Origin of the sequence: Psychrobacter piscatorii (assembly GCF_904846415.1) — a bacterium.
Taxonomy (GTDB): Bacteria; Pseudomonadota; Gammaproteobacteria; order Pseudomonadales; family Moraxellaceae; genus Psychrobacter; species Psychrobacter piscatorii.
In genome coordinates this window covers 1-57,671 of record NZ_CAJHAR010000009.1, presented here as the reverse complement: position 1 = coordinate 57,671, position 57,671 = coordinate 1, and the positions used below count along the sequence as shown (strand labels likewise).

General features: G+C 43.4%; 50 protein-coding genes and 1 tRNA gene. 24 read left to right on the top strand and 27 right to left on the bottom strand.

Going from position 1 to position 57,671, the window contains the following annotated elements; all coding sequences use genetic code 11:
* Positions 1 to 83 precede the first annotated feature (83 nt).
* Positions 84 to 1,220, top strand: coding sequence for a glycerate kinase (locus JMX83_RS06010; RefSeq protein WP_201599662.1), 1,137 nt, complete (start codon positions 84 to 86; stop codon positions 1,218 to 1,220).
* 95 nt (positions 1,221 to 1,315) lie between these two features.
* Here JMX83_RS06010 and JMX83_RS06005 read toward each other — a convergent pair whose 3' ends face one another.
* Positions 1,316 to 2,185 carry a LysR family transcriptional regulator gene (locus JMX83_RS06005; RefSeq protein WP_201599661.1) on the bottom strand — a complete coding sequence of 290 codons (870 nt, stop codon included), beginning with the start codon at positions 2,183 to 2,185 and terminating at the stop codon, positions 1,316 to 1,318.
* A gap of 108 nt (positions 2,186 to 2,293) precedes the next feature.
* Here JMX83_RS06005 and JMX83_RS06000 point away from each other — a divergent pair, with 108 nt between their 5' ends.
* Together JMX83_RS06000 and JMX83_RS05995 are read left to right on the top strand one after the other, a co-directional pair.
* Positions 2,294 to 2,794 carry a lactoylglutathione lyase family protein gene (locus JMX83_RS06000; RefSeq protein ID WP_101205448.1) on the top strand — a complete coding sequence of 167 codons (501 nt, stop codon included), beginning with the start codon at positions 2,294 to 2,296 and terminating at the stop codon, positions 2,792 to 2,794.
* Positions 2,795 to 2,994: 200 nt separating this feature from the next.
* A complete protein-coding gene (locus JMX83_RS05995) occupies positions 2,995 to 3,807 on the top strand; it encodes an enoyl-CoA hydratase (protein WP_201599660.1) in 813 nt (270 codons plus the stop codon).
* A 190-nt stretch (positions 3,808 to 3,997) separates the two neighbouring features.
* On the opposite strand, the gene JMX83_RS05990 is transcribed toward JMX83_RS05995, so the two are convergent.
* The 3 genes from JMX83_RS05990 to JMX83_RS05980 form a co-directional block, all read right to left on the bottom strand.
* The gene (locus JMX83_RS05990; protein WP_055124581.1) at positions 3,998 to 4,336 is read right to left on the bottom strand and encodes a RidA family protein; all 339 of its coding nucleotides are present in this window, start codon (positions 4,334 to 4,336) and stop codon (positions 3,998 to 4,000) included.
* A 163-nt stretch (positions 4,337 to 4,499) separates the two neighbouring features.
* Positions 4,500 to 5,747 carry an NAD(P)/FAD-dependent oxidoreductase gene (locus JMX83_RS05985; RefSeq protein WP_201599659.1) on the bottom strand — a complete coding sequence of 416 codons (1,248 nt, stop codon included), beginning with the start codon at positions 5,745 to 5,747 and terminating at the stop codon, positions 4,500 to 4,502.
* A 263-nt stretch (positions 5,748 to 6,010) separates the two neighbouring features.
* The gene (locus tag JMX83_RS05980; protein WP_201599658.1) at positions 6,011 to 8,209 is read right to left on the bottom strand and encodes an ATP-dependent helicase; all 2,199 of its coding nucleotides are present in this window, start codon (positions 8,207 to 8,209) and stop codon (positions 6,011 to 6,013) included.
* A gap of 454 nt (positions 8,210 to 8,663) precedes the next feature.
* Between JMX83_RS05980 and ychF the strand changes: the two genes are divergently transcribed.
* From ychF to JMX83_RS05960, 4 genes are all read left to right on the top strand, one after another.
* Positions 8,664 to 9,755 carry a redox-regulated ATPase YchF gene (gene ychF, locus JMX83_RS05975; RefSeq protein ID WP_057759361.1) on the top strand — a complete coding sequence of 364 codons (1,092 nt, stop codon included), beginning with the start codon at positions 8,664 to 8,666 and terminating at the stop codon, positions 9,753 to 9,755.
* A 186-nt stretch (positions 9,756 to 9,941) separates the two neighbouring features.
* The gene (locus JMX83_RS15345) at positions 9,942 to 10,463 is read left to right on the top strand and encodes a hypothetical protein (protein WP_201599657.1); all 522 of its coding nucleotides are present in this window, start codon (positions 9,942 to 9,944) and stop codon (positions 10,461 to 10,463) included.
* A 62-nt stretch (positions 10,464 to 10,525) separates the two neighbouring features.
* The gene (locus JMX83_RS05965; protein WP_201599656.1) at positions 10,526 to 11,944 is read left to right on the top strand and encodes a deoxyguanosinetriphosphate triphosphohydrolase; all 1,419 of its coding nucleotides are present in this window, start codon (positions 10,526 to 10,528) and stop codon (positions 11,942 to 11,944) included.
* 108 nt (positions 11,945 to 12,052) lie between these two features.
* Positions 12,053 to 12,733, top strand: a complete 681-nt coding sequence (locus JMX83_RS05960) for a TetR family transcriptional regulator (RefSeq protein WP_058023818.1) — start codon at positions 12,053 to 12,055, stop codon at positions 12,731 to 12,733.
* Between the two features lie 21 nt (positions 12,734 to 12,754).
* Here the strand turns inward: JMX83_RS05960 and gspK are convergent, their stop codons facing one another.
* The 8 genes from gspK to tsaA form a co-directional block, all read right to left on the bottom strand.
* A complete protein-coding gene (gene gspK, locus JMX83_RS05955) occupies positions 12,755 to 13,801 on the bottom strand; it encodes a type II secretion system minor pseudopilin GspK (RefSeq protein ID WP_201599655.1) in 1,047 nt (348 codons plus the stop codon).
* A 48-nt stretch (positions 13,802 to 13,849) separates the two neighbouring features.
* On the bottom strand, positions 13,850 to 14,683 hold the full coding sequence (gene gspJ, locus JMX83_RS05950; protein ID WP_201599719.1) for a type II secretion system minor pseudopilin GspJ: 834 nt from the start codon (positions 14,681 to 14,683) through the stop codon (positions 13,850 to 13,852).
* 2 nt (positions 14,684 to 14,685) lie between these two features.
* Positions 14,686 to 15,132 carry a type II secretion system minor pseudopilin GspI gene (gene gspI / locus JMX83_RS05945; RefSeq protein ID WP_227675754.1) on the bottom strand — a complete coding sequence of 149 codons (447 nt, stop codon included), beginning with the start codon at positions 15,130 to 15,132 and terminating at the stop codon, positions 14,686 to 14,688.
* Between the two features lie 41 nt (positions 15,133 to 15,173).
* Positions 15,174 to 15,998: a prepilin-type N-terminal cleavage/methylation domain-containing protein gene (locus JMX83_RS05940; RefSeq protein ID WP_201599653.1), complete on the bottom strand. Its 825-nt coding sequence runs from the start codon at positions 15,996 to 15,998 to the stop codon at positions 15,174 to 15,176.
* 154 nt (positions 15,999 to 16,152) lie between these two features.
* Positions 16,153 to 16,836: a TetR/AcrR family transcriptional regulator gene (locus tag JMX83_RS05935; RefSeq protein ID WP_201599651.1), complete on the bottom strand. Its 684-nt coding sequence runs from the start codon at positions 16,834 to 16,836 to the stop codon at positions 16,153 to 16,155.
* 234 nt (positions 16,837 to 17,070) lie between these two features.
* Complete coding sequence (locus tag JMX83_RS05930; protein ID WP_201599650.1) at positions 17,071 to 17,859, bottom strand: TatD family hydrolase; 789 nt, start codon at positions 17,857 to 17,859, stop codon at positions 17,071 to 17,073.
* A 154-nt stretch (positions 17,860 to 18,013) separates the two neighbouring features.
* A complete protein-coding gene (locus tag JMX83_RS05925; protein WP_201599649.1) occupies positions 18,014 to 19,801 on the bottom strand; it encodes a GspE/PulE family protein in 1,788 nt (595 codons plus the stop codon).
* A 58-nt stretch (positions 19,802 to 19,859) separates the two neighbouring features.
* A complete protein-coding gene (gene tsaA / locus JMX83_RS05920; protein WP_201599648.1) occupies positions 19,860 to 20,717 on the bottom strand; it encodes a tRNA (N6-threonylcarbamoyladenosine(37)-N6)-methyltransferase TrmO in 858 nt (285 codons plus the stop codon).
* A gap of 428 nt (positions 20,718 to 21,145) precedes the next feature.
* On the opposite strand from tsaA, the gene JMX83_RS05915 reads away from it, so the two are divergent.
* Both JMX83_RS05915 and JMX83_RS05910 read left to right on the top strand, forming a co-directional pair.
* A complete protein-coding gene (locus JMX83_RS05915; protein WP_201599647.1) occupies positions 21,146 to 21,919 on the top strand; it encodes a ferredoxin--NADP reductase in 774 nt (257 codons plus the stop codon).
* 132 nt (positions 21,920 to 22,051) lie between these two features.
* Positions 22,052 to 22,138 (top strand) — tRNA-Leu (locus JMX83_RS05910).
* A 133-nt stretch (positions 22,139 to 22,271) separates the two neighbouring features.
* On the opposite strand, the gene JMX83_RS05905 is transcribed toward JMX83_RS05910, so the two are convergent.
* Entirely contained in the window at positions 22,272 to 22,460 is a 189-nt protein-coding gene (locus tag JMX83_RS05905) for a hypothetical protein (protein ID WP_201599646.1), read from the bottom strand.
* Between the two features lie 508 nt (positions 22,461 to 22,968).
* On the opposite strand from JMX83_RS05905, the gene dinB reads away from it, so the two are divergent.
* The 7 genes from dinB to infA all read left to right on the top strand — a co-directional run bounded on the left by dinB (position 22,969) and on the right by infA (position 31,543).
* Positions 22,969 to 24,054 carry a DNA polymerase IV gene (gene dinB, locus JMX83_RS05900; RefSeq protein ID WP_201599645.1) on the top strand — a complete coding sequence of 362 codons (1,086 nt, stop codon included), beginning with the start codon at positions 22,969 to 22,971 and terminating at the stop codon, positions 24,052 to 24,054.
* A 177-nt stretch (positions 24,055 to 24,231) separates the two neighbouring features.
* Positions 24,232 to 25,434 (top strand): tRNA preQ1(34) S-adenosylmethionine ribosyltransferase-isomerase QueA, encoded by a 1,203-nt coding sequence (queA, locus tag JMX83_RS05895; RefSeq protein WP_201599644.1) that lies wholly within the window; start codon positions 24,232 to 24,234, stop codon positions 25,432 to 25,434.
* 113 nt (positions 25,435 to 25,547) lie between these two features.
* Positions 25,548 to 27,338: a type IV pilus assembly protein FimV gene (locus JMX83_RS05890; protein WP_201599643.1), complete on the top strand. Its 1,791-nt coding sequence runs from the start codon at positions 25,548 to 25,550 to the stop codon at positions 27,336 to 27,338.
* 51 nt (positions 27,339 to 27,389) lie between these two features.
* Positions 27,390 to 29,057: a FimV/HubP family polar landmark protein gene (locus JMX83_RS05885; RefSeq protein WP_201599642.1), complete on the top strand. Its 1,668-nt coding sequence runs from the start codon at positions 27,390 to 27,392 to the stop codon at positions 29,055 to 29,057.
* A 174-nt stretch (positions 29,058 to 29,231) separates the two neighbouring features.
* A complete protein-coding gene (locus JMX83_RS05880; protein ID WP_201599641.1) occupies positions 29,232 to 30,317 on the top strand; it encodes an asparaginase in 1,086 nt (361 codons plus the stop codon).
* Positions 30,318 to 30,360: 43 nt separating this feature from the next.
* Positions 30,361 to 31,200 carry a tRNA pseudouridine(38-40) synthase TruA gene (truA, locus tag JMX83_RS05875; RefSeq protein ID WP_201599640.1) on the top strand — a complete coding sequence of 280 codons (840 nt, stop codon included), beginning with the start codon at positions 30,361 to 30,363 and terminating at the stop codon, positions 31,198 to 31,200.
* Positions 31,201 to 31,321: 121 nt separating this feature from the next.
* The gene (gene infA, locus JMX83_RS05870) at positions 31,322 to 31,543 is read left to right on the top strand and encodes a translation initiation factor IF-1 (protein WP_021814850.1); all 222 of its coding nucleotides are present in this window, start codon (positions 31,322 to 31,324) and stop codon (positions 31,541 to 31,543) included.
* Positions 31,544 to 31,799: 256 nt separating this feature from the next.
* Here infA and JMX83_RS05865 read toward each other — a convergent pair whose 3' ends face one another.
* The 5 genes from JMX83_RS05865 to leuC all read right to left on the bottom strand — a co-directional run bounded on the left by JMX83_RS05865 (position 31,800) and on the right by leuC (position 37,581).
* Positions 31,800 to 33,074, bottom strand: a complete 1,275-nt coding sequence (locus JMX83_RS05865) for a L,D-transpeptidase family protein (RefSeq protein WP_201599639.1) — start codon at positions 33,072 to 33,074, stop codon at positions 31,800 to 31,802.
* 294 nt (positions 33,075 to 33,368) lie between these two features.
* A complete protein-coding gene (gene leuB, locus JMX83_RS05860) occupies positions 33,369 to 34,472 on the bottom strand; it encodes a 3-isopropylmalate dehydrogenase (protein ID WP_201599637.1) in 1,104 nt (367 codons plus the stop codon).
* Between the two features lie 39 nt (positions 34,473 to 34,511).
* Complete coding sequence (locus JMX83_RS05855) at positions 34,512 to 35,231, bottom strand: hypothetical protein (RefSeq protein WP_201599635.1); 720 nt, start codon at positions 35,229 to 35,231, stop codon at positions 34,512 to 34,514.
* 139 nt (positions 35,232 to 35,370) lie between these two features.
* The gene (leuD, locus tag JMX83_RS05850) at positions 35,371 to 36,021 is read right to left on the bottom strand and encodes a 3-isopropylmalate dehydratase small subunit (RefSeq protein WP_201599633.1); all 651 of its coding nucleotides are present in this window, start codon (positions 36,019 to 36,021) and stop codon (positions 35,371 to 35,373) included.
* Positions 36,022 to 36,162: 141 nt separating this feature from the next.
* Positions 36,163 to 37,581: a 3-isopropylmalate dehydratase large subunit gene (gene leuC / locus JMX83_RS05845; RefSeq protein ID WP_201599632.1), complete on the bottom strand. Its 1,419-nt coding sequence runs from the start codon at positions 37,579 to 37,581 to the stop codon at positions 36,163 to 36,165.
* A 473-nt stretch (positions 37,582 to 38,054) separates the two neighbouring features.
* On the opposite strand from leuC, the gene JMX83_RS05840 reads away from it, so the two are divergent.
* Positions 38,055 to 38,927 (top strand): LysR family transcriptional regulator, encoded by an 873-nt coding sequence (locus JMX83_RS05840; RefSeq protein ID WP_058023799.1) that lies wholly within the window; start codon positions 38,055 to 38,057, stop codon positions 38,925 to 38,927.
* A gap of 475 nt (positions 38,928 to 39,402) precedes the next feature.
* A complete protein-coding gene (putP, locus tag JMX83_RS05835) occupies positions 39,403 to 40,902 on the top strand; it encodes a sodium/proline symporter PutP (protein ID WP_201599631.1) in 1,500 nt (499 codons plus the stop codon).
* Between the two features lie 464 nt (positions 40,903 to 41,366).
* Here the strand turns inward: putP and JMX83_RS05830 are convergent, their stop codons facing one another.
* The 3 genes from JMX83_RS05830 to JMX83_RS05820 form a co-directional block, all read right to left on the bottom strand.
* Complete coding sequence (locus JMX83_RS05830; RefSeq protein WP_201599630.1) at positions 41,367 to 42,803, bottom strand: outer membrane protein transport protein; 1,437 nt, start codon at positions 42,801 to 42,803, stop codon at positions 41,367 to 41,369.
* A gap of 375 nt (positions 42,804 to 43,178) precedes the next feature.
* The gene (locus tag JMX83_RS05825) at positions 43,179 to 44,408 is read right to left on the bottom strand and encodes an OmpP1/FadL family transporter (protein ID WP_201599625.1); all 1,230 of its coding nucleotides are present in this window, start codon (positions 44,406 to 44,408) and stop codon (positions 43,179 to 43,181) included.
* 223 nt (positions 44,409 to 44,631) lie between these two features.
* Complete coding sequence (locus JMX83_RS05820; RefSeq protein WP_201599618.1) at positions 44,632 to 44,889, bottom strand: SlyX family protein; 258 nt, start codon at positions 44,887 to 44,889, stop codon at positions 44,632 to 44,634.
* Positions 44,890 to 45,129: 240 nt separating this feature from the next.
* On the opposite strand from JMX83_RS05820, the gene JMX83_RS05815 reads away from it, so the two are divergent.
* The 6 genes from JMX83_RS05815 to JMX83_RS05790 all read left to right on the top strand — a co-directional run bounded on the left by JMX83_RS05815 (position 45,130) and on the right by JMX83_RS05790 (position 51,501).
* Positions 45,130 to 47,073 carry an ATP-binding cassette domain-containing protein gene (locus JMX83_RS05815; RefSeq protein WP_201599616.1) on the top strand — a complete coding sequence of 648 codons (1,944 nt, stop codon included), beginning with the start codon at positions 45,130 to 45,132 and terminating at the stop codon, positions 47,071 to 47,073.
* Between the two features lie 522 nt (positions 47,074 to 47,595).
* Positions 47,596 to 48,180: a ubiquinol-cytochrome c reductase iron-sulfur subunit gene (petA, locus tag JMX83_RS05810; protein ID WP_057759305.1), complete on the top strand. Its 585-nt coding sequence runs from the start codon at positions 47,596 to 47,598 to the stop codon at positions 48,178 to 48,180.
* 22 nt (positions 48,181 to 48,202) lie between these two features.
* The gene (locus JMX83_RS05805; protein WP_179798892.1) at positions 48,203 to 49,408 is read left to right on the top strand and encodes a cytochrome b; all 1,206 of its coding nucleotides are present in this window, start codon (positions 48,203 to 48,205) and stop codon (positions 49,406 to 49,408) included.
* A complete protein-coding gene (locus JMX83_RS05800; RefSeq protein WP_101205476.1) occupies positions 49,408 to 50,121 on the top strand; it encodes a cytochrome c1 in 714 nt (237 codons plus the stop codon). The genes JMX83_RS05805 and JMX83_RS05800 overlap by 1 nt, the downstream gene beginning before the upstream one ends.
* Before the next feature lie 195 nt (positions 50,122 to 50,316).
* Positions 50,317 to 50,931: a glutathione S-transferase N-terminal domain-containing protein gene (locus tag JMX83_RS05795; RefSeq protein WP_057759299.1), complete on the top strand. Its 615-nt coding sequence runs from the start codon at positions 50,317 to 50,319 to the stop codon at positions 50,929 to 50,931.
* Between the two features lie 132 nt (positions 50,932 to 51,063).
* Positions 51,064 to 51,501, top strand: coding sequence for a ClpXP protease specificity-enhancing factor (locus tag JMX83_RS05790; protein WP_201599612.1), 438 nt, complete (start codon positions 51,064 to 51,066; stop codon positions 51,499 to 51,501).
* Positions 51,502 to 51,605: 104 nt separating this feature from the next.
* Here the strand turns inward: JMX83_RS05790 and dcd are convergent, their stop codons facing one another.
* The 6 genes from dcd to JMX83_RS05760 all read right to left on the bottom strand — a co-directional run bounded on the left by dcd (position 51,606) and on the right by JMX83_RS05760 (position 57,554).
* A complete protein-coding gene (gene dcd, locus JMX83_RS05785) occupies positions 51,606 to 52,181 on the bottom strand; it encodes a dCTP deaminase (protein WP_058024138.1) in 576 nt (191 codons plus the stop codon).
* 142 nt (positions 52,182 to 52,323) lie between these two features.
* Entirely contained in the window at positions 52,324 to 53,556 is a 1,233-nt protein-coding gene (apbC, locus tag JMX83_RS05780) for an iron-sulfur cluster carrier protein ApbC (protein ID WP_201599610.1), read from the bottom strand.
* A 209-nt stretch (positions 53,557 to 53,765) separates the two neighbouring features.
* Positions 53,766 to 54,566, bottom strand: a complete 801-nt coding sequence (locus tag JMX83_RS05775; RefSeq protein WP_201599608.1) for a 3-hydroxybutyrate dehydrogenase — start codon at positions 54,564 to 54,566, stop codon at positions 53,766 to 53,768.
* A gap of 42 nt (positions 54,567 to 54,608) precedes the next feature.
* Positions 54,609 to 55,238: a 3-oxoacid CoA-transferase subunit B gene (locus tag JMX83_RS05770; RefSeq protein ID WP_201599606.1), complete on the bottom strand. Its 630-nt coding sequence runs from the start codon at positions 55,236 to 55,238 to the stop codon at positions 54,609 to 54,611.
* Positions 55,239 to 55,363: 125 nt separating this feature from the next.
* Positions 55,364 to 56,077 carry a CoA transferase subunit A gene (locus JMX83_RS05765; RefSeq protein ID WP_201599604.1) on the bottom strand — a complete coding sequence of 238 codons (714 nt, stop codon included), beginning with the start codon at positions 56,075 to 56,077 and terminating at the stop codon, positions 55,364 to 55,366.
* A gap of 136 nt (positions 56,078 to 56,213) precedes the next feature.
* Positions 56,214 to 57,554 carry a short-chain fatty acid transporter gene (locus tag JMX83_RS05760; RefSeq protein ID WP_201599602.1) on the bottom strand — a complete coding sequence of 447 codons (1,341 nt, stop codon included), beginning with the start codon at positions 57,552 to 57,554 and terminating at the stop codon, positions 56,214 to 56,216.
* Between the last annotated feature and the right edge of the window lie 117 nt (positions 57,555 to 57,671).

The window sequence follows — 57,671 nt, the reverse complement described above, 5'->3', positions numbered from 1 at the left end:
TTATTTGATGAGTGTTAAATAAACGTTTTAAAACATGACACTATCGCAATGATCGTGTCATTAAGATATGCAAAGAGAGCCGTATGAAAATTTTGATCGCCCCTGACTCGTTTAAAGAAAGTTTAGAAGCACTGGACGTGTGCCACGCCATTCAATCTGGCTTTAGCCAAGTGTTTCCAGATGCAGACTATAAGCTATTACCAATGGCTGATGGTGGTGAAGGCACCTCAGCGGTATTGTCTTATTTATTAGGCGGACGCTGGAAGGAAGTCAGAGTACATGACCCGTTAATGAGACCGATTACTGCAAAGTATCTGTTATTGCCTGATGCGACTGCTGTTATCGAAGTGGCTCAAGCATGCGGATTGCATCTACTAACAGCCGATGAGCGTAATCCCGTAATTGCGAGTAGTTATGGTATTGGGGAGCTGATCGAAGACGCGTTAGAAGAAGGTGCTAAGCGTATCGTTATCGGTCTAGGTGGTAGCGCAACCAATGATGCAGGCCTTGGCATGCTAATGGCGCTAGGCATAACATTTCATGACATCAATGATAGCCTACTCACTCATGGTGGTGGCGCACTTGCCAGCCTACATAAGCTCGATAATACTAGCCTGCATGCAAAGATATCAGACACGGTATTTGAAGTTGCTTGTGATGTGACCAATCCATTATGCGGTTTGCTGGGTGCAAGCGCAGTATTTGGGCCACAAAAAGGCGCCTGTCCAGAGCAAGTCAATACCTTGGACAAGGCACTCAGTCACTTTGCGACCATATGTGGACAGCATGGCTATGAAGACTGTCAACACGTTGCAGGTGCTGGCGCGGCAGGCGGTCTTGGCTATGCGATGATGACGTTCTTTGACGCTCAGCTAAAGTCAGGCTTCGATACGGTGGCCGAAGTGGCTCACCTGTCACAGCATATCGCAGAGACTGATCTTGTCATCACTGGTGAAGGCAAGCTCGATGCGCAAACAGCCATGGGTAAAGTGGCAGGCGGTATCAGCCAAATCGCTAAGGCTAGCCGTACTCCTGTCATCGCTATCTGCGGCAGTGTCGATGGACTAAAACCTGCTCAGACCAGTCAGTTCGATGTGGTCATGCCGAGTATCCAAAAAGTAGATACGATCGATAATGTGTTGGGTTCTGCTTATAACAACATTGAAACGACTGCTGCTAATATCGCTGCAAGTATCAGACTTGGGCAGACTTTGAGATAGTCGCAATCTATAAATAAGACTATTCTGTTAAATGCACAGCTATCGAGCCTTTTATTAACCCTTCGTTAGCTGTGCATTTATCACTTTCAAAATATCTATAGCCATTTTTTTACTTCACCAATGACCGTATGCATTCTATTAGAGAGTGCCTGCTGTCGTCTGACTGCCAGATATAGCGTTTCGCTAACGGCAACTGGTAAATGATGACTGTTAATCAGCTCAGGCTTTGGATAAGCAGCCACGGCATGTGCTGGCAAAACAGTAAAGCCGATTCCCCTGCTGACTGGCTCTAAAATCAGGCCAATCTGATTCGAAAAGCCCTTTTTCTCAAAATCATTGATATGCTGGAATTGCTCATAATTGGCAGTCAGTAGCATGCCTGCATGATGGGCACCATCTGGATGATCGATAAATCCAAGCTCGATAAGCTGCTCCCAATTAGGCTCTGCTGTAGCCGCAGGGGTTACTAGTATCAATGCTTCTTGTGCTATAGGCTTACAACTAACCGTTTCATCGTCTGAGATATCTGTCATAAAGCCAATATCAATCTCGTAATTAGTCAGCGCCCGCTCAATATCAGAATTTGGAGCAAAACGGTAATCAATCACTATTTTTGGGTGCTGCTGCTGCAATGTCAAAAGCTGCGGATATAGTTTAAGTCCCACACTACCCGGTGACATCAACCGTACCAACCCTTCATAAGGCGGATCTTCACCGATGCGCTGTTCTAAATTCGATAATCGCTGCAATATCTCGCCTGCTTCTTTATAAAGTTGCTCCCCTGCATTGGTCAATGAGAACTGCTTGCCTTGACGAATCAACAAGTCTGTATCTAGTTGCTCTTCTAACTTACTTATGTGTTGGCTCACACCGGACTGCGTCATATATAGACGTTCAGCGGTACGGGTAAAGTGCCCAACTTCAGCAAGCGTACAGAAAGTTCGTAGCCATATAATATTTATCATTACGTTTTATACTTATTTATATAATATTTGATAATTTTACATAATAACTGTGCATTTGTATACTAGTTCCACATTAAAGAAAACGCACAGCAAACAGGAGCACAAATTATGAACAACGTTTATCCAAGGAGCTTTTCGCACATCGGTCTGTCAGTCCCTGACCTAGATGCAGCCGTGAAATTCTATACTGAAGTAATGGGTTGGTATACAATCATGGAACCAACTGAGATCGTTGAAGATGACAGCCCGATTGGTGAGATGTGTACTGAAGTATTCGGTGCAGGTTGGGGCAGCTTCCGTATCGCTCACCTATCTACTGGTGACCGTATCGGTGTTGAGATTTTTGAATTCAAAAATCAAGAAAACCCTGAAAACAACTTTGAATATTGGAAAACAGGTATCTTTCACTTCTGCGTTCAAGATCCAAACGTTGAAGAACTGGCTGAGCGTATGGTTGCCGCAGGTGGTAAAAAGCGTATGGAAAAACCACGCTACTACTACCCTGGCGAAAAACCTTACCGCATGATCTATATGGAAGACCCATTCGGTAACATCGTTGAGATATACAGCCACAGCTACGAGCTTATCTATAGCGAAGGCGCATACTAATCTCAAGCTAAACATAGCTTAGTATAGGTTTAGCTTAAACTTATATCTAACTGAAAAACTAATAGCGTATTCATTACCTGAGTGCGCTATTTTTTTGTGAGCTTTCTATGTGCTCCATCTATTGTATAGAATATGAGCCATGCTACTATTTAGTCAGCTATATATAAAACTATAAACCAACCCATTATCAAGGATGATAAATGACTCAATCTGACGTTACTTTAGACATAGATGACCTTTTGGTTATTAGAGAAGACAATACAGAAAGTGGCGTAGTCACGCTTACCTTAAACCAACCCAAACAATTCAATGCGTTGTCCGTTGAAGTGCTATCTGCCATGCAAGCAGAGCTGGACAATATCGCTCAGGATGACACGATCAAAGTAGTCGTGATTCAAGTGACAGGCAAAGCGTTCTGTGCGGGTCATAATCTAAAACAAATGCGCGCACACATAGATGCAGCATTTCATCGTGCGCTATTCCAGCAATGTAGCAAAATGATGCTTACTATCAATCGTATGCCGCAAGTCGTCATCGCAAAAGTACAAGGTATTGCTACCGCTGCAGGATGTCAGCTAGTCGCAGCTTGTGACTTAGCCGTTGCCGCTGATAATGCAAAATTTGCTACTTCTGGGATAAATGTGGGACTTTTTTGCTCTACGCCTGCCGTTGCCGTCAGTCGTAATTTGCCCCGTAAGCAAGCATTTGAGATGTTAATCACAGGTGAATTTATCGATGCGCCTACCGCTTTGCAATATGGATTGATCAATCGAATTGCGTCAGCAGAGCAACTCGATCAAACACTACAATCACTGATAACAGCAATCACTACCAAGTCTCCAGTAGCAGTAAGAACTGGCAAAGATATGTTTTATAAGCAGCTAGATATGAGTGTCGAAGACGCTTATGACTATGCCAGTGACGTAATGACTTGCAATATGTTGGCAGACGATGTGGGTGAAGGGATTGATGCTTTTATTGAGAAACGCCAAGCAGTATGGAAAGGGTGTTAGTCCATATAGTATTAATCATTGTATTGCTTCGCTGAAGTTATACGGCGTGTGCTTGGATTAAAAAGCTAGCATATTCCTTTTCAATAATCGAGTTGGCTTATTGCCAAATATAAAAAAGGCCATGATATCGCTATCATGGCCTTCTTTATTTCTATTTAATACCGATACTACAAGTACTGCGAGCCGTTTATTACTCGGCAGCGATAGCAATCATCTCAACCAATAGCTCAGGGCGTGCAAGCGCTGATTCGCCACATGCACGCGCTGGTGGCTGAATACCTTCAAACCACTGGTCGTAGACTTCATTCATAGCAGCAAAGTCTGCCATGTCTTTGATCCAGACAGTTACTGATAGTAGCTTTGATTTATCACTACCCACTTCTTCTAATAGCGTTTGGATTTTTTCTAGACAAGTCAACGTTTGCGCTTTGATATCGTCTTCTGCATTACCGACCTGACCACACAAATAGATCGTCTGGTTATGGATTACGGTTTTGCTCATACGTTGATTGCTATGTAGCTTCTTAATCATATCTATACCTTTTATTTATTAATTTAATTCTGTGCTAACTATAGTCAATCCACTATAAAAGCGTTACAGCGTTAACCTCGCTTGAAGTATGACATATACATCTGCACTCGGTTGCCTTGTACCGCTCTTAAATTGGATCAACTATATATTAGATACGCGCTTAGTTAGAAAAACGCTGGGCACTAAATGGTGCAAGATCGACCAATGAAGGCTTGTCATGAATCATCTCTTCAACCAGACGGCCTGTCATTGGCCCTAAGGTAAAGCCTTGATGGCTGTGACCAAATGCAAACCAAAGCTTGTCATGCTTATCAGCAGGACCGATGACTGGCTTCATATCAGGCATACAAGGGCGTGACCCTGCCCATGCTTCGCTCTCAACCGCATCTTCTAATGGCAAGATTTTTTTAGCAAGCTTCAATACGGTTTGCAATTGACCAAAGTTCTTTGGCGCATTCATGGTGGTCATCTCAGCACCCGTGGTGATGCGAATACCTTGCTGCATTGGCCCCATGACAAAACCTTTGTCCATATCAAACATACTGTGATGGATGGTGTTTTTTTCCGTCACTTTGAAATGCTGATGATAGCCACGCATTGGGAACAATGGCAGATTGTAACCAAGTGGTCTGATCAAATCGTTAGACCATGGACCTGCTGCGATGACCAATTTATCACTATAATACGTATCTTTATCAGTGATAACTTTCCAGCCGTCCGCTTCTTGGACGATTTCTTTTACGTCATTTTCTTTGATCGTACCCTGCATGTCTTGGAAGTTTTTTGCGTAAGCTTTTACCAGCGAGCTTGGGTTTGATACTTGCCATGAATTCAACCAATGAATCGCACCAACGAAACCTTCAAAATTGGCACGAGGCTCCATTACTTTTAGCTCTTCAAGGTTTAATACATTATGCTCAACACCTTGGTTACGCGCATCAATGGCGGATGCTTGCGCTTCTTTGAACGTCTCTTCTGAGCGATGTAGTTGTAACCAACCATCACGAGTAATGAGCTCATCAGCACCAGAAGCGCTAATCATGGTTTGGTGCTCACTAGTGCAATGCTCAATCAGCGTCTGCCACTCTGATTCGATTTTTTTGACTGACGCAGGCGTAGAGTATTTCCAGTATTGCAGCAGCGCTTGATGATAACGCAGAATTGCCGGTATGCGATAACGAATATCAGTTCCTTGGTTCGGCAATACTCGGATCATCTCTGTCAGCTGACGCGGAAAAGGATGCGTATGAATGGCTTCGCGCTGAATCAATCCTGCATTGCCATATGAGGTCTCTGACCCTGGCAATTTCTTGTCTAAGAGTAATACATTTGAGTTATTTTTTTGTAGATGCCACGCGATTGACGTGCCAACCATACCTGCACCGATAACGATAACTTCATAGCGCATAACCTATCCTTTTCTTAGGGTGTTAATACAGAGTATCAAATATAAAGGTCTAACCAAATTAGGTGGTAATAGTAACGCATTGTGCTCAATATTAAACCCTTATCTGAAAAATATTTTTACTATTAAATACTTTTGGCTATACCTTTATTTGCAGGTCATTTTTAAAAGGAATAGTTGGCGTATGAAGCCATGATTTGGCGATAAATGTAAGACAACATTATCTGACATTTAAAGCAAAAGCATTCGTTAATGACAATTAGAAATCACCACCACATTGGATCATCGTTATCCATGACAGGCAGCTTGGTTGTTTCAACTGTTACTTCATCAGCAGATAGCTCCGCGATAAAGCGTGAGGCCATATCAAAGTATCCAGAATAACTAGAAAAATAATTCGGCGCAGTCAGATACAGCTGAGTTTTTGCGCGACTACAAGCCACATAAAACAGCTTACGCTCTTCTTCTAATGCTTCAAAGTCATCTAATGAGCGATGATGCGGCGTGATGCCATCGACCAACGAGTTAACGAATACCACTGGCCACTCAAGCCCTTTTGCGCTATGAATGGTTGAGATCGTGACTTTATCATTACTTTGTTCATCTTCAGAGCTTCCCATGACAGCAACCGAGTCATTCGGTGGGTCTAAAGCGAGATTTTCTAAAAAGCTATCGAGGCTCGTGTGCTCTGTCGCTAAGTTTTTTAGCACCCGAAAGTCTTCGGTACGCTCACGCCAATTGTCTTCAATCAGCTTTAACACAGGAATATAAAACTCAAGAATATGCTCAATGGCTGTCTCGACCGTCTCTGCTTGCTGTGCATTGGTGAGCGTGTGGTATAGAGGCTTTAGCTGATCGCTTTTTTTGGCAAACGGCGCTGCTAGTAGCGGCTCAAACGCGTTACTGTCAGCAGTAATGGCTTGGGTCAACCGTGTCGCCGTGACTGCGCCTACTCCTTTGAACAAGGTCAAGATGCGGTGCCAAGCAATCGTATCATTCGGGTTATAGAGGATTTTGACAAAGGCCAACACGTCTTTGATATGACGTCTTTCAATGAACTTAATACCGCCTACCACGATAAAGGGAATGTTGCGCGCCATGAATTCTAGCTGCACATAATTGGACTGAAAAGACGTACGGCATAATACGGCAAAGTCGTTGTAATCATAATCCGGCTTTAGCGCGATAATCTTATCAGTGATATAGCTCGCTTCTTTTGTCTCGTCGCTGAGTCGTCGAAATATTGGTTTCTCCCCTTCTACTGGCGCATCAGAATACAGCTGCTTTTGATAGCCTAGCGTGATTTGTGCTGACAACGCATTGATATAGGTTAAAACTGACGGCGAGCTACGATAATTTTGCTCAAGCTTGATGAGTTTGGCATTGGGATACGTCTCACCAAAGAGCAAGATATTTTCGTAATTGGCGCCGCGAAAGGCATAGATACTTTGATTGTCATCGCCAACGACCATTAGTGACACCGACTCAGGCTCACATATTAAATCGATCAGCTGTTTTTGTGGAATATTGGTATCTTGATATTCGTCAACCATGACATAGCGATAGGTGTTTTGGAGTCGCTGCCTAAAGGTATCGTTGGTTTTTAGATGACGTACCACTTGACTGATAATGTCGTCAAAATCGTATAAGTGATTGGCGCGCTTATACTCATGAAAATCGATTGCCAATTGCTCGATGATAGGAATATGTACGGCAATATCAGGATAATTAGTCTCGATTAAGTCACGAATATGAATCCGTCTATTTCTAGACGTCGATATGATATTTTGCAGCGTTTTTTTGCGCGGAAAGGCCTGTGACTTGGTTTGAGCAGGGTACTTTTTTTCTTTGTGTACCAAGTCGATAGCATCCTCGCTATCGCCAGTATCTAAAATCGTAAATCGTGGATTGATACCGAGCAGACCCGAGTATTGACGTAGCAACATATTACAAAACGAATGAAAGGTGCCACTGGTGATACTGTTTAAGGCCTTATCGGTTGGCAGCTTATCTTCAGCCAATGCATCATCAGATAGCTTTTGACTTGAAGGACTGCTTGCCAGCAAAGACTTAGCGCGATCTTTGATTTCATTTGCCGCTTTGCGCGTAAAAGTCAGCAGTAATATCTCTTTAGGCGACACGCCGTTTTCGAGCAAATAACTGGTGCGGTAGGTTAATGTTTTGGTTTTGCCCGATCCTGCACCCGCAATCACCAACACTTTACCTTCGATAGTAGTGGCAGCCATGAGCTGATCGGGATTGAGCTCGCTGGCATAGTCTACTTTCAATCCTAAATGACTATCCAACCTTTGCGTCAACAACTTCGTGTTTGCTTGATCATTAGCATCAATGAGGTTTGCCTCTAGCTTTTTGATGGCCTGCTCAAGTCGAGCAAGTTTTGGCTTCATCTCAAGGAAGTTTTGTGGATATTTATAGCGGCGTGTGTCAAAAATCGAGGTTGTCATTATTGGATATTGCCTTACATTTTGTTTTGGAGCGAGCTGATTGTTTGAAAAAAATTAAACCAGCCAGCAGATTGCGCTTACTGTTTGTGAGCCTGATGCCACTATTTATCTATGATAACTTACTATAGCAAAAAATACTGAATACCAAATCGAACACAACTTATCTAAATAAGAAGCAACCCATTGTATTCACTTTTCAGCTTTTAACATATCTGACATATGCTAGCCTTAGTAGAAACACACCTACCATCGCTGAGTAAAAACCTAAGCATATACCGTAACAACCTCACCCCTATTCCGGTAAATTTGCTACAATGTGCCCAATTTTGATTTACTATTTGACTAATATTTCAAACAAGCTGAGTTTTAGATGAACTCAGTTTTATCCTGACTAAATATCAAGTCTTATATTAGCTCAGTACCAACTATTTTATTAATACATTGAGAGACTGTTATGGGTTTTAATTGCGGCATCGTCGGCCTACCAAACGTGGGTAAATCCACCTTGTTTAATGCGTTGACCAAAGCGGGTATCGCCGCTGAAAACTTTCCGTTTTGTACCAAAGATCCCAATACCGGTATCGTACCAGTACCTGATCCACGCCTAAAGAAGCTGGCTGATATCGTTAACCCTGAGCGCGTATTGCCAACGACGATGGAGTTTGTAGACATCGCAGGTTTGGTGGCAGGCGCGTCAAAAGGCGAAGGCATGGGCAACCAGTTCCTAGCCAATATTCGTGAGACCGATGCGATTGCTCACGTCGTTCGCTGTTTTGATGATGACAATGTGGTACACGTCGATGGCCGCGTTAGCCCGATTGATGATATCGAAACGATCAATACTGAACTGGCATTGGCAGATTTAGAAGCGGTTGAACGCGCCATACTGAACTTGACCAAAAAAGCCAAAGGCGGTGACAAAGACGCGAGCGCCATGCTTGATGTGTTCAAAAAGATTGAACCATTATTAGCAGAAGGCAAAGCGGCGCGCGCGGCCAACCTAGACGCTGATGAGAAAAAGCTGATCCGTAGCTACGGCCTCATCACCCTAAAGCCTACCATGTATATTGCTAACGTTGCTGAAGATGGTTTCGAAAACAATCCATATCTCGACGCTGTTCGTGATTACGCGACTGGTGAAGAGTCTATCGTTATTGCCCTATGCAACCAAATCGAAGCTGAAATTGCCCAGCTAGATGAAGAGGACAAAAAAGACTTTTTGGCTGAAATGGACATGGAAGAGGCTGGTCTTGATCAAGTAATTCGCGGTGGTTATGACTTACTTGATATGCAGACTTACTTCACCGCTGGTGTTAAAGAAGTACGTGCTTGGACAGTTGCAATTGGCGCTACTGCCCCGCAAGCTGCTGGTGTGATTCACACGGACTTTGAGCGCGGATTTATTCGTGCCGAAGTCATCGCTTATGATGATTTCATCGAATACAACGGTGAAAAAGGCGCTGCCGCTGCTGGTAAATCGCGTCTAGAAGGTAAAACCTATATCGTTCAAGATGGCGATGTCATGCACTTTAGATTCAACGTGTAGCTTTAGCTAGTCAATACTGCCTGATAGCTAATAAGCCGATGTTGGATATTTTCCATCATCGGCTTTATTTTATCGACTTATTGTTATAATATAACATATCTTTATTTTACTTATCTGAGGGCTTATATTTTGACTGGTTTTTTCTCTTTTTCCAAATTTGCAAGCGCTGCTATAGTAGGCAGTGTTATGACAGTTTCACTATTAGGCTGCCAGCCAAAAACAGACGGTGAGCCAGCAGCATCTGAAGACGTGACAACCGTAGACAGTCACGAAGCGCACGATGAACATGCTCATGAGGAGCATGACCACGAAGCGCACGATGATATGGAACACGATCATGAAGGTCATAATGACATGGACGTTCACGAAGGACATGATCATGAGGGTCACGACCATTCTGAGCACGCTAGCAACAGCACACCATTTTCTTGTGAGCCTACTGCTACTATCGGCGTATACTATCATACCGATGCCACACCGCAGACCGCGCACCTACTTATTGATGGTATCGAATACGATTTGACAGCTGCCTCTGGTAGCGACGCCCTTACTGACAAAACCATATACACAAGTGATATTGGATTAGATGACACTCATGGCATTATATGGAAAGTGGATGGTGACAACGCAACCTTGCTAAACAAAACACTAAATAGTGATGTGTCTATCGAAGAGGAAGACGTTCTTTTTGATTGCCAGAAGTCTTAGTAGCTGTACCAAGGGCGCTATTTTGTTATGCTAGAGGCTCCCTTGGTTTCGGATGTTCCAATATGCTAAGTACCCCAACCTCTTTGTCATCCTCTACAGCGCAATGGTCTCATCTTCTCAACTCACAGCGTCTTGGCGCTGCCAAAAAATTCAACGCTAATACGAGTACTCGCTCTCAGTTTCACAAAGACTATGACAGACTGGTGTTCTCTCACTCTTTTAGGCAGTTGAATCAAAAAACCCAAGTTCATCCATTGACCAATCAGCTAGGTATCCATACTCGCCTGACCCATTCGCTTGAGGTCTCCTCTATTGGACGCTCTTTAGGGATGATGACCGCAGAAAAGCTCCATGATAAGCTAGGCAACGGTCTACTAGCAGGAGTCTCGCCATCTGATATTGGTGTGATTGTACAAGCAGCCTGCCTCGCTCACGATATTGGTAATCCGCCGTTTGGTCATGCTGGAGAGTACGCCATCCGTGATTGGTTTCGGCAGCCTAATCCTCAAGCGATTTTGCAACAGCTCAGTAGCAATGAGCGGTTAGACTTATTGGCCTACGAAGGCAATGCACAAGGGTTTCGGTTACTAGTGCGCAATGAGCACCATCCCGATAAAGGCGGTATGCGTCTCACCTGCGCAACGCTAGGCGCTTTTATGAAATACCCTTGGCTTGCCACTCACAGCAATGATGCAAATGACAACGCCCATAATGTACAGAAATTCGGCTGCTTTTATAGCGAGGCCTCTCAGTTAGAGGAGCTGGCAGCATGTTTGCATTTGCCGCGCTCAACACATCACGATGGTTTTGCACGCCATCCGTTGGCGTATCTGTTAGAAGCTGCAGATGATATCTGCTATGCGCTGATAGATTTAGAAGATGGTATTAATCTGAATATGCTAACCTATAGTGAGGTTGCCACGATATTTTACGAGCTGATTGGCGAGCGTCCTGATAGCGTGAGCCTGCCTGAGCATATGTCAGTCAGGCAGAGTCTGGCCTCTCTGCGATCACGCGCTATGATGCGCTTGGTCAATACGATCACCGATGCTTTTGTGGCCAATAGTGAAGACTTGCTGGCAGGTACACTCCAAGGCAGCTTATTTGCGCATTGCGACACCAGTGTACAAAACGGTATCTTGCAGGCCAAGCAATTGGCCCGCGAGAAAATATTTAATCATCCGAACAAGGTACGAATGGAGTTAATGGCCAATCAATGCTTGCATCGCCTAATGGATGCCTTTGTACCACTGGCTTGGACAGGTACTGAGACAGTAGAAGCTGCTGCATCATCTATGTCGTTTGAACAACAGAGTCTACTAAGATTACTACAGCCACACTTAGATGAGCATCGCCGTGTGTTATCAGACAATATTTATCACAATATATTGAATATTTTAGATTTTATTACAGGTATGAATGACCATGAAGCCTATCGATTGGCGCAAGAATTGCAAGGTCACTGGGGTACGGTGGTTTAAAAGATTAATTAGTGCAGGTTTAGTAAATTAGCACGAATTGTGCATTTCAGTCGTATTTGTGCGCTGAAATGAGTATGATAAACCTCTATCGGACAATTTTGAAACATTATGAGCAGTCGCGAACAAAAAAAACTTCAAACTCGGCACGCTTTTTTTAATGCCGTACTCGATCTATGTATGACAGGGCAATCTTTTAGCTCTATTAGTCTCAGACAAGTCACGCGTGAGGTTGGCGTTGTGCCGACTGCGTTTTATCGCCATTTTGATGATATGGAGTCGCTCGGTCGCGCCTTGGTCATCGAAGAGTTGGGTGGTACGCTCGCCACACTCAGCGACAGCCTACAAATTGGACGCAAGCGTAGCTTTGATCGTCAGATAGCGAAGAGTATTCAGCTGTTCTTGTATATGGTCAGCGATCAGCCTTACTACTGGCAGTTTTTGGTCAGCGAGCGCTACGGTGGCTCAGAATCTGTGCGAAAAGCCATCAATGAACTGGTTAAAAAACATGCCCAAAGCTTGGCAGACGACTTAGCATTACAGCCAGCATTTACCCATATCAATGATTATGACCGTCGTTTGTTGGCTGAGGCTGGCGTGAATATGTTCTTTTCTTGGATTATCGACTGGTTAGAATTGACCTACACTGAAGATCACGATGACGAAATCGATCTAAATGTCATCGAAGAAAATAAACAGTTGATGCTACATAACTGCACTCGCCAAGCGCAGATGTTATTTTATGGGGCTTATAACTGGAAATCTAGTGAAGAGACCCGCTTAAGAGATTAATAAAAAGCACACTACCATTCATCAAAAGCTAGGACGAAATGCCCATAGTCGCTGCGTGACCACTTTGACTTCCTTGGGCTTTTCGCTAGTGATATCGCTACTGTTACCACTAGTGTCGTTGGGGGCTTGATTGTCGTTCTCTGCGTTTTTACCAATCAAGACAGTGGCAAAGCGCTGTCTTGCCTGACCGACAGTTGCATTATCACTCGCGGTAATAAGCGCCATAAAGGCCTGACTATCAACTGCCAACAAAGGCGTTAATGCTGCACGCTGCTTTTCATCTAAGCCACTCAAAATTGGCAGTTGCCATAGCTCATCGATAGACGTGAGCGCTTGCTTACTGTGCGTGTCGACTATCCCTTGCATCTGCTGACTGGTGGCACCATCGATCAGTGCGGCAAGCAATGCGGGGCTCGCAGTATTAATATTGATAGGCAGATAATAAGGAACCGCCGTCAGATAAGGTCGTAGTGTCGCTAGCACTTCTGCACTCACTCCTCGAACATCTTGTAGCTGATCAACGCTAACAAAGGGCTGGTTTGGTAGTGCGCTATCTACTAAACTGTTTCGCTGCTGAGTATATACTGCACTTTCATCACCGCCATCTAGATAAACTTCACTGTCCGTATCTTGCCAATCAAGGACGGCAACCGCAATATCTGGTTCTAAATTCAATTGCGTTAGCAGTCGTTGGAATACTTCTAAAGCAGCGGTATCAACCGTACCACCTTGGTATAAGTTATTGATATTAAAACGACTGGCCTCATCACGCAGCTCTACACCGACACTATGGTTTGCTAATGTGTATGGCGGTATCGGCTGTGCCCAGATATCTTGCTCGCTATCGGTGTCGTTGAGCTTGCTGTCCGCACGAATCATGGTCACTGCTAACTGCTGACCGGCATCGATATCTTGCAATAGCTGATTTTGATCAAACAATAATCCGCTACGCCTAATCGCAACTTTTTGGCTAGCAAGCATCGCGCCTGCAACCACAGTAATGCTCACCACCAATAGCAAGATAGTGAGCAGCGCCACACCGCGCTGAGAGTTTGCTGTTATTGACATAGCAAGCTTATGTTGCTGAGCAAGTGATGCATATTAAGTACTACCTTCTCAATTACTGTTTCCCACACTGCTATTATCTGTATTACTACCGCTATTACTGTTGTTACTGTTGTTATTGTCGCTGCTATCGTTGCTATCGTTGCTATTGGCAGCCTTTGCGCTACTATGAGGTATTGGTTGTGGCGCTAGTGCCCACTGCCAAGTAATAGGCATGTCTTGATAAATAAAGTTAACGACAATTCCTTTCGGTAGCAAAACAACATCGGGCTTAGCACCCGCTGCTTGCCCCAATGCTATATTTGTAGTGCTACTATTATTGACGTCATCGCTTGGAAATTTGGTGCTCAACTCTGGCAAATAGGCTTGCCAACGCCCAGCAGTAACGCCTTCTAATAATACACTGTCTAAACTGACGCTATCGCGCCCATCTTCAAGACTGGTATATTGACGACGTATCAGGCGCTCATCTGCAAAAATATATTCAATATGCTGGATGCTAGTGCTGCTTTGATAACGTGGATCAGGATCAGCAAAGCGTACAAAGCTGACATGCTCACCATCTACCCTCATAAAAGGCTCAGGTGCTATTTCATTTTTTTGCTCGCCTGCTTGGTTACTATTGCTTGTGCTGTCATTTATACTGCTATTTGCCGCACTGATATTCTGAGTATTAAGCGCTTGATAAGGAATCACTTGTTCCATGTCCTGCTGTAGTTGTAGATAGGCGTACTGTAATACGGCCAAATTATCAGCATGAAACTGTGCTCGCTCACGGGCACGGTTGACACTGTCAAATACTTGCCAGCCTGCGACTGCCAACATAGCAAATATCGCCATAGCAACCATCAGCTCAAGCAGCGTAAACCCGCGCTGTAGCTTCATACTCACAAGCCGCCCCCTGCTTGCCCAATACTACTTTCACTACCTAAATCTAAACTGCCCGTATCTTGGTCGGCATTACTTAGCATGACACTAATATCTGTGACCGACGTGCCTGCCTGTCCATCTATGATAGGCGCCACTGCGATATTTACTTGTTTTAGTGCAGGTGTGATGGCATCACCGACTGTCATGACTATTTGCCAGTCACGCCCTTGAGCATTAATCGTTTGGGTACGGTTGGCGGTCAACCATGTGTCTTGAACACGTAAATCAGCAGCGGCATTTTGTGCAACAAAATGAGCAAGCGTGCGGGTGCGCAATATATCAACCGATTTCAAATACGCACTGCTAGCACGGCTCGCCGCGACGGCCACTACTGCCAAAATAGCTAAGGCAACCATTACCTCAATCAAGGTAAAGCCACTCTCGCGCCCAGACTTGAGAGACATAGACTGAGACTTATTCACAGAATATTTGGACAACTTATTCACTATAATCCCTGCCCTATCATCATACTACCATCGGGCATTATCGTAATCACCTCACCCACCAGACGCGAATCGTGAATCACTTCTATGGTGACTGGCGTCGCTTGGCCCGTACCAAACCACAATACCTGCGGCACGCTTTGATTACTAAACCAAGGCTGTAGCGTTTGCGTCTGTCCTGTACTCGCTGAATTACTAGCATCCAAGCTCTGCACTCTGATACTCACGCCAGCGGGCAGCTCAGGCAAGCTAACCTCTGACTCAACCTCCCAGCTCGGTGTTGGCTGCGTCTCTCCAGTAGAGCCTGACATACTGCTCAAATCAGCAGACAGCTCCATTGCGTTCTTGGGCTGGCTGTCCCTGCTACCTACTGCAATATCGGCCGTTTGATAGGTAATATAAGGATTCGATAAGGTAACGATTACAGGCGCTACCTGTCCCTGCTTATCTGCCTGCAAACGTAAGCCCATCGGCTGCATACGCTCAGCTGATAGCAAACGGACGTAGCTCAGTGAATCAGTGAGGTGTTCATAAAAAGCGCGGTTTTTGCGAGATTCACTACTACCGACAGACAGACTCATCATGCCAGCAAATATGGATAGAATCACCACCACTACCACGATTTCAACGAGCGTAAAACCACTTTGCCTATGACTGCTTATTGATGAGGTATGTTGTGAGGGACATGCATTACTTGATAGAGAGAGACAACTACAATTAGACGATGTAGCTAAAATACCAAAGCGATTTGGACAAGGCGTTTGACCGACTATGGCTAAAGGGCAATTGGCCGCTGAGCTGGACTGAGTCTTGACAGTGACCGGCATATTGCACCTATAAGCCTGTAATTCAGTTTTGTATATAGGACGATAACGTTCATTTTTATGAACGCTAAGAAAGATACATTTTGACGTGCTGTCATATCCGGTATGACAACACATAACACTAAATAATCAATGATATTAAAAATCAGTCGACATTCTAATAATTGGTATTGCGATGTTCTTCTGATTCAGTATCGATCTGCTCTACTAATTCTTGCATGTCTTCATCCATGACTTCATCTTCTTCGGCAGGATAGTGACTGGGCAATTCTAGCATTTGCTGAACAAAGGCGTAGCGTAAGGTATCACGGCGACCCAAATAACGCTGATAAAAGCTTGAATTTAGTAGACCCGCACCACCTTGACCCATCGCCCAAATAGAAGATAAATAATCGCGAGTACTCAGACTACTATGCTCGTCTTTCAGATAGGCACTGATGATATCAATCAAGCGCTTCATACGCTGGCGACGAATATCATACAACTCGCCAAATAAACGATTCAGACCAGTGACAGATGCTGCAAGACGCTCTTCGATTTGATTCAATAGCATGGCTTTTTGCGGATTAAATAGCTGCTGAAAAATCATGCGGGCAACGCCTGCCGATGGGCAGTCATCAATACGATTGATATCAAATAGCTGCTCTTCGTAACGAATAATAATACGCAGATAAAGCTCATCTTTACTAGAAAAATGCTTATATAGCGTGCCTTTAGCCAAGTCGAGCTGATCTGCCAAACTGTCCAAAGTAATATCACCATCGCCTGACTCAAGTAGCAATTGCTCTGCCATCGCTAAGATATTTTCTTCTCGTGCCTTAAACTGATGCTGACGACTCATAATCTCTCCTAAAACATGACAAGATTAAGCATACAACCATCATTTACGGCAGTACATCGGCAATGAAAGTATGGGACTGTACCAAGACTGCTCGAGGACCACAAAAGGGAATATGCTTATGTTTGCTCAATAGTCATTGATAATCAGGTGGCTATATTTAGTGTGATACATACCTAAGGGGATTGAACCACAAGACTATCGAATAAATGACTGAGTGGTCATAGCATAACCATTTTAATGATACTGTGCCAGTAAATTTTCAAAGTTTTTTGCCGTCAGTGCACCGACTTCCTCGCTACTACATCCATACATGTCTGCGATACAGTTTGCCACATAGGGGACATATGCAGGCTCGTTTGGTCTACCGCGTTTGGGGACTGGCGCCAAATATGGACTGTCAGTTTCAATGAGTATTTTATCTCTAGGCATTTTTTGAGCTGCATCTTTGATATCTTGCGCACTCTTAAAACTCACGATACCTGAGAATGAGATATAAAACCCTAGATCTAGCGCGCGCTTCGCCGTCTCCCAATCTTCAGTAAAACAATGAATGATGCCATGTTCAGCACCTTCACTTTTTAGAATATCAATCGTGTCTTCTTTGGCGTCACGCATGTGTATGACGAGTGGTTTTTTTAAGTGTTGGCTGGCATGTATATGACGCGCAAGGCTGGCTTGCTGCTCTTTTTTGTTTTCTGTTGACCAGTAATAATCGAGACCCGTTTCCCCTATCGCCCATACATGATCGGAGCTAGCGGTCTCTATCAGACGCTCTACGGTCGCTGACTGTAATATACCCATGTCCTCACAAGGATGGATACCGACGCTCATCCCTAGATTTAGCGTCTCGTCACCATAGGTGCTGACAATATTAGCAATCTCATCATATTCAGCAAAATCACACATAATGGCCATCGCGCGAGTCACATTGGCAGTTTTCATGGCATCAATCGCGCCGGACAACTGGCCATCATATTTGGTTAGATCTAAACGGTTGAGGTGGCAATGTGTATCTGTAAACATAAATAATCTCGTTATTGGAACAATATCAGTAAAAGTTATTGAACTTCATTAAGGTGTTGATTGCTCTAAAGCGTGCTGTTTTCAAGTAGCGTAATTGTGAGTGCTTTCGAAGGCTGGCACATAAATACCTAAAATCAATGCAGCGGCATAATACTCAGTGCAGCGGCACGACGCGCATCACCTCTTCTATCGTCGTCACCCCTTCACTAATGCGTTTTGCACCTGATAGACGTAGAGGCTGCACCCCTTCTCGGTACGCTTGCTGCTTAAGCACATCCAAGTTAGCATCAGCGGCGACCAATTTTTTTAACTCATTGGAGAGCGGCATAATCTCGTAGAGTCCGACTCGACCTTGATAACCAGTATGCCGACAGTGCTCGCAGCCTTGCGCAGTATAAATCTGTGTGGGTACTGGCGCGCGCCAAGGTTGTACCAACTCTTGCCACTGAATGGCTATTTCGCTGTCCGGTGTCACCTCTACTGCTTTTTTACAATGCGGACATAGCGTCCGTAACAGGCGCTGTGCCATGACCCCTAATATAGTCGCTGACGTCAAAAAAGGCTGGATACCGAGATCATGCAAACGAGTGATGGAACTTGGTGCATCGTTGGTATGCAATGTCGAGAGTACCAAATGCCCTGTCAGTGAGGCTTGCACTGCCATATTTGCTGTTTCTGCATCTCGAATTTCCCCAACCATAATGATGTCAGGGTCTTGACGCATCAGGGAGCGAATACCATCCGCAAAGTACAAATCGACACCTGGGTTGACCTGCATTTGGTTGAATGCAGGTTCAATCATCTCAATGGGGTCTTCAATTGTACAGACGTTCACTTGCTCAGTGGCTAGCTGCTTGAGCGTGCTATAAAGGGTGGTGGTTTTACCTGATCCTGTTGGGCCAGTGACCAAAATAATGCCGTTGGGATTTGCGGTTAGCTCATGCCACGTCTCAAGCTGCTTACCCGACAGACCAAGCTGCGCGAACGAGCGCACGAGCACTTCAGGGTCAAAGACTCGCATGACCAGCTTTTCACCAAAGGCAGTGGGCATAGTCGATAGACGCAGCTCAGTCTCTAGCCCTTTCGGCGTACGGGTTTTTAGTCGACCATCTTGCGGCTTACGTTTTTCTGCAACGTTTAGTCGTCCTAAGATTTTGATACGTGCCGTCACTGCCACGATAATCGCGAGTGGCATCTCGTACACCGTATGTAGCACGCCATCAATACGAAAACGCACTTTTCCCGTCTCACGGCGCGGCTCTAAGTGGATATCACTGGCGCGCTGCTCAAAAGCATATTGTAAGAGCCAATCAACCACTCTGACGATATGCTGGTCATTGGCATCAGGGTTGGTATTATCGCCCAGTTGCAGCAATGCTTCGACATTAGTAACATCAGCCGCGGCACGTTTGTGAACACTATTTGCCCCTGCTATTGCTTGCGTGACTTGATAGAACTCTTGGCGGTAGCGATTGATTTGCTCAGGATTAATATAAACCGTGCGATAGCTTTTTGACTTGATTAGCTTTTCGATATTTGATTGCCAATCGGTATAAAAAGGCTGATCTGTCCCGATAACCACTTCATCTAAAGTGACCTCAATGGGCAAAATATACTGTGAGCGTGCATATTCAAATGACATCAACTGAGTCACTGCCGGGACGTCAACTTTTAATGGATCAATACGAACGAGTGGCATGTCTGCTTTGGCCGCTAGCCACTGATTTAGCCATGCCAGCGTCAACTTATTGTCAGAGTTATTATCCAGAGCATGCCCATTGGGCAAGCCAAACTCACTAATCGTCAGCAATGGATGCTGTGCTTTGTTTCGGCGGCTAGTGATTACCAAATTATAGCCACGTTGATCAATAACTTTATCTGCCAATAATTCATCTAGGCACCAGCGTAAATCAATCACTATCGAATAATTCTGAGCAACCATATCTTTCTTCTTTTATTGTTTGGAGTACGTTGACAAACATGCTATCGATTCATATCACTTATATTGCCACTACCGCTGTTATTTGCAACTGTCCTGAATCTATCAACCAAAAGCTCACATCAACAGACTTATAGCGCATGATAAATGAGGTTTCTTTCTCTTTGCGGCGGTATGCAGGCCTTGGATCTTGCGCAATTAACGCTTTGATAGCCTCGATATCAGAGACTAGCAATTGACTTTGTATTTGCTCGACCATCGAAGCGACTGTAGCACTTTTCGGAATATTTTTTGTAGAGCTATGGATTGCATCATTATTACTGATTTCAGCAGACTCCCCTACGCTCGCTAGCAGCATAAATTGTTCGTAAGCCGCCTCTGTCATCACCACCTCTAACAATGATGGCGCAATTGGCGCAAATCCACTTTTTGCATCCGGAAGCGCGTCGCTATAAGCCACGTAGGGCTTTATATCGATAATTGGCGTGCCATCTATCATATCAGCACCCTTAATGATAAGTAATACGCGACCTTGTACTATCTCAATACGCTCAAGTTTGACGACGGACAGTCCCAGCGCTGATGGGCGATACATACTGCGACTGGCAAATACGCCTATCTTTTGATTACCACCCAATCTTGGTGGCCGCACTTGCGCTCGAAAGCTATTATTGGCTTGATTATTGTCTTTATGTCGGTAGTTATGATGAAACTGCCAACTGATCCATATATGACTAAAGGCCTCTAAGCCCTCAAACGCGGCTGGCGTATCGTAAGGCGCTAGCATTTCAATGGCACTGGTCAGCGCGACCAAATTCGGCTGCCTCGGCGCCCCAAATTTTTGTGAAAGCGGCGCACGATGGTAGCCAATGATAGGGGCTTGATGAGTGTTATCTAAAGACATATTGTCATCAGACATAGAGCAGCTCCAGTAATAAAAAAACTGTCCTTTTTAGACAATTCGGCCAAATGATACAAAATTACTCACTAACGATATTCCATTTTATCATGCTGGTGGGTAGCAGCTAGACGGATTTTTACTTTAAAATTTGCTATCATGTGCAAGAAATTTTTTGATGAGAGTCTTTTACATTTGGCTTATTTGTCAATCCTCTTATCAATACTGATGATTTAACATGCACAAAAAATCGTCTACAGCCCTATCGGCTGATAGATAAACCTTATTATTGAATTTTACGGTAGGTACGTTTTAACATTCAGCTTTTTCGATAACTATTAGAATACTGATAGGTTTGTATATTTTTTAATCTATCATTGAAAATTTTGATTTAATACGTATTTAAACCTAACGACACCGATAGCAACCTATTAATTAACGAGGACTTTATGTCAAAACTTCGCACCGAAACGGTCACAGAGGTTCATCATTGGAATGATTCTCTATTTAGTATCAAAACCACTCGTGACGATGGCTTACGCTTTCGTAATGGCGAATTTGCGATGATTGGTCTTGTTGTCGACGGTAGACCACTGTTGCGTGCTTATTCGATTGCCAGCCCTAATTACGAAGACCAGTTAGAGTTCTTTTCTATCAAAGTTCAAGACGGCCCTCTCACCTCACGCTTACAGCACATCAAAGTAGGCGATGAGCTATTGGTTAGCAAAAAACCGACAGGTACATTGGTATTAGACGATCTACTGCCGGGCAAGCATCTATATATGCTGTCAACAGGTACCGGACTTGCCCCTTTCTTGGCATTGGCACGTGACCCTGAAGTATATGAGCGCTTTGACAAAGTCATCCTAGTACATGGTGTCCGCCACGTCCATGATTTGGCGTATCGCGAGATGTTTGAAAATGAGCTACCGAATGATGAAATCTTTGGTGAATGGTTCCGCGAAAAGTTCATCTACTACCCGACTGTCACTCGTGAAGAGTTTAGAAACCAAGGCCGAGTCACAGACTTGATGAAGTCTGGCAAATTATTCGAAGATATCGGCTTACCACCGATGAATAAAGACGACGATCGTGTCATGATTTGCGGTAGCATGCCGTTCAATGCTGAAATTTCAGCCATTTTGGATGACTTTGGTCTAACCGTTTCACCGCGTATGGGTGTGCAAGCAGACTACGCGGTTGAGCGTGCTTTTGTAGGATAGAATATTTTTTTGAATTAATAGTAAATAATTCTTGACGAGGAAAAATAGACTGCTATAATACGCAGCCTATACAGAGTTAACCCTGTAGCCCAATTCGATAATATTTATTTAATAGACATTATCTTCTAACATGCCAGTGTGATGGAATTGGTAGACATGACGGATTCAAAATCCGTTGCCTTTAAAAGCGTGTCGGTTCGAGTCCGACCACTGGTACCATATAGCAATACAATCTAACCTCCCTTTTCGGAGGTTTTTTTGTGTCTGTTAATTCTGTACCTGTGATATTTTTTGTTTACATCGCTACTTCAGATTCTCTAACAACACTTATCTTGATCGGTACGGCATAGCTCTATGGCATGCCAGCACTACAATAAAAAGACCCATCACAAAACGACACAATATACGCTGTAAAATCATTACCACAATGATCCATCATGGCTTGCTCGTCGCTATCATCGCAAACTGCACACCATATTCGTTTTTCGCCGCGCGCTAGCATTGCCCGTGTTAAATCACTCCCTTTCAATTCGCTATTCATTTTCTGCTCCTTGGTCGTTCTGAACTCTCTAGCAACAACATGTTTTTAAAGAGTTAATCTACCAGTACTCCATTCACAAGTTTGGTATGAGCGCTACAAACAACGTTTTTTTACAGTGCTAAAAATATATGAGGCGTTATCTACTCTTGTTACCGTGCCTATTAATATGAATACCTATAGTCTAAAACTTTAATATGCTAACTGTAATAGATGTCCATCAAATTTACGATGAATGGCAATTCTATTAAGATAGACGGTTTGTTAAAATAAAATAACTTGATAAATCCCTTAATAAAAGTGGCTGATAGAAAACAACTGTTCGCTAACGTCAGCGTAAGGGTTATAAAGCTGTTTTATTTACTGTACATAATCTTACACTATATTTAATTATTGATATATATCAATAATTAAATATTATTGTGATTTAGTCAAAAATTTATGGGAAAGCCACTTTGGGCTCTAACAATTGATAATAGAAAAAGCCATTAATTCAGGTAAAATACTGAACATGACAGACTCCAACCAATCAAATCCTCGTAAAATCATTCATATCGACATGGATGCTTTTTACGCGAGTGTGGAGCAGCGTGACTTTCCTGAATTACGTGGTAAACCATTGGTGGTTGGTGGCGATCCTAATGGTCGCGGTGTGGTTGCCGCTGCCAGCTATGAGGTGCGTCAATTTGGCGTACGCTCGGCAATGTCGTGTTATGAGGCACGCAAACGTTGCCCAGAAGTGATATTTGTAAGACCGCGTTTCGAGGTTTATCGAGCCGTCAGTAGTGATATTCGTCGCATTATGCATAGTTTAACGCCCTATGTGGAGCCGCTATCATTGGATGAAGCGTATCTTGATGTCACAGGGTTATCTGTACACAAAGGCTCAGCGACATTGATGGCCAATTGGTTACGCGCGCAGATATTAGAACATACAGGATTGACTGCTTCTGCTGGTGTGTCATTTAACAAAATGCTCGCCAAGATCGCCTCTGACATCAATAAGCCCAATGGTACGGCCATTATCACACCACAAGATGCTGAAAATTTTATCAGTACGCTGCCTATTGAGCGCTTTCATGGTATCGGTAAAGCAACGGCAACGCGTTTGCACGCGATGGGTGTGAGTAATGGCGCTGATCTTCGGCGTATATCAGCTGCCGTGTTGGTACAAGAATTTGGCAAACGTGGTCAGTTTTATCATGATATCGCTCATGGCCGCGATGAACGCCCTGTCAAATCTGAACGCACTCACAAGTCTGTTGGTTCAGAGACCACATTCAGGGACAATCTAAATGATGATGACGCGCTACTCACGCAAATATATGAGCAAAACGCGGATGCCTTTAATCAAATGCACCAAAAGCAGCTAGTCGCTCATACCATTACTCTAAAAATCAAATATTCAGACTTTACTCAAATCACCCGCTCACACACGCTTTCTACGACGTTTGATAGCGCCGAGTCTGCACATTATTGGCTAGACAAGCTATTTTTGGATATTCCGCGCCAGCTGCCTATTCGGCTAGTTGGTGTGACTTTTTCTTCGTTAGCACCTGCCGCTCAGTTACTGCCTCAACTAAATCTATTCGAGTAAATTAGTCTACAACTGATAAAAACTTCGTTGTAAATTAACATAGTCTATGATATTTACTTAGGCTATTTACAGGTTTAAAGTATACCTTATACATGATTACTGCTGAGCAAAGTATCCTTTCACAAAGGTATTTCTGCTACAATTATGCCAAAATTCCTATCCATTTAAAGACTGATTATGACCGACTCTCACATTGACTCTGCTGATACTAACGCGCCAACTGATACCGACAAAAACAACGACGTCTTGGATTATCTGAGCGTTGAAGATTACGACTATGAGCTGCCAGATAGCCTGATTGCACGCTACCCATTAGCGCAGCGCTCTGCCTCAAAACTTTTGTACTTGCCAGCTCATACTCAAATAAATGACACTCGTGTAGAAGATCGTTTGTTTTCTGAGCTGCCTGACTTATTAGAGGCTGGAGATCTCATTGTCTTTAATGATACCAAAGTGATGAAAGCACGCTTATTTGGTCAAAAGGATACTGGCGGTAAACTTGAAGTACTGATTGAACGCCTAGTTGATATCTTGGACTTGGATGAAGTAACACTGCATCTAAACGACAGCAATGATGAAGCAGTCAATCAAGAGCATATTGCCCTTTGCCATGTAAAAGCCAGCAAAGCGCTTAAGCTTGGTCAACGCTTACAACTTGCCGATGGTCATATGAGCGCTACGATGATTGGTCGTCAAAACAACTTATTCATTTTGGCGTTTGATGCGCCGATATTGCCGCATCTAGAGCTTTATGGTGAATTGCCTATCCCGCCCTATTTTGAGCGTCATGCTGATGATACTGATAACACTCGCTATCAAACCGTTTTTCATGACCCAGCCAAGCTCGCCAGCGTGGCTGCACCGACAGCAAGCTTACACTTCGATGAAGCGGTACTAAGCAAGCTTGACGAGAAAGGTATCAACACCGCTTTTGTCACACTACACGTTGGGGCGGGTACTTTTGCTCCCGTAAAAACAGATAATTTACTCAATCACACCATGCATAGTGAATATGCGCATTTGCCACAAATGACTGCAGACCTCATCAATCAAACGCACGCGAATGGCAAAAAGGTTATCGCGATTGGCACAACAGTGACGCGTGTTCTTGAAACGGCTTATCAAAAAACTGCCATTGATGGCCAAGCGCTCTCTAGTTGGTCAGGCGATACAGATATATTTATTTATCCTGGGTTCAAATTCGGCGTTATCGATCGGTTGCTGACCAACTTCCACTTACCTAAATCGACACTACTGATGCTAGTATCGGCATTTTCAGGTAAGTCATCTATCGAACACGCCTATCAACATGCTATCGAAAAACAGTATCGATTCTTTAGTTATGGCGATGCTATGCTACTAGATAGAAAAGCTGACTGAACACTACATAGACATTTTATGCATTGGACACAACAGTTGTGAAATAAACTGGTAAACTAAACGGTATTTTGTTATAACAGCAAAGACAACTTATTTATACTAAAGGGCTGCTCATGTCTTGTCATCTATCTCGTCGCTTGACTACTGTACATCGCGCGGTATCGATGGCACTACTTTGTTCTGTAGGGTGCGCCGTCTTAGTGCCGAGCGTACAAGCAGCAACCATTGGTAAGACGGTGGTCACTTCAGCCCAGCATGAGCCTTTAGTAGCAAGCATCGTCGTCAGTAATATTCGAGCAGCTGACTTTTCTGCCAGTTTGGCAAACTCGACCATTTACCAGCAAATGGGTTTGACCCCGACTGACTCTATGACGGTACGCTTTCAGCCCACCTCAGCGACCAGCGGTCAGGTTTTTATTACCACGTCACAGCCGGTATCTAAGCCTTTTGCTGATGTCGTGTTAGCGATAAATGATAATGGCCAGCGTAATATGGTACCCAAAACGCTACTGATGCCATTAAAAAACACCTTACCTATCAATACTGGTAAAAATATCGCCACAGGTGCCAAGAAGCCAAATTTGCCTAGCGTTTCTGCAAGTAATGCCATACCTTTGACGATCAGAAAAGGCGCACCGCCGCCACTGATGTCTGCCCCTGCTATATCCTCGCCCAAATTATCAAAGCCAAACGAACCAGCGACTGAATTGTTGGCTTCTACATCACCAGCACCTAATATTCAGGCGCCAACAGTGATGACTACCTCACAGGTCAATAGTCTTACTTATACACCTAGCCGCCTCAATAATGGTCGTTTAAACGGTAATGCTGACATAAACAATAGTACCAGTCGTTCAACTGCTCTTGGTAGCAGCCAAAGCTCGGTGAACACTTTGGATAACAGTGCATTAAGTGTAGCAAGTAGCAATAGCGGTACAATGACACCTGGTGATAAAGGCGGTACTGACGCGCGCGCTCATAACAACGTAGTTGCGTCAGATAAGCAAAGTACTGACAAGCAGCTTGATATCCTAAACATACAAGTGACGCGCCAAATACAGCCAAGCAGTAAAGCAGACTCTGACCTCATGGCAAGCTCACCTGTCAAAGCAACAACCACTAAAGCGAAAGATAAATCAAAAGGTACAATCGACTCAGATAGCACTGTTATAGCCGCAGCTCAAGGCAGCAATATACCTGCTAATACAGCATCACCTGTGCCATCCAAAACGACGACTAATCCAAGTGCAGCTAGCAATAAATCAACAAGTAATGCGAGCACTCAATATCAGGTGCAACGCAATGATAGCTTGTGGATGATCGCGGAGCAGATCGCGCGCGAGAACAATCTAGATACGCCAACAGTGATGAAGCAGATTCAGTCACAAAATCCTGATGCTTTTATCAACAAAGATGCTGATCAGTTAAAAGCCGATGCTAAGCTTAGCCTACCTAGCTACGATGTCATCCCTTCACAGCAACATTTAGAAGCTGCCATCAATGCCCAAAGACAATACAGTCGTAGAGCGAATACGCCTGTGGTAAAAAAGTCAGCGCAAACAGCACCCAAAAAGTCGTCTGAGACAGCACAAGTGGCCAGCGTACCTAATAAACCAACCACCACTAAAACACAGAAACTGCCACAAGCACAGTTTTCTGTCCTTGCCCCTGGTCATGATGGTAATGCAGATGGCACTCAGGCGAAATCAGCGGCAGATAAGGGCAATGGTCTAAGCACCGATATATTAGCAACGCTAAAAACCTCAAGACAAGAGACTGCCTCACAAGCTCAGCGCCTGTCAAAAACCAGCAGCGCGCTGGACAACTATACGAAAAAGCTCCAATTACAAAATCAAAAACTGGCTGAGCTACAAGCTCGTCTCAAAAAACTACGCAATCAATAATTGCCTAACGGATCAACGCACGATGCTGTGATCTTGGGAGTAGGAATAACTATGGACAATATGCTATATATCATCGCCGGATTGGTGCTTATCCTGTTAGTCGCTGGTTTTTTATTGCGCAAAAATAAAGCACAAAAGCAAAGTGCACAACCACCTGTAAGCTCAGTAAGAAAGGCCGCTGCACCAGCATCAAAAACGGATTATGGCACTGCTGCCCAAACCAATCAAAATGATAGCAATAAGTTTGACCACATTACGATTGCCCAGCGTTTTATGGATCAACAGCGCTACGACAAAGCCATTGAAACGATCAATCGTGGACTAAACGAAAAGCCTAATGACAGTCAGTTATCTATCAAGCTATTGAGCATATACGCTACGCTAGATCAGCCAGAAAACTTTCATGATGTCTATAACAGCATTAAAACGCATAATGATGCAAAAACCATTACGCTTGCTGATGAATTAAAAGATTTATATATTGGAGAGCAAAGTCCAGTAGCCACGCCAGAAGTAGCAATAGAAGATAATAATGATCGTTTTGATAGTCTAGATTTCGATTTATCTACCACTAATCAAGCCGATGATACAGCTGACATATCTGATCGTCCTGTTATTGAAGATAGTAATGATGCAGTAATAGATGAACCTATTGATAGCCCAGTGTTTTCAAGTGAGCCTATTAAAAACGTAGACGATAGCTTTGATCTGACGCTCAGTGACTTAGAAGATGATTTCAATGAGTCAAATGCTACTGATGAGACTCCCGTTACATCATTGGCCACAGATGATGATAGCCTTCATATTTCTACAAACGACCGTACTGATACCATCAAAAATAACGAGGTCAAAAATGATGAGGTCATAGAAGACAACGATCTTAGTGACTTTGAGTTCGATTTTGACTCACCTGCAGAAAACACTTTAATTGAAAATTCTGACGTATCAGATGTCCAAGACGGTGAAAGCGAAGAATTAGTGTTAGAAGACGACTTCATCTTAGATTTTGATGATTTAGCAGCCGATGCAGATAAAGATACTTCTGTCAATAAAAATGAAGAAGAAGTTTCTAGCAATGCTGTTCAAAACAATGAAGATGACTTTACTTTATCTTTAGACGATCTGAATGAATCAGACGACATTGATACCGTTAACACTTTCGCGATTAATGAGCCATCTACTACTGACGTAAGTAGTGATATCGATGGCTTTGTTTTGGAAGATATTGACTTTGAAAACGCTGATTCTGACAGTAGTAATCTCGAAGATGATGCCGTTATAGACCTTAGTTTTGAAGAACAACTGATCAATGATGACACTGACATTAATGCTTTTGAAGCGTCAGATACTAAGCCAGTTACGTCGTTAAGATTTGATGATGACACGCCTATAGCTGATGACTTCGATATCATAGACACTGATTCTTTATTAGACCCTTCTGTAGCGACTCCCCCAGCCTCTACCGTTGCACCAGTGGAACCTGAAACAGATATCAGTCATGAAGCGGTTGAATCAGCAGAAGATTTTTCATCGCGCTTTGCAGCAGATTTTGACTTTGTAAAATCATTAGATAGCAATCAAGTGACGCTAGATTTAGCCAATCAGTATTTACAATTAGGCGAATATGACAGTGCCAAACGTTTGCTTAATGAAGTGATCGCTCAGGGTAATAGTGAGCAGAAACAACAAGCACAACTATTACTTGAGCGCACAGCATAATAAGTCGTCCGGATGCATATCAGCAAGCACTCTCTTATTATCGGAGGCTTGCTGATTTTTTGCATTTAATTCTGATACTATCTATTACTGACCTCTCAACCTGTCACTAATAAACGCTCTGGCGCTTCTTTTTCCATAATTATTTACTGTGTTGATACTATGCCATCTTCTTTTATGACCAAAACTATGTCTGATCCCATTCAATTGATCTATGCTGGTGGTACCTTTGGTAGCTATGGCAAGCCGCTCGCGCCTTTATCGGCAGACGTCTTTTTACCTACGCTACAAAAACTACTGACTAAGCAAAGCAATACGACTGGTTCACCAGCAATTTCATGGCTAGACAACACGCTGATCAAAGACAGTAGCCAGCTTACGCCAGTTGATTTTGTACATTTTTATCAGCTATTACTGAATGCTTATGGTCAAGGTGATAGACGCTTTGTCCTGATTAGTGGCACTGACACGTTGAGTTATTTAGGTGCATTTTTAGCAGAAGCTTTTGCAGGTAGCGATATTTGTGTTGTGGTCACTGGAAGTATGCGGCCGTTATTAGATAGTGAAGTGATTCACTCCTACGATATCGATGCTGATAGCGATGCTTGGGGCAACCTTAACGACTCATTAAAACTAGCTGCGGCTGGTGAATCCGGTGTCAAGATTAGTTTTGGCGGCGAATCGTGGCCTGCGCAAACCGTGCAAAAAATTCACAGTCATGACCTTATGGCATTTACTGGGCATTCTCGAGCAGCATATCCAGCCAACAGTTATATAAAAAATCTATCAGATACCCGTAGACAGCATTGGCTGGATGATCAACAAGACTTACTACCCAATATCAAAGCAAGTGCTGAGCAGGCCAAGATCCATGCTTTATACTGCTTACCTAATGATGTTCAGGTGCTCAATGATCAACTACAAGCGTTATTATCACAGCCGCCTTGTGGCATTATCCTATTAGGATTTGGCGCGGGGAATATTCCCTATTCAGCTGCACTAGCAAAGACTCTTGATTTGGTTCACGAGCATGGACACATCCTGACATCTGCCAGTCAATGTCCGTTTGGCGGTGTGAGCGACAGCTACGCGGCGGGCAGTTGGCAATATGACTATCACGTTATTGCTGGTGGACGCTTAACCATCCCTGCTATTTATGCACGGCTGTTATGGTTGCTACTGCGCTATGATAGTCCAGCAAGACGCCGACAGCGCTGGTTGAATAATGTTAGTCAGCCTGGCACAAGCATCAAAAAGCGATAAATACTCCTTAATTAATTCCAACTTTATAAGCTTAGAAACCAAAATGTCTAAGATTGAAACTATCAAACCTGAACGTTCACCAACCTATACTTTGGCGATTGCGATTGAGTTTTTGGGTACGCACTATCATGGTTGGCAGCGGCAACGAGAAGTGCTGGGTGTACAAGAAGCACTAGAAACCGCTATCGGCAAGGTCGCCAATGAATCCGTCGAAGTCATCGCTGCTGGGCGTACTGATGCCAGTGTCCATGCCAGCAATATGATTGCTCATTTTACCACTCATGCGTATCGCCCTACTCATAACTGGTTACGAGGTGTCAATAGCCTATTGCCTGACGATATTGCCCTACGCTGGATTCAGCCAATGCCAGCTGATTTCCATGCGCGTTTTGGTGCGATTGCCCGTCGTTATCGTTATATCACCCTTAATCAAGCGCAGCGTCCTGCGATACTCAATCACCAGGTTACCCATATCTATGAGCCTTTAGACCTAGCAGCGATGCAAAAGGCAGCTGCCGATATCGTTGGTACTCACAACTTTAACAGCTACCGTGCGGCGGCCTGTCAGTCCAATCAGCCAGTACGTACCGTCAGCCATGCCAATCTTTTCGCTCATGGTCAGTTTATCGTGTTCGATATAAAAGCAGATGGATTTTTGCATCACATGGTTCGTAATTTGATGGGTACGCTATACGCGATTGGCAGACATGAGCTAGAACCAGCAGACTTTTTAAACATCTTGAGCAAAGAGGATCGGACAATTGCGCCGCCTACTGCCTCAGGGGATGGTTTGTACTTCATTAATGCCTATTATCCTGAGCATTTCCAGCGTTTATTGCCGCAGGCACCGCTCACACCGATTTGGTTAAACTTACCTGACTAAATCAATGTAAATTGGCATACATATCACTTACATGCTGTCAAGTCAAAACCAGGTTCTGTATTGCTTTAATCTGCTAACTTACGTATAATATGGGCTTATTTTTAATTGATTGATACAAATTATGGCAAAAGACGATATTATCGAATTTGAAGGCGAAGTCATTGATACCCTTCCTAACACTTTGTTTAAAGTTCGTTTAGAAAACGGACACGAAATCATTGCACACATCTCAGGTAAGATGCGTAAGCATTATATTCGTATCTTGACAGGTGATAAAGTTAAGGTTGAAATGACCCCTTACGACCTATCTAAAGGTCGTATTACTTACCGTGGTAAAAACTAAATACTCGCCAACTCATATGGTTATGAAAGTATTTATAAAAATACAGCCAATAGTCGAATAGCTATTTTATCGCTGATAGCTGATATAGACGCTTGAGTGGTTTAACTGATAATAATAATGAAAACGCTAATCTGCTCATTATTGCCTATCACTGTTTTAGTTATTTAGTATTTGCTGTTTGTTTTACCATAAAAAATACCGCTAAGTTTCAGCGGTATTTTTTTGTCTGCGTTTTATGAAATAATTAAACGATGAGTTATTTGAACTCGACAGTGGCATCGTTCTTGATAACACCTAGCAGACTCAGTGCGTCCCAGTTAGTAAGGCGAACACAACCTGCTGATGCTTGACGACTGATACGTTCAGGATCGGGTGAGCCATGAATGCCATACGATGGTTTGCTAAGGCCAATCCATACCACACCAACAGGATTATTAGGGCCTGGCGGGATAATAGATTTTTTGCCATTATCGCTAGTATAGGTGTAGTTTGGCTCGTGAATTTTGACTTTGACCTTATGCGTACCCGTTGGTGAAGGTGTCGCTGTGCTCCCTACTGTGGTTGGATAGCTGGCAACCAGATTGTCACTGTCATCGTATGCATATAAGGTTTGCGTGTTTTTATCAGCGACCACTCGGCTCACTGGTGTTGTATTAGGGTTGCCAGGGTTATAGACGATGATGGTTTCGCCACTCTTAAAGCTGGCATTGGGGTTAAGCGATTTAAGATAGTCACGACTGATATGAAATTTTTCGCCCAAGGCTTCAAGGACGCTTTCATAATACATACCATCTAGCTTGGCTTTGGCTTCAGCACTAGCAGGAATTTGGGTAGTTTTGACATTCACATCAGCGTCTGTCAGCTGATAACTGACTAATACAGGCTGTGAAGTAAGCGTGGAATTTTTAGTCAATGCTTTCCACGTCTCTTCATTGACCGCTTCGGTTACTGGTAATCCTTGGGCCTTCTGAAAAGCCTGCATGGCTTTACGCGTGTTCTTGCCCCAATAGCCATCCACCGCACCCACACCACTATGATTCCAGTTCAGTAGCGCTTGTAATTTGGTACCGACATTACGATCAATTTTGGTATCAGCTTTCCATGTTGCTTCATTTACCTTTTTAGCAGTTTCTGATAAATTTTCTGTATTATATTCAATTTTGGTTAATAATTTATTTAGCGAATTTGCGACCTTGCTATTACCGTCTATTTGCTGACTAACGCCATTGGTGACTGGACTGATGTCGTTACTATCAGTCGCCGTGCTGTCCATCATATCAGCATCCATATTTTGACCACTAGTTTGGTTACTAGTAGGTTGGTTGCTACTAGTACTCATCTCTGCTTCGGTAACTGCATTGTTATTATTATCTGTTGTAGTGTCTGTCATACCACTATTAGACGACTTGCTCTCATTAGTCGTTTGTACGCTATTTTCAGTACTATTAGCATTGCTGCTGCAACCCACTAATAATGCGGACGCTGTTCCCATCGCTATAGCAAGGCTGCCAACTTTAAGTAGTTGAGACATAAAAAAACTCCCTAAATAATTACCATGTATCAAAAAATATCGAAAAATTTATTATAGAAATATATTGCCATAGCCCCACCACTATTCCCTAACAGCTTTATGTTAATAACTGACTCTTCCTACTGTGCATTTGTTAATAGGGTGAACAAACACACTGATCCGTTTACAATAAGGCATGATTCAATACCATATAACAGAAAAAACCCATAAACTGCTCAGCAGTTTATGGGTATAAAATGAACGAGATTAGACTGTGAAAACTACATAAGAAGGGTCCGCAGTAGATTAGCTAATTTATACCAGTTTAGCCAATACCGCTTGCCCCATCTCTTGGCAGCCCACTTGCTTGAGTCCAGCTTCACTGCTGTCTAAAATATCAAGTGTACGCAAGCCATCATCAAGCACATCACTGACTGCTTGCTCGATCGCTTGTGCAGCTTCCTCTTGTTTAAAGGTATAACGCAGCATCATAGCGACAGACAAAATAGTCGCCAATGGATTGGCTTTATCTTGCCCAGCGATATCAGGCGCGGAACCATGACATGGCTCATACATACCTTTGCCAGACTCATCCAAGCTCGCAGATGGCAACATACCAATAGAACCGGTCAACATTGCCGCTTCATCAGATAAGATATCACCAAACATATTGCCTGTTACCATGACATCAAACTGCTTAGGATCTTTGATCAACTGCATACAAGCATTGTCAGCATACATGTGCGATAACGCCACATCGCTATACTCTGCTTGCTGCATCTGAATCATTGTTTGCTTCCACAGCTCAGTCACTTCTAGGACGTTGGCTTTGTCTACTGAACATACTTTGGCCGCTGTACCTGCGGCTTGGGCGCGCGTTTTTGCTAACTCAAAAGCAACTTTGCCGATACGCTGAATCTCACTGGTGCTATACACCATCGTGTTATAGCCTTGCTGCTCACCATTTTCTAGTGTGCGAATACCACGTGGCTCGCCAAAATAAATGCCACCTGTCAGTTCGCGAACAATCAGCAAATCTAAACCAGATATAATTTCAGGCTTGATACTTGACGCATTGGCTAGCTGCGGATAAAGCTTTGCCACACGTAAATTGGCAAACAAACCCAGCTCACCACGGATTTTAAGCAGACCACGCTCAGGGCGCTTACTACGTTCAATCGTATCCCATTTAGGGCCGCCGACAGCGCCTAATAATACAGCATCTGCTGCACGTGCACGCGCTAACGTTTCATCAGGTAAAGGCTCACCTGTGGCATCAATAGCCACACCACCGATCAATCCAGACTCTAATGTCAAATCAAGTGAAAACTTCTCATTGACCGCCTTGAGTACATCAATGGCTTGAGTCATGATTTCAGGGCCAATACCATCGCCCGCTAATGTTAAAATCGTTGCCATACTAATCCTTTTGGATATATTTTTATCAATTAATTTTTATTACGCTGTGGTCTTTTTAGGTTTAGATGCTGACGTTACTACTTTGACCATGCCTGTCTCTACAAACTCACCTTGGTGCTCAGACCCTAACTGTTTACAGAATCGGCGCTGCACCTTATTACCTTGTAATAGATCAATACATAGAGGCTCAGGCGACGCTGTATCCAATAAACTGCCAGATTTTTCACTGCTTTTCTTTTGATAAGCACGTAACTGATAAGTACCCGCGTCCGCAAAATCATGAATCATCGCAAAACGCTCAACGTATCCCATGTTATTCTCTGGATAAAAATTGACATGGACTTCACGTTTTGCAGGCATCATCCGTGCATAATAGTTGGTCAACCCTGGCATACCAGATGCGGCTAATGGCACTATCTTTATAGATTTTTTACTCATGAGCGGTGTCATCTCTACGCTCATTTGGGGCGTTGCAGTGCCTTTATAACTTGGTAAAGACGCTACAATCTGAGGATTAACTGGCTCATGATTGTCAGGAGAAATAACTAGTGTCTTATCTATTTGCAAGATTTCACAGTGGTAAGTACCCACGCACGCGATGTTTACTTCGCCAGCAACGGGTTGGATCTTACCTACCCACGCTTTCGCACTTTCTGCCTCATCTATTTTTTGATAGCCCGTCAATAGCTGGCAGCCTGACAAAAATAAGCTTGCAGCAACAATCGTACTTGTCGATAGAGCATAACGTTTTTTATTCATAATGGCGGCTACTATTCATAAGAGAGATAATAAAGTATGGTAAAAACTACCCTTCATTTTAGCCAGTTCACCGCCATAACTCAACGCTGCGTTGCGACTGGCCAGCAGTTTTGTGAGTAAGGGATCATAAAATCCTTACCTAAGCGCGTACGTCGTTAAAGATCCACGGCGTTTTCTGCATCATTTTATGCTCATAGTCTTTGATAGCATCGCTTTGCTGCAAGGTCAAACCGATATCATCTAGCCCATTTAACAAGCAATGTTTGCGAAAAGCATCCACTTCAAAAGCATACTCTTCACCTGTCGGCGTAATAACTACCTGACGCTCAAGATCTGCCGTCAGCTCATAGCCTTCATTGGCAACAGTCGCCTTCATTAAAGTATCTACAATCGCTTCATCTAGTACAATCGGTAACATGCCATTTTTAAAGCAGTTATTGTAAAAGATATCAGCAAAACTTGGTGCAATAACCGTACGAAAGCCATACTCAGAAAGCGCCCAAGGTGCATGCTCACGACTAGAGCCGCAGCCAAAGTTTCTGCGTGCCAGCAATATAGTAGCGCCTTGATAGCGGGGTTTATTCAATACAAAGTCTGGATTGATAACGCGTGTGCTATTGTCTTGACCCGGATATCCTTCATCAAGATAGCGCCAATCATCAAATAAATTCACGCCAAAGCCTGTACGTTTAATAGACTTCAAAAACTGTTTTGCAATAATTTGATCGGTATCGACGTTTGCACGATCAAGTGGGCAAACGATACCGGTTTGGGTGTTATAAGCTTGCATAAAATTTCCTATCAATTATATTTTTGCTGGCTGATGATCTTGATAAGCGTATCAAACAGTAAATAAATTTTTACCATTTCGACACCATGCTCATATATTTATCGTTGATATAAGCATAATGTCAGCTACTTATTATCAGTCTTAAAACGTACGAACGTCTACAAAATGACCTGCGAGCGCTGCTGCTGCTGCCATCGCTGGACTGACCAAATGCGTACGACCACCATTACCCTGACGACCTTCAAAGTTACGATTAGACGTCGATGCACAATGCTCTTGCGGCTCAAGTTTGTCAGCATTCATGGCAAGACACATAGAACAACCCGGCTCACGCCATTCAAAACCTGCTTCGGTAAACAAAGCATCTAAACCTTCAGCCTCTGCTTGTAGTTTTACCTGTCCAGAGCCTGCAACAACGATGGCTTCTTTGATATTATCAGCCACTTTACGTCCTTTGATAACTGCCGCAGCGTCACGCAAATCTTCGATACGCGAATTGGTACATGAGCCAATAAATATACGATCAAGCTGAATGTCTGTAATTTTCTGACCAGCTTCTAAGCCCATATAGGTATAAGCGCGTAACCAACCCTCTTCTTGCGCTTCATCAATGGCTTGGTCAGGTGTCGGTACCGATTGCGTGATATCAACGACCATCTCAGGTGAAGTGCCCCAGGATACTTGCGGTGCTATTTGGCTACCATCGATCTCAACCACGGTATCAAATACTGCGTTATCATCTGAATATAATGTACGCCAGTAGGCTTCAGCTTGTGGCCACTGTGACTCGTTTGGTGCATAAGGGCGACCTTTGACATAGTCTATCGTCGTATCATCAACAGCCACCATACCCACGCGAGCACCAGCCTCAATTGCCATGTTACAGACGGTCATACGACCTTCCATACTCATGTCTTCAAACACTTGACCTGCAAACTCAATTGCATGTCCAGTTCCGCCTGCCGTACCGATCTTCGCGATAATGGCCAGCACGACGTCTTTTGAGGTCACGCCCGCACCAAGTTGACCAGTGACGCGGATTTGCATGTTTTTTGATTTCTTCTGGATCAAGCACTGCGTTGCCAATACGTGCTCAACTTCAGAAGTGCCGATACCATGTGCTAAGCAGCCAAGTGCACCATGTGTCGCTGTGTGCGAATCACCACAAACAACGGTCATGCCTGGTAATACAAGACCTTGCTCAGGACCAACGACATGCAAAATACCTTGACGCGCATCGTTAATTGTAAATTCTGCGATATCAAATTTGGTGCAGTTCTCGTCCAAAGTGACAACCTGCAGACGTGATACCTTGTCTTTAATACCAGGGACACCTGCTGAGCGCTCTTTGGTGACTGTTGGCACATTATGGTCAGGACTGGCGATATTGGCAGACAGACGCCATGGCGCTCTATTGGCAAGCTCCAATCCTTCAAACGCTTGTGGACTCGTCACTTCATGCAACAGATGGCGATCGATATAAATTAAGCTCGAACCGTCGTCACGCTTGGTGACTTCGTGAGCATTCCAAAGTTTGTCATATAAAGTTTGACCGGCCATGATGCTATCCTTTATTAATTACTGCTGACTTGATTTTCGCTTGCTCACCTATTGGTAAGCTAAGGTTCTGTTTGTTCAATTAACTATTAGATTTATCTATAATGTTATATTTAACCGCATGACAGCTCTTTATGATTTGTGTGAGAGCATCACTTTGCAATAACTTCTACCTAATCAATGATATTGAAATATATATTCTGTAATTGCTATATTTTGTGTAGTATAAATATTATTCATTAATAATTTTAGATTTGTGGCTGTAATCAGCGCCTAAAACACGCTTTAAACTGCAAATAATCAACTTAAAAGAATAAATATGTGACAATACGCCTTGATGTCTTGTGATTATAGCAGGCAAATCCTATAATAATAATTGATGATTTTTAACTAGATGCAAACTTTTATTTCTAATACGTTATAATTGGCTCAGCCCACTTTTATTTATAGCTCACAAAGTAGCTAAGGAAATCCGTTTGAACACCACAAACTTGACGACATTCGTTACCGTTATGCACACTGGCAGTATTTCAGGTGCCGCAGAAAAGCTGTTCATCACTCAGCCTGCCGTCAGTAAGCGCATCAAAAACTTAGAAGATGAGTTTAACATTACTTTATTTGATACTGTAGGCCGCGGGATTGTACCCACGCAGGCGGCCAGTGAGATGCTGCCACATGCAAAACGTTGGTTGGAAGATTATGAGAACTTCAAGATTAACTTGCAGCATTCTCAGCATATCGTCTCTGGCAAGCTCGTGATTGGCACAAGCCATCATATTGGTTTGCATCATCTAGCACCCGTGCTTAAGCATTTTATTCAGACTTATCCCGCTGTTCAGTTAGAAGTTCATTTTGTCGATTCAGAAAAAGCACATAAAGCCGTATTAGATGGTGATTTATCGTTAGCGTTTGTCACGCTACCGCCTGTGTACGATAAACGCTTGACCTATCACACGCTTTGGTCAGATCCGCTTTATTTTATGACAGGTACTCTGTCACCTTTGGCAACCAAGTCTAATGTCACTTTAGAGCAGTTAGCACGCTATCCTGCTATTTTGCCTTCTGCCAATACCTTTACCAGTCAGATTACTTTGGCTGAGTTTGCTAAGCATAACCTAAAACCTTATGCCACGATGAGTACCAATCCGCTTGAATCCATTCGGATGCTGGTTTCTGTTGGACTGGGTTGGTCAGTACTTCCGCAAACTATGGTCAGTCAAGATCTGGAACGTATCGATATGGCCGACAATATTGAATTACAACGTTACTTAGGTGTGGTTATCAATCCGAAGCTAACACAATCTAGTAGCGTAACCGCACTACTCGATTTACTGGCGCCTATTGAGTAAAAACATCCTAATATAACAATTTAAGTATTTAAGCTATTCGCATTTGTGACTCTCATACGTTATAATATGCTTGACGTTGTTTTAATAACAAAAATTTACCACAAGGACACTGATAGTCATATATTGAATACTTCTAGTAAGATATCATGGTTAACAGTAGGTTTAATGGTTTCACTGATTGGTTATGTAGGTTGCTAATACTCATATATAAATAGCAGATGCGAGCAACAACAGTATATAAATGGAATGCGAGGTTCCCATTGTTCTCTATCTCTATATGAGTGCTAGCCATATAACGACATCAATCATATAAAACTACAAAAGATACTGAAAAAAGCCATTATGTCTTAATTAATGGCTTTTTTTGTCTTTAAATATTGTTTGAGACATTTTGTTTGAGGCATCGTCTTGTAGGACAGAACTTTTATAGTTAAAAAATAATTAAAGCCAACGATGTTGGTTAAGGATAACTTATATGAACGGAGTTTCTAGTGGCGTGCTTATATCACTTGGCGCCTATTTTTTAGTGATGATTGGAATTGGTGTTTACGCTTATTTTAAGCAAGCCAATGATACCGAGGGTTATCTTTTAGGAGGACGTAATCTAGGTCCAGCAGTTACTGCACTTTCAGCAGGCGCATCGGACATGTCAGGTTGGTTGCTACTCGGACTACCAGGCTATATGTATGCAGATGGTGTGGTGAGTATTTGGATCGCACTTGGTTTGACCCTTGGTGCCTTCTTAAACTATATCATCGTAGCACCGCGTCTTCGTGTTTATACTGAAGTCGCTGATAATGCTATTACTTTACCTGACTATTTTGCCAATCGCTTCGAAGATAAATCGCATATGCTGCGTGTAATCTCTGCTTTGGTTATCATTTTATTCTTTACTGTTTACACAGCAGCAAGTCTCGTAGGCGGTGGTAAGCTTTTTGAAAGCTCACTTAATCTATCTTACACCACAGGGCTTTGGGTGACTGCTGGCGTCGTTGTCGGTTACACGCTATTCGGTGGTTTCTTAGCAGTATCGATGACTGATTTTGTTCAGGGTATCATCATGCTATTTGCGATGGTCATTGTACCTGTCGTTGCCTTTACGGATCTTGGCGGTGTTTCAGCCACGACTGAAGCCGTTAGAAACATTGATCCAAGCCTACTAAATATTACTAGCGGTATGAGTGTCATCGGTATCATTTCACTTATGGCATGGGGTTTAGGATATTTTGGTCAGCCGCATATTATTGTACGTTTTATGGCAATCCGCTCAGTACGAGATGTGCCTACTGCACGTAATATCGGTATGAGCTGGATGATTGTCAGTCTTATCGGTGCGCTAATGACTGGTTTTGCTGGTCGTGCTTATGTACAAAAGACGGCTATGACGTTAGACGATCCTGAGACTATCTTCTTGGTATTCACTCAGTTCCTATTCCACCCGTTGGTTTCAGGTTTCCTATTAGCAGCGATTTTAGCAGCCATCATGAGTACTATCTCATCGCAGCTATTGGTAGTATCAAGCTCACTAACCAAAGACGTTTACAAACTGTTCTTTGATAAAGATGCACCAGAAGCTCGTCAAGTATTAGTGGGACGTATTTCGGTTGTGGCCGTTGCTCTCGCCTCTATCATGCTAGCCTCTAATCCAGACAGCTCAGTCTTAGACTTAGTTTCTAATGCTTGGGCAGGATTCGGTGCAGCATTTGGACCGTTGGTTATCTTCAGTCTTACATGGCGCGGCATGAACCGTAATGGTGCTGTAGCTGGCATGGTTGTTGGCGCATTGACTGTGATCTTATGGATTTATGGTCCATTCCAGATGAATGGTATGGCACTTAACAGCTGGTTGTTTGCTATCGTTCCAGGTTTTATCTTAAGTACTATCGCTATCTTTGCAGTAAGTATCATGACTGGTGGCCCAAGAGAAACGGTATCTGCTAAGTACAGAGAGATGGAATTGAATTTAAACAAATAAGTTTATACAGTAACTTTACCTTATTACTATAAAAAAACCTCGCCACTAATGGCGAGGTTTTTTATTGGTAGCTATTAATTATGATCTAAGTAGCTCCTATTGTAAGTAGGAAGGCTGCTCTAACTTTCTATTATGAGTATTTACTCTTAATAGAATAGCTATGTACTATTGCTAAATGCACCTATCTAAACACGAACCCTACTTATATGGATAGCTAACTATCATATAGGTAGCGACAATGGATACATTGTTTGCCATTTGATAAACTTGAAGATGGCTATCACACGTACAACAACGTAGAAGTAGTAAATAAGTTATAGCTATTAGTTGTTGATTTACTCTCTATAAAACACTCTAAGTATCCATTTATATCTAAGAGTTTTGATTTGATTCAAAATATTGGATAATAAAAAAGCGACCTATGACAGGTCGCTTTTTTATTATCTAACAGTTGTATAAGAATACTATTTCGCTTGATAAGAAAGTTTCAAACCAGCGATGTAACCATCGTTATCTTGGAAATCGCCAACAAGTTTGCCTGTTGGCAGTTGACCTTTAGCATCACCGAACCATAGGTATTTACCACCAGCTGACACAGCCCAGTTTTCCGTAACGTTGTACTTAGCACCAAGACCAACACTGTAGTAGCCTTCGACTGGGCCTAATGACGTTGTTGGATCACCCGCACCACTATCCCAACCAACCGTACCGCTGATCGCCAGTGCTGGTGCAACACGCTTAGCCAGACCTAGCTCTACTTGCCATTGGTCATCATCATATTCAACCAAATTTAATCCGTCGTCACCATAGCGACCACTGCTCTTACTGACTGCGTTATATAATGGTGGCGTCAGTACGAAATCACTCCAAGGCACCCAACGTACTTTTGCCGTTGCTAGAGTTGTCGGATTGATACCCGTTTGGAAATCAAAATTGACAGATTTAGGGGTAGTAACTTCAATAGTACCACTTTGATTCGCTGGTAGAGCACCAGCACTCAGAATTGGTGCGGCAGGATACGACTCGAATGTTTTTGCATCATGGTCAATCTCAGAGCGATATGTTAGTGCAGCCTTAAGCGCAATTTCAGGCTTACTATAGGCAATACCGGCGATATAACCATAATCCGTATCAGGACCCATATGCGAGGTATAACCTGTAGCAGGTCCATATGCTGTACCACGCAATGCTGTATCAGCTTGAATACGCTGAGCTACTGGACCGCCGTAAACTTGAAAGTTTTTATTCTGACCAAACTTCATACCTAGAAGAGCAGTTACGCTTTCACTGCGCACTTCAACTTTAGTATTGTCACCAGCAGTATCAAACTCTGCTTGTGTAATTGCAACTGCTGGTGCTAGCGCTGTTAGAGCACCTTGTTGTTGCGGTGTTAATGTACCACCGTTTGCAAGTATGCCCTGAAGAGCATTAACTGTGCCTTGTGCTTGCGCAAAGCTATTGACACCAAGTGGTGAGTTTGGACCAATTGCCCCTCCAGAAATAGCAGTAATCGTAGCATCGCGATCATTTTGTGCTACAAAATTACTATCGCCAGTATATTCAGCAGAAGCACCAAAAGGCTCATCGTATAAAATACCGACACTAAAGGTATCGTTAATATCAGCTTTTACGCCATAGCGGAAAAAGTCATAAGACTCAGCAATATCACCTGTTTTTTCGCCACGTACATAGGTATTATTAGTCGGAACATCATTAGCACTATCATAGCCACTGACATCAGCGTCGATATAGGTATAAACGGCTTCTGCATATGTGCCATCTTGGAAAAAGGCCGTGACATCCTGACCTGAGCGATCAAGACCAGCAGCATTAGTCATGCTAGCAACAGAGAGAGTAGCAATTGCTACTGCAAGGGTTTTCAAGTGAAAGGTAGTGCGCATTATATATCTCCAACGGTCCTTGTTGTAATATTACTTTAATAATCAATGAATAATATTGCTGCGCTTAACATTGAAGTTATCAAAGTCGTGTCCTAAGTTGAATACTAATGCCTTTTTGACACTAAAACAACATTTAAAGTGCTTTATTTCTTAATTATGACTGAACAGTACATATAAGATATAAATAAAACACTTTGGTTTACTTTTTATCTTTAGTGTGGTTTTTACAGTGGTGCTTATAGTTAGAAAGTAAATATTTTTTCACTTATGTTCTACTAAATATAATTTTTAGAAATACATCATAAAAAAAAGCGACCCTTAAAGGATCGCTTTTTAATATTAATGACAAATAGCGTCACATAATTGTTTTGTGATTTACTGAGCTTGGTAAGATAGCTTTACACCTAGTACGAAGCCATCGTTATTTTCGAAGTCACTAACAATCGTCTTAGTTGGGATTTGGCCTTCAGCATCACCGAACCATAAATATTTACCACCAGCAGACACTGCCCAGTTTTCGGTCACATTATATTTCGCACCAATACCAGCGCTATAATAGCCTTCGATAGGACCTAACGAAGTGACAGGGTTGCCTGCACCACTGTCCCAACCAACAGTACCACTGACAGCAAGTGCTGGCGCGACACGCTTGGCCAACCCTAGCTCTACTTGCCATTGGTCGTCATCATAGCTAACTAACGCTAATCCCTTATCATCCCGAGTCGAAACCTTGCTAACATCATTATATAGTGATGGTACGATAGCAAAATCACTCCATGGTACCCAGCGTACTTTGGCAGTTGCTAGGGTTGTAGGGTTGATACCAGTTTGAAAATCAAAGTTAACTGATTTAGGCGTAGTGATTTCAATACTATCATTTCTCTGTGCTGAAAGACCTAATGCAGATTCGATGGGAGCTGGTATAGCGCCAGTACCTACAATAGGATAGATTTCAGATGATTGTGCGTTGTGTTCAATTTCTGAGCGATATGTCAAGGCAGCTTTCAACGCGATTTCAGGCTTACTATAAGCTACGCCTGCAATGTAACCGTAATCTTGATCTGGGCTAATATGTGTCGTATAGCCGTTAGCAGCACTATAAGCGGTACCACGTAACTTTACATCAGCTTGTACACGTTGGGCCACTGGACCGCCGTATACTTGAAAGTTTTTATTTTCGCCAAACTTTGCACCAATAATCCCTGTGATACTTTCAGTACGTACTTCTACATTCGTACCTTCATCATTTCTAGGTGAAAGAGGATTCTGATCCACAAAATTATTGTCACCACTATAGTCAGCGGCTGCGCCAAAAGGCTCGTCATATAAAACGCCAACACTAAACGTGTCGTTAATGTCTGTTTTTACGCCATAACGAAAAAAGTCATAAGATTCTGCGATATCATCAATCTTATTACCTGAAGTATCTTCACCCGTCACGTCCGCATCGATATAGGTATAGACAGCTTCGGCATAAGTGCCATCTTGTAGGAATGCGGTGATATCTTGACCTGAGCGATCAAGGCCAGCAGCACTAGCGACGCTAGCAACAGAAAGAGTAGCAACAGCTACTGCAAGAGTTTTTAAATGAAAGGTGTGGCGCATTTTATATCTCCAAACATCCGCATTGTTTTACTGTTTTACCAAGTATTAATTAATAGGTAATCAGCATCCGAGGTGGGAGATAGTAAAGAATTTTTAACACTAAAACAACTGCCAAAATACATTATTTCCATATTATGACTACTAAGTCACCAAAAGGTATCTTCATTTAAAAATACACATATTGCGATCATTCACTACTAATTATCTTACTTGCTGTTATTTTTTAATAATGTGGTGGTCTATCCGCCATTACATCGAATGGTGCAATGCCACTTTCCGTATCTTGACCCTCAATCTGTTTATAAATCAGCTGTAGTTGACGTTGCAGCGTATGAATATCCTTGTCTTGTCGCGTGATTACGTCATCCAGTCGTTCGACGGTAACTTCAAGGTGCGCGAGGCTCATTTGCAAATCGATTACTTGGGCTTGCAGATCATCTTGCACTGTAGAAGTATCGGTTATAGTTTTAGATTGGTTCATATTTTTCTCTAGATCATAGTAAGTATTAAAGTGAAAGAATGGATTATTAAGGGGTTCAAGGAGTACTGTAGATTAGAGATAAATCTATAATAATAGTCGTTAAATAGCATCCATTAGTAAAAGCAATAAATAGTACTGATAAAACTATTTACTCCCACTACAGTGATGCGGTGGCATGTTATACTGCAGGCAATTTTGCAACAACCCCTACCTCACTATTATATAAGCTTAAGATACTCTATGGCACTGATTCATTTAAAAGACATTCACTTAGCCTTTGGCGTCGCGCCTGTTCTTGATGGTATTGATTTTTCTATCAATACAGGCGAGCGTGTGTGCTTGATTGGCCGCAACGGCGAAGGTAAATCCACTTTGTTTAAACTGATCAATGGCTCATTGCAGCCTGACAGTGGCGAGATTATTACCAACAGTAGCATGCGTGTGGCGATGCTAGAACAAGACGTTCCTGAAACCAGTGGTCGCATCTTAGATATCGTCATGGGTGGTAGTCGCCGCACGGCTGACTTGCTGATTAACTATAACAAGCAAGTGGATATGTGCGCCAATGGTGATATGGATGCCTGTGAGCATATGGCGACCCTACAGCATGATATCGACGCGGTACATGGTTGGGACTTAGAACGTGATGCCATGCGTCTGATTACGACCATGGGCCTTAATCCAGAAGATGACTTATCATCCCTATCTGGTGGTCGTAAACGCCGCGTGTTACTTGCTCGTGCGCTAGTTACTAAGCCTGATGTGCTACTCCTAGATGAGCCAACCAACCATTTGGATGTTGAAAGTATCGAATGGTTAGAGCGCTTTTTGCTGGATTGGCAAGGCCTGACGTTGTTGTTCGTGACTCATGATAGAGCATTCGTAAATAAGCTATCGACTCGTATCATCGAGCTTGATCGTGGTCAATTGACCAGCTATGACGTGACCCAAGGCGAAGGTGGCTACGCCCGCTACCAAGAGCTAAAAGAGCTACAATTACAGGCTGAAGAAAAGAACAACGCCAACTTTGATAAAAAACTGGCGCAAGAAGAAGTATGGATTCGCCAAGGTATCAAAGCTCGCCGTACCCGTAATGAAGGCCGCGTCCGTGAACTAAAAGCATTGCGTGAAGAGCGCAGCGAACGCCGTGAGCAAGTGGGCAATGTAAACATCACGATGGGTCAAGGCGAAAAAAGCGGCAAGCTTGTCTGTAAGGTCAAAAACTTGCATCTTGAATACGATGGCAATGTATTGGTTGATAATTTTACGACCACTATCATGCGTGGCGACAAAATCGGTATTGTCGGCCCTAACGGTGCTGGTAAAACCACCCTTATCAAAGCCCTACTCGATATGTCTGATGATGAAGTCACCAAGACCGGCCATGTTGAATTAGGCACTAATCTAAAAATTGCCTTTTTTGACCAGTTGCGCGATCAGTTAGATCTGGAAGCAAGCGTCGCGCAAAACGTCTCAGAAGGTTCTGACTTTGTCGAAGTTGGCGGTCGCAAGACACATATCATGAGCTATTTGCAAGACTTCTTATTTGCCCCAGAGCGTGCACGTACGCCTGTCAAAGCTTTGTCAGGTGGTGAGCGTAACCGTGTATTGCTGGCCAAGCAGTTATTAAAACCTGCCAATATTTTGGTACTCGATGAGCCAACCAACGACTTGGACATGGCGACACTTGAGCTATTAGAAGAGTCAGTCGCTAGCTTTGGTGGTACGATTTTGCTGATCAGTCATGACCGATCATTCATGGATAACGTCGTTACCTCTACTTGGGTATTTGGCGAAGATGAAGACGGCAAAGGCACTGTTAGCGAATATGTTGGTGGCTACCAAGAGTATTTGGTGCAAAAAACCCGCGAAGAGGCAGCACGCGCTGCAAAAGCACCTGCCAATAATGCGGTCAGCAAAAAAGCAGCAAACAAATCTGGCGCAGATACCAAGCCTAAAAAAGCAGCCAAAAAGCTGAACTATAATGAGCAGCGTGAATTGGATAACTTACCAAAAGAAATCGCCGCACTCGAAACCGAACAAACTCAGCTACAAGAAAAATTGGCTGATGGCTCTTGGTTTAATACCGACTTTGATGCAGCGACAGCCGCAAGTGAGCGGTTATTAACAATCGAAGATAAAATGATGAGTAAGCTTGAGCGTTGGAGCGAGCTTGAAGGCTAGTATTGGCAATACTCTAGCTGAGTTTATTGGAATAACGCATATATACCTTGCATTACGTATTTCGATAAACAAGTTTCTGATAGTCTGATAAAGCTTTATTAATTATTCTGAAAGCATCACCACTTTATTATATAGAGTGGTGATATTTGTTTTACAGAAACTTACACAGCAGTTAGATAGTGAAAGTTAGTGAACATTCCCTTAATTTCAAGTATCATTCGCTATTGCTGAAAATCCTTATTAATTATAAGGTCATGACATTTACAATCCCCATAAAAGCAAAGTTGGCGTTAAACATTGATAATCCGACTGTTTTGGTCTGATTGTCATATTCAACCTCCTAATATGTCCCATTAAGGTTGCTTTATTTTTAACGCAATAATTTATTTTATCACCGAAATAGCTTAGAATAGTAACAATTAGCAAAATTAGGCACAGCTAAAGTGGCTTGATATTGTATATTTTCTAAGCCACAAACCCAGTGTGGGATAATCCCATTTCATTCACCTGGAGGAAGTATTAATGAGCCAAGCCGAAGGCGTTAATGTACAACGCCGTAGAGTTCTTATTGCCTCAACTGCCGCGATTGGTGCAGCTGGGGTAGCTGCCGTGGCGACACCTTTTGTCCGTTCTTGGTACCCAAGCGCTAAAGCTGAGGCTGCAGGGGCTGCAGTGACCCAAGATATTGGTTCTATCGAAGATGGACAAATGATCGTCGTCAAATACCGTGGTAAACCTATTTATGTGGTTAAGCGCACCGAAGACATGGTTGCAGGACTAGAGTCAGTTAAACCTCTATTATCTGATCCTGAGTCTGATGCGTCTCTACAACCTGAATATTGCAAAAATCCCACTCGCTCTTTAGATCCAACCGTATTGGTGGTCGAAGGCGTTTGCACACATTTGGGCTGTGCACCAAACTACCGTCCTGATGTGGGCGCGGTGGATTTAGGTGGTAATGATTGGTACGGCGGATTTTTCTGTCCGTGTCACGGGTCAAAATATGACTTAGCAGGTCGCGTATATAGCGGCGTTCCTGCACCACTTAATTTACCCGTTCCAGAATATGGTATGGATGGTACCATCTTGACGGTTGGGGAGGCTTAATATGAGTATGGGTAAAAAGTTAATGCATTGGGTGGACGCGCGTTTTCCAGCGACCGAAACCTATGAATACCATATGTCAAAGTACTACGCACCAAAGAACTTTAACTTTTGGTACTTCTTTGGCGTGCTATCAATGATCGTACTGGTCAACCAATTGGTGACTGGTATATGGCTTACGATGATGTACAACCCAAGTGCCGAAGGGGCATTTGCGTCTGTTGAATATATCATGCGTGACGTAAAAGGTGGTTGGCTCATTCGCTATATGCACTCAACCGGCGCATCTGCGTTTTTCGTCGTTGTATACCTGCATATGTTTAGAGCCTTGTTATACGGTTCATACCAAAAACCTCGTGAGCTTATTTGGCTCATCGGTATGGGTATCTACCTAGCACTTATGGCAGAAGGTTTCTTCGGTTACCTACTACCTTGGGGCAACATGTCATTCTGGGGTGCTCAGGTTATCTTGAACTTACCTGCAGCGCTACCTGTTATTGGTGATGGCCTTGCTGAATGGGTACGTGGTGACTATATCATCTCTGGTATTACCCTAAACCGTTTCTTTGCTCTACACGTTGTTGCTATTCCATTAGTACTCGTGGGCCTAGTATTTATGCATATTGTGGCGTTGCACCATGTGGGTTCGAACAACCCTGATGGCATCGACATCAAAAAGCTAAAAGACAAAAATGGTGTGCCTTTAGACGGTATCGAATTCCATCCGTACTACACTGTGCATGACATGGTTGGTATTGTTGTGTTCTTTATCTGCTTCTTTGCAGTGGTATTCTTCTTCCCAGAAGGCGGCGGTTTCTTCCTTGAACCACCAAACTTTGAGACAGCGAACTCACTGAAAACACCAGCACATATTGCACCAGTATGGTACTACACGCCGTTCTACGCTATTTTACGTGCGGTTCCTGACAAGCTTGGTGGCGTGATTGCGATGGGTGGTGCGATTGCCGTACTGTTCTTGATCCCATGGCTTGATAGGTCTCCTGTGCGCTCTATACGTTACAAAGGTATATTATCTAAGATTGCGCTGACCGTCTTTGCTATTAGCTTTGTTGTATTGGGTTACTTGGGTGCGACGCCTGCGACACCAACGGCAACCATCATGGCTCGTGTATTCACGATTCTATATTTCTTGTTCTTCTTGCTGATGCCTTTCTACACTGCGATTGAGAAGTGTAAACAGCCACCAGAACGCGTTACCGGAGGTCACTAATGAACACGCTAATTAAATCCCTAGCTGGTCTAGGCTTAGGCGCGGCATTAACCTTGACTGCTGGTACGGCAATGGCTTCAGGCAGTGGCTGCGGTACATTCACCAATGCAGATGGCGTTGATGAACACCTGGCTTGTAGTACAGCTCCTATTGATTTTACCAATAAGGGCTCACTACAAAACGGCGCGAAGATCTTTATGAACTACTGTGCTGGGTGTCACTCAGCCAAGTACGTTCGTCATTCGCGCATTGCCAAAGATTTAGAGATACCGCCTGAGTTGGTTGAAAAGTATTTGATGGTTACTACCGATCAAATCGGTGACCACATTACTGCTGAGATAGATCCTGAGATTCAAGCGTCTTGGTTTGGCGCAGCGCCTCCTGATCTATCACTTGAGACACGTCTGCGTGGCGACGACTGGGTATATACTTACCTACTGTCGTTCTATGAAGATCCAAGCCGTCCTTGGGGCGCGAATAACTTAGTACTGGCCAATGCAGCGATGCCTCACGTATTGCATAATATGCAAGAAGAGTTGAGCCAAGAAGAGTTTGAATCTGAAGTTGGTGACTTGGTTAACTTTATGGCGTGGATGGGTGAACCTGCTCGCCATGACCGTCAAGTAATTGGTTTCTTTGTAATTCTATTCTTATTAGTACTGCTCATCCCAGTTTACTTATTGAATAAAGAATTCTGGAAAGATGTTAAATAAGTCATAGTCAGCAGACAGTTCTGAGAAATAAAAAAGGCACTACTTCGGTAGTGCTTTTTTGTGCCTTGATATAGAGCATAAATACTAGATATGCCGGAAAATAAGTCGCTCAGCGCTAATGTTTACGTACACTACCTTGATAAACGTTGCGAGTTTGTTTACGATGACAACCTTCACTATTAACATTAGGCTTTCATGATTGATGCGAATGACATTCCAAGTAGTCAGCTAATTTTGTATGCTGATGACGGCTACGACAGTCATGTGGTACGCCTATTACTTGAAGAAAAAAAGCTCGCTTACTATTTGTCTCGCTTACATTCTGAGCGCCCTGAAGATTTGACTGAGCTAAACCCTTATCATACTTTGCCTGTATTACAGCAGCGTGAGATTGCGCTTTATGAGATTAACGTCATTTTTGAATATCTTGAAGAGCGCTATCATACAAATAAACTGCTCCCTGAGACACCGCAAGAGCGTGCACAGTTTCGCCAACTGGCTTGGCGCATTCAGCGTGATTGGTTAGTACTTGGTAAGCGCTTGTTGACGCATCCAGACAGTTTTAATAAAGCACAAGCTGCCATTGCCAAAAAACAGCTCAGTGATTCATTAATTACTCTGTCACCGCTGTTCGCTCATAAGCCTTATTTTATGGCTGATGAGTTTGGCTGGTGTGACGTGTTATTAGCACCATTATTATGGCGATTAGATGAGATGGGTATTGAGCTGCCACGTGCCATTAGCCGTCCATTATTTGAATACCAAACGAGAGTGTTTGAGCGCAGTAGCTTCCAAAAAAGTGTGCGTTGATTAGACAAGTATCGAAAGCTGTCCTAAAATAAAGTATAAATAAGATAGATGTTAGTTAGCATCTGTCATTTGATAAGTTGCTGAACGAGATATTTTTCATTATTAAAAATTATTAGTATAGGAAATCATTAAATGAGCGAAACCACCTCTATTACACCTACCCGCCCTTATATGGTACGTGCACTATATCAATGGATAGAAGACAACGCTCTGACACCATACTTGATGGTCGATGCTACTGCTGATAACGTACAGATACCAACAGAGCATGTGCAAGACGGTCGTATCGTACTAAATATTGCCAGCCGTGCTACAGGCAATATGAGTATGGAAAATGACTACATACATTTTAGTGCGCGTTTTGGTGGCGTCTCACAAGAAATTTGGGTGCCGCTTACGGCAGTAATGGGCATTTATGCTAAAGAAAATTCGCAAGGGATGTTCTTTGATCCAAAAGAATATGATAACTATGTACCAGAAGAAGACGACGCACCGATTGCTAGCAAAAAACCTGCTACCGCACCTAAACCGAAGCGTGATAACAAAGCAGGTTTAAAAGTTTTAAAGTAATTAGAGATTCAAACTCATTACTTTTCACATAATAAGAAAGCCAGTCATGTTTGCTATGACTGGCTTTTTATTGTCTGTTCAAAGACTTGATACTTTATATTTGACTAGGTTCTTGGCAAGGTCACGCCGCGCTGGCCTTGATATTTACCGCCGCGGTCTTTGTAGCTGGTCTCGCACACGTCATCGGCATCGCTTTGGAAAAACAGCATTTGTGCCACGCCTTCACCTGCATAAATACGAGCTGGTAGATTGGTAGTGTTACTAAATTCAAGTGTCACATGACCTTCCCATTCAGGCTCAAGCGGCGTTACGTTGACGATAATACCGCAACGTGCGTAAGTCGACTTGCCTAGACAAATAGTCAGTACATCGCGTGGAATACGGAAATACTCCATGGTACGTGCTAAGGCAAACGAGTTTGGTGGAATAATACACTCATCACCGACGATATCGATAAAGCTTTTATCATCGAAGTTTTTAGGATCGACAACGACTGAATGGACGTTGGTAAACACCTTAAATTCAGGCGCACAGCGTACATCATAACCATAGCTTGACGTACCGTAGCTCACTAAACGCTCGCCTGCATCATTGAAGCGCACTTGACCTGGCTCGTACGGCTCAATCATGCCATGCTCTTCGGCCATTTTACGAATCCAGCGGTCAGACTTGATAGACATTGTTATTCCTTAGCAAATATTTAATAGCGACGATTATACGGAATTGATGGCTCAATTTATAGGGTCGCAATGACTTTAAAACTGACGACCTTATAAAATGCCTTTCTGCATAAACGCATTTTTTAACCAAGTGTTTCAAGCATCAAAAAATACGCTTATCATCGACAGGTTTGGCAAATTTATTGATATTGGTTTCGATATTTTTGGCAATGCTCAAATAATAGGTCGCAAACTCGTCGTCAGCCAGTACGCTTGGCACGCCTTTATCGACTTGGGCGCGGATACCACTGGCAAGTGGTAGTTGCCCTAATAGCGGCACCTGATACTGCTCAGCGATAATCTCACCACCGCCAGTACCAAAAATCGCTTCGGTATGATTGCAGTTACTACAAGTGTGTAACGCCATGTTTTCAACGACACCAAGCACAGGAATACTGGTTTTGTTAAACATCTCGATACCCTTTTGCGCATCAAGTAGTGCAACGTGCTGCGGCGTCGTGACGATGACAGCGCCTGTCACTGGGATACGCTGTGCTAAGGTCAGCTGTATATCGCCCGTACCTGGCGGCATGTCAATCACCAAGTAATCTAGCTGTGGCCAGTTGGTTTGATTATAAAGCTGCATCAGCGCACCCGTGGCCTTTGGCCCGCGCCACGCCACTGGTGTGTTCTCCCCATCGAGCAAACTACCGATAGAGAGCATCGCTATTCCATGCGCATCCACTGGCACAAACTGCTCATTTTCTAACTGCGGCTTCACATCGGCAACGCCTAGCATCGTTGGCATGCTAGGGCCATAAATATCTGCGTCGAGCACACCAACACGATTGCCCAGCTTCTGTAATGCCAGTGCGATGTTCACAGTCGTCGTTGATTTGCCAACGCCGCCCTTGCCTGATGCCACAACAATAATATGGCGGATACGAGGATGCGCAGCTAATGAAGATTGTGTTGGAGCAGCTTTGGTAATTGGCGGCTCGGCGTTAGCGTTATTGGCATTACTCGCGTTGTTATTAGCGCCAGATGAAGGCTGGGACTCCATTGCATTTGTCGTCTTAGGCATTTGCTTTGGTAAGCTAGAACCTGACCCTTTTTCTGGCGCAGGTAAACGTACATTCATATGAATCGTGGTAATACCATGTGGATGCAACAATTGACCAAGCTCTTGTTGGACAGCTTCAGGGTTGCTGTCTTGTGGTAGGCGTAAGTCTAACGTCAGCGCCTCGCCGTCACGCTCAAGACCTGTGACCATCGTCGCAATGCTGACTGTTCCTATCTCATACCCAAGCAATACTTTGTCAACGGCACTATCACGTTCTGCTTGCTGCTGCGGTGTTTCGGTTTTGGTGGTTTTTTTCTTCATAAAGTTGAACATAGCTATTATTATTGCCTATACAAGTGGATGGGTTTGGCATATGGCTTAATTCATATCATCTCATATTGAGCAAACAATAAAACCAGTGAACATTTTAGCCAAACCTTCTATCGTGACAGTGTAGCTGAATTGGACGCATAAAAAAACCACAACGCCAGTAGGTCTGACCTTGTGGTTTGTTCTATTATAATAGGCGCAATATCTGTCTATTAGTTCATAAACCAGCCATGACTGGCAACGATAGATTGTCCTGTAAATACATTACTTGGAAACGCCGCTAAGAATAGTGCCAACTGAGCAATATCCTCTACCGTCGTAAACTCTTTGTCGACAGTATTTACTAGCATAATGTCATTAACGACAGATTCTTCACTAATGTCTTTCTCGCTTGCCTGCTGCGGGATTTGTTTTTCGACCAAAGGCGTTTTGACAAATCCTGGACAGATCACATGCGAGCGCACATTATGCTCAGCACCTTCTTTGGCCAATACGCGGCACAGTCCTAGCAGCCCATGCTTAGCAGTGACGTAAGGGGCTTTATAAAGTGACGCTTCATGCGAGTGTACTGAGCCCATGTAAATGACGGTGCCGCCTTTATCGTCTTTATACATGTGCTCTATCGCCGCTTTGGTCGTCAAAAATGCCCCATCTAAATGAATGGCGAGCATTTTTTTCCAGTCATCAAACGCCATTTTATGGATAGGATTGATAATCTGGATACCAGCATTAGACACCAAAATATCAATACCACTAAAGGTATCAACCAATTTCTGTACACCTTCGTTTACCGCATCTTCAGAGGTGACATCCATCGCAATCGCAAGAGCACGCCCGCCATCTGCTTCAATGGCATCAACCGTTTGCTGTGCTGCTTCAAGATTGATATCGGCAATACCAACCGCTGCGCCTGCTTTTGCATAAGTTTCAGCGATATCACGCCCGATACCACTTGCAGAGCCAGTGATTAATGCCACTTTGCCTGTTAAATCCTGCTGTAATTGGGTGGCCATATAGGTTCCTTATTATGATCTATAAATGTTAGGAGATAAATCCTATTGAGCAATACTGACTGGCGTTTTTTCTTGTAGCTCATCAAAGCTTACGCCATCTGCTAATTCAACCAGTTTTAGACCATTATCAGTAACGTCTAATACGGCAAGCTCAGTAATGATACGATCAACCACGCCTTTGCCCGTCAATGGTAGCTCACAGTTGGCTAAGATTTTTGGATCGCCATGCTTATTGACCTGCTCCATCAATACAATCACACGCTGTACGCCTGCGACCAAATCCATCGCACCACCCATGCCTTTGACCATTTTTTTGGGAATCATCCAGTTAGCAAGATCACCTTTTTCTGAGACTTCCATGGCGCCTAATATCGCCAAGTTGACATGACCGCCGCGAATCATCGAAAAGGACTCTGAGCTGCTAAAATAACTGGCCCCTGCTTCTGCCGTCACGGTTTGCTTACCTGCATTAATCAAGTCTGCATCGACGTTTTCTGCTGTAGGGAACTCACCAATACCCAACAAGCCATTCTCTGATTGTAACCACACGTCTACGCCTTCAGGAATGTAGTTGGCGACCAGCGTTGGGAGACCGATGCCTAAGTTAACGTAATAGCCGTCTTGTAGCTCTTTTGCAGCGCGCTGCGCCATTTGTTCTCTTGTCCATGCCATGCTGATTTCCTTATTTTTTACGATATTCTATTGTTATTCATCTAAATCGTTAGTTATCTAAACAATTAGCTATCTAAGTTATTATCAATCTAAAAGCTGACGATAAGTTTCAACCATGATTTTATCTAAGCGCCTTCTACTGCTTTAGTCGTGGTTTTTTCGATACGTTTTTCAGGGCTAGCATTTAATACAATACGCTGAACGAAGATACCCGGTAGATGCACTTCATCTGGATCAAACGTGCCTGTCTCGACGATTTCTTCGACTTCGACGATGGTGATTTTTCCCGCCATCGCGCAATCTGGGTTGAAATTACGAGCGGTTTTATTAAATATCAAGTTGCCGGCTTTATCGGCCTTCTGTGCTTTGATGAGTGCCACATCCGCGCGTAATGAATGCTCTAACACATAAGTACGACCATCAAAATCACGTGTCTCTTTACCTTCGGCAACCAAGGTGCCCACACCTGTTGCGGTATAGAACGCAGGAATACCTGCACCGCCTGAGCGTAGCTTTTCGGCCAATGTACCTTGCGGCGTTAACTCAACTTCTAACTCGCCTGCCAAGTACTGGCGCTCGAACTCTTTGTTTTCACCAACGTATGATGAAATCATTTTTTTGATTTGGCGGGTTTGTAGTAGCAGACCAAGTCCGAAATCATCGACGCCAGCGTTGTTACTGATACAAGTCAACTCTTTAACGCCACTATCACGTAGTGCTTCGATCAATGCTTCTGGAATACCGCATAGACCAAAACCACCGATAGCGAGTGTTTGCCCATCACTGACGATGCCACTTAACGCCTCTTCGGCACTCTTATATACTTTTGATTGACTCATGCTTATCTCCTATGATTATCATTTATATTTTTTAATCCATGTAAAGCTCATACTGACCTAGTTATATCAAGCATCCATTTGATTTACTGCTTTTCAAAAATTTTGCTATTACTTATTTCTTTTGAACATTACAACGTTATACCACCAACCAAAACACGCCCATTATGACTGCACCAGATACGGCAAGCACGATCAGGCAATAGCCCATGATAGCGCGTGCATCTAAACCTGCGATACCCAACAATGGCAAGGCCCAAAACGGTTGAATCATATTGGTCCACGCGTCCCCCCATGCAATCGCCATCGCAGTGATGGCTGGATTGACACCCAGCTCAATGCCAGCTGGAATCATAACGGGGCCTTGAACAGCAAACTGTCCACCGCCCGACGGTACAAAGACATTTACTAGGCCAGCACTTAGAAATGCAAATATCGGAAAGCTATCTGCGGAAGCGGAATTGACAAAAAACTCGGTAACTTGCGTACTGATAGAGATGCCATCCGCATTGGCACCCGTCATAATTCCCATGATACCGCCATAGAAAGGGAACAGCAGTACAATGCCTGTGATGCCGCCGATACCTGAGTGTACGGCGCGATAATAGCGCTCTAGCGTGCCATGCGATAACAAACCAATGAATAAAAATAGCCCAATGACGATGTTTAATCCTAAATTGAAGCCGTTGTTGCCAAACTCGCTGATATAGTACATCAGTGCTAACGCTAGCAATATCACAGCGATAATACGGCTGTCATCTAATTTTTGCGCGGGTGTCTCTCTGGGAGGCGCGACGTACACTTCTTCCTTAATCAGCTTTGGATCAATCACAGTAGGATTTTTGGGATGCATAAAGCGGTTTAGCAGCGGCAAAACCACAATGAGCAAACCCACAATCAGTAAGTTATAGCCTGCAAATACGGTCTGCGATAAAGGCACTGCTTCGGTCATCGTATTGCCAGATAGCGTCAGCAGTGTGTCACCGCCTGAGCTGAGCGTCAAAGGTATCGAGCCTGAGAAGCCACCATGCCAAATCACAAAACCCGAATAAGCCGCAGCAACGAGTAAAGGATAATCAACATTGGCGACTTTCTTTGCTAAGGCTTTAGCAAAAATGGCCCCAATAATCAGACCAAAACCCCAGTTTATCCACGAACCGACCAACCCAACCAAAGTGGATACAATAATGGCGGTCGTAGGAGAATGAACTCTGCTGGCTAAATTGTCTAATAGCCGTTGAATAAAGGGCGCACTCGCAAACGCGTAACCTGTGACCAAAATCAGCGCCATTTGCATCGCAAAGCTATGTAATGACCACAGTCCATTACCCCAATGCCCTGCCATCGCAATCATATCTTGACCAGTAATAGCCAAGCCAACGACAAAGGCAATGAGCGTTAAGACAATTGAAAAGACAAACGGAGATGGTAGATAGCGATTGACCAGCTGTACGCTCACGTTAGTGATGGCACTAAACATATTCACATTCCTTGTAAATTTGCTGTTTGTGATGAGATTGATGACCAGTTTTTATGGTTAGCGCTTGTTATCAATACACTTCCATTTGATAAGCGCGGCTCATATCAAACATTATAC

Bases quoted from the DNA above. Each gene is read 5' to 3' on its own strand.
- JMX83_RS05820 (WP_201599618.1), bottom strand. From the start codon at position 44,889: ATGAACCAATCTAAAACTATAACCGATACTTCTACAGTGCAAGATGAT.
- dinB (WP_201599645.1), top strand. From the start codon at position 22,969: ATGACAGACTCCAACCAATCAAATCCTCGTAAAATCATTCATATCGAC.
- JMX83_RS05825 (WP_201599625.1), bottom strand. From the start codon at position 44,408: ATGCGCCACACCTTTCATTTAAAAACTCTTGCAGTAGCTGTTGCTACT.
- leuD (WP_201599633.1), bottom strand. From the start codon at position 36,021: ATGCAAGCTTATAACACCCAAACCGGTATCGTTTGCCCACTTGATCGT.
- JMX83_RS05775 (WP_201599608.1), bottom strand. From the start codon at position 54,566: ATGGCCACCCAATTACAGCAGGATTTAACAGGCAAAGTGGCATTAATC.
- tsaA (WP_201599648.1), bottom strand. From the start codon at position 20,717: ATGTCTGATGACAATATGTCTTTAGATAACACTCATCAAGCCCCTATC.
- apbC (WP_201599610.1), bottom strand. From the start codon at position 53,556: ATGTTCAACTTTATGAAGAAAAAAACCACCAAAACCGAAACACCGCAG.
- JMX83_RS05925 (WP_201599649.1), bottom strand. From the start codon at position 19,801: ATGGTTGCTCAGAATTATTCGATAGTGATTGATTTACGCTGGTGCCTA.
- JMX83_RS05760 (WP_201599602.1), bottom strand. From the start codon at position 57,554: ATGTTTAGTGCCATCACTAACGTGAGCGTACAGCTGGTCAATCGCTAT.
- JMX83_RS05915 (WP_201599647.1), top strand. From the start codon at position 21,146: ATGTCAAAACTTCGCACCGAAACGGTCACAGAGGTTCATCATTGGAAT.
- JMX83_RS05940 (WP_201599653.1), bottom strand. From the start codon at position 15,998: ATGCCGGTCACTGTCAAGACTCAGTCCAGCTCAGCGGCCAATTGCCCT.
- JMX83_RS06005 (WP_201599661.1), bottom strand. From the start codon at position 2,185: ATGATAAATATTATATGGCTACGAACTTTCTGTACGCTTGCTGAAGTT.
- JMX83_RS05880 (WP_201599641.1), top strand. From the start codon at position 29,232: ATGACCAAAACTATGTCTGATCCCATTCAATTGATCTATGCTGGTGGT.
- putP (WP_201599631.1), top strand. From the start codon at position 39,403: ATGAACGGAGTTTCTAGTGGCGTGCTTATATCACTTGGCGCCTATTTT.
- queA (WP_201599644.1), top strand. From the start codon at position 24,232: ATGACCGACTCTCACATTGACTCTGCTGATACTAACGCGCCAACTGAT.
- dcd (WP_058024138.1), bottom strand. From the start codon at position 52,181: ATGTCTATCAAGTCTGACCGCTGGATTCGTAAAATGGCCGAAGAGCAT.
- gspK (WP_201599655.1), bottom strand. From the start codon at position 13,801: ATGTCAATAACAGCAAACTCTCAGCGCGGTGTGGCGCTGCTCACTATC.
- JMX83_RS05885 (WP_201599642.1), top strand. From the start codon at position 27,390: ATGGACAATATGCTATATATCATCGCCGGATTGGTGCTTATCCTGTTA.
- JMX83_RS05965 (WP_201599656.1), top strand. From the start codon at position 10,526: ATGCTAAGTACCCCAACCTCTTTGTCATCCTCTACAGCGCAATGGTCT.
- JMX83_RS05765 (WP_201599604.1), bottom strand. From the start codon at position 56,077: ATGAGTCAATCAAAAGTATATAAGAGTGCCGAAGAGGCGTTAAGTGGC.
- JMX83_RS05890 (WP_201599643.1), top strand. From the start codon at position 25,548: ATGTCTTGTCATCTATCTCGTCGCTTGACTACTGTACATCGCGCGGTA.
- JMX83_RS06000 (WP_101205448.1), top strand. From the start codon at position 2,294: ATGAACAACGTTTATCCAAGGAGCTTTTCGCACATCGGTCTGTCAGTC.
- JMX83_RS05830 (WP_201599630.1), bottom strand. From the start codon at position 42,803: ATGCGCACTACCTTTCACTTGAAAACCCTTGCAGTAGCAATTGCTACT.
- JMX83_RS05805 (WP_179798892.1), top strand. From the start codon at position 48,203: ATGCATTGGGTGGACGCGCGTTTTCCAGCGACCGAAACCTATGAATAC.
- JMX83_RS05980 (WP_201599658.1), bottom strand. From the start codon at position 8,209: ATGACAACCTCGATTTTTGACACACGCCGCTATAAATATCCACAAAAC.
- JMX83_RS05985 (WP_201599659.1), bottom strand. From the start codon at position 5,747: ATGCGCTATGAAGTTATCGTTATCGGTGCAGGTATGGTTGGCACGTCA.
- gspI (WP_227675754.1), bottom strand. From the start codon at position 15,132: ATGTCTCTCAAGTCTGGGCGCGAGAGTGGCTTTACCTTGATTGAGGTA.
- JMX83_RS05935 (WP_201599651.1), bottom strand. From the start codon at position 16,836: ATGAGTCGTCAGCATCAGTTTAAGGCACGAGAAGAAAATATCTTAGCG.
- JMX83_RS05960 (WP_058023818.1), top strand. From the start codon at position 12,053: ATGAGCAGTCGCGAACAAAAAAAACTTCAAACTCGGCACGCTTTTTTT.
- infA (WP_021814850.1), top strand. From the start codon at position 31,322: ATGGCAAAAGACGATATTATCGAATTTGAAGGCGAAGTCATTGATACC.
- ychF (WP_057759361.1), top strand. From the start codon at position 8,664: ATGGGTTTTAATTGCGGCATCGTCGGCCTACCAAACGTGGGTAAATCC.
- JMX83_RS05855 (WP_201599635.1), bottom strand. From the start codon at position 35,231: ATGAATAAAAAACGTTATGCTCTATCGACAAGTACGATTGTTGCTGCA.
- truA (WP_201599640.1), top strand. From the start codon at position 30,361: ATGTCTAAGATTGAAACTATCAAACCTGAACGTTCACCAACCTATACT.
- JMX83_RS05865 (WP_201599639.1), bottom strand. From the start codon at position 33,074: ATGTCTCAACTACTTAAAGTTGGCAGCCTTGCTATAGCGATGGGAACA.
- JMX83_RS05930 (WP_201599650.1), bottom strand. From the start codon at position 17,859: ATGTTTACAGATACACATTGCCACCTCAACCGTTTAGATCTAACCAAA.
- JMX83_RS15345 (WP_201599657.1), top strand. From the start codon at position 9,942: ATGACAGTTTCACTATTAGGCTGCCAGCCAAAAACAGACGGTGAGCCA.
- JMX83_RS05800 (WP_101205476.1), top strand. From the start codon at position 49,408: ATGAACACGCTAATTAAATCCCTAGCTGGTCTAGGCTTAGGCGCGGCA.
- leuC (WP_201599632.1), bottom strand. From the start codon at position 37,581: ATGGCCGGTCAAACTTTATATGACAAACTTTGGAATGCTCACGAAGTC.
- leuB (WP_201599637.1), bottom strand. From the start codon at position 34,472: ATGGCAACGATTTTAACATTAGCGGGCGATGGTATTGGCCCTGAAATC.
- JMX83_RS05770 (WP_201599606.1), bottom strand. From the start codon at position 55,238: ATGGCATGGACAAGAGAACAAATGGCGCAGCGCGCTGCAAAAGAGCTA.
- JMX83_RS05815 (WP_201599616.1), top strand. From the start codon at position 45,130: ATGGCACTGATTCATTTAAAAGACATTCACTTAGCCTTTGGCGTCGCG.
- JMX83_RS05790 (WP_201599612.1), top strand. From the start codon at position 51,064: ATGAGCGAAACCACCTCTATTACACCTACCCGCCCTTATATGGTACGT.
- JMX83_RS05795 (WP_057759299.1), top strand. From the start codon at position 50,317: ATGATTGATGCGAATGACATTCCAAGTAGTCAGCTAATTTTGTATGCT.
- JMX83_RS05905 (WP_201599646.1), bottom strand. From the start codon at position 22,460: ATGAATAGCGAATTGAAAGGGAGTGATTTAACACGGGCAATGCTAGCG.
- gspJ (WP_201599719.1), bottom strand. From the start codon at position 14,683: ATGAAGCTACAGCGCGGGTTTACGCTGCTTGAGCTGATGGTTGCTATG.
- JMX83_RS05995 (WP_201599660.1), top strand. From the start codon at position 2,995: ATGACTCAATCTGACGTTACTTTAGACATAGATGACCTTTTGGTTATT.
- JMX83_RS06010 (WP_201599662.1), top strand. From the start codon at position 84: ATGAAAATTTTGATCGCCCCTGACTCGTTTAAAGAAAGTTTAGAAGCA.
- petA (WP_057759305.1), top strand. From the start codon at position 47,596: ATGAGCCAAGCCGAAGGCGTTAATGTACAACGCCGTAGAGTTCTTATT.